The organism is Bacteroides sp. AM16-13 (genome assembly GCF_003602705.1).
Lineage (GTDB): Bacteria > Bacteroidota > Bacteroidia > Bacteroidales > Bacteroidaceae > Bacteroides > Bacteroides xylanisolvens.
On record NZ_QTLK01000003.1, the window covers coordinates 1 to 57,671 of the forward strand.

The window sequence follows — 57,671 nt, forward strand, 5'->3', positions numbered from 1 at the left end:
TCACTTTAAAGAAAGCTACAAATAGTTACCCCCAAGAAATTTCGGGTGAGCCGCATTGACGAACAGATGAATATCACAGAAAATAGAAATATTAAATAAAACAAAAACACCCCGCTTTACATTATTAGGATGTAAAGCGGGGTGCAAATCTCATAAAACACTAGAAATCAGCATTTAAAGTGGAGCTGCGGGGGATCGAACCCCGGTCCAAACGAGGAAATCATAAGCTTTCTACATGCTTATCTTTGCCTAAATTTTCGTGCAGGAACAGAACCAAAGCCATCAATTCCTGCCTTATCCTCTAAAGTTTCATCAAAAGTGCGAGGCCGCCTTTGACTATCCCCGATGTAACTGCACCACTGAACCGGAATGCTTCGGAGCAACAGCTTCCGAGTGATGTCTCGTCCTGGCACCTAGTGCCTGGATTAAGCTAATCTACTGTGATTCGATTAAGCAGCAAGAGCGTAATTAGTTTCGCCAGATAAAATTTTGATAACTGATATTTAAGTGGAAATTACCGACCCACTGCATGCTTACCTACCATTTCTGCCCGCTGTCAAATCCAGTCAACCCCAAATTTTTATTCGCACAGAATAGCGATTGTTTTAGAACGCTTTCCAAGAGTGCAAAGATAGGAAATGTTTTCTAATTTACGAGAAGACGTTAGCAAATATTATATCAAAGTACTATCTTTACGGAGCTATTTTATATTTAAGATGAAAAAGCATCATGAAAAATCAACCAATAATAAGCTACTTATGATTAAGACATATCTATCTAAAACATCTATATTCAAAGCATTTGCCGCTGTTTGCATATTCGGAATCAGTATCAGTGGCTGTACTTCTAAAAAAAAAACTCCTATGGAAACAACCGATACAACGGAAAACGAACTAACCATGTTGGTGGGTACTTACACATCAGGAACCAGTAAAGGGATATATAGCTACCGCTTCAACGAAGAAGACGGGACAGCTACTCCGTTAAGTGAAACGGAAGTTGAAAATCCTTCTTATCTTGTTCCATCTGCCGACGGAAAATTCGTCTATGCAGTCAGTGAATTCAATAATACGCAAGCTGCCGCCAATGCATTTGCCTTCAATAAAGAAAAAGGTACTTTGCAACTATTAAATTCACAGCAAACGGGAGGTGAAGATCCCTGTTATATCATCGCCAGTGGAAATAATGTGATAACCGCCAACTACAGCGGTGGTAGCATCTCCGTTTTCCCTATCGCAAAAGATGGCTCGCTCCTACCCACTTCCGATATTATACAATTCAAAGGTACGGGAGTAAACAAGGAACGACAAGAGAAACCGCATCTGCATTGCGTCCGTATCACTCCGGATGGTAAATACTTGTTTGCCGATGACTTGGGTACAGATCAAATACATAAGTTTATCATTAACCCAGCTGCAAATGTAGAGAATAAAGAAGCATTTCTGAAAGAAGGATCGCCTGCTGCCTTTAAAGTGAAAGCCGGTTCAGGTCCCCGCCATCTGACTTTCTCGCCAAACGGTCATTACGCCTATCTGATTAATGAGTTATCGGGCACAGTAATCGCTTTTGAATACAAAGACGGAGATTTAAAAGAGATCCAGACAATCGCTGCCGATACGGTAAACGCACAAGGAAGCGCCGATATTCATATCAGCCCGGATGGAAAATTCCTGTATGCCAGCAATCGTTTGAAAGCAGATGGTATTGCCATATTCAGTATTCACCCGGATAACGGAATGTTGGCGAAAGCAGGCTATCAACTAACAGGGATTCATCCACGTAATTTCATCATTACGCCTAATGGTAAATACTTGTTGGTTGCTTGCAGAGACAGTAATATAATACAAGTTTATGAAAGAGACATAAACACAGGACTGTTAACAGACATACAGCAAGATATTAAAGTAGACAAACCTGTCTGCATAAAATTTGTGCCATAATTTGTCATAATCCCCTGGCTATTCATCAACTACTGATAGCCCTTTACTTTTTATTTTGAGCAATCCGATTGTCAGGAATTTGAGTCTTCACAACGATTTTACTCCCGTTCTTGGTACACTTGATACATTCTTTCCGCAATGTTCTCTCTTTTAAGTCAAAAATGAGATTCGGATTAAAATGTTGCCCGTTAATACGGGTTTCGAAGTGTACATGTTCGGTAGTGGCACGACCGGTACGTCCTGTCAGCCCGATAGGTTGTCCGGCTTTTACAACATCACCAGTTTTAACCAGATTCTTGAAATTGTGGCTATAAAGTGTTTCCAATCCGTTAGCGTGGCGAATTACAACGATATTTCCGTAGGCATAATAGGGTTTCGACATACGCACCACTCCATCAAAAGCAGCACGAATCGTATCTTTTGCACAGGTCTTAATGTCTGTTCCCGAATGTCCTCCGCGAGTTCCATAGGCAGAGATTACTTTTCCTCCGGGTAATGGAAAAGCATATTCGTGGTCTTTCAGAGAATCCAAATGCAGATAGATATGATTGCTTTTATCAAATAATCCGGGAGTAGCTACCCGTACATCAGCCATTTCGCGGGCAGAGAAGGAGGATTTATCCTGCCCGTCGGCAGTCAGTGGCAATAATAATAAAACTGTCAGTAAGATAAGTATGTTTTTCATGTCTTTTTTCTTAGAGCACTCATTCTAATTATTCGAAGAATACGATTTCGCCTCCATCCGATTCTGTATAGTTTCTTAATAAGGTCTGTATCATTTCAACAGCTTCTTGCAAACCTTCTTTTCCGTTATAACCGTTGACTATGGCTAGGATATGAGTAGTTTCGAGGTCCATCTTCGTACGTTCATGGTCGCTTGTCGGGGTTCCGATTCCGCCGAAAGAATCACGATATACAGGTAATCCTTCGATATTCAATACCCCGCGTCCGATACCTTCAAACGGTTCTCCTGCTTTGCCGATACCGAGTTCAAGATGCGTACCTTGTATTTTGTCCGCGTCAAAACCACCGATCGAATGTCCCGTACGAAGAGACACAAGGTTGATAAGGTCTACCAACGTATCAATCTGATATAAAGGAATTCCACGCATCAGGCGGCGGCGTAGAGCTTCGGCTGACGGGCGGTAACGTCCGGGGTCTTTGCCACAACGTTTATAAGCCTCACGGGTAGCAAAGATAACGGGTTGATGTTTGATGTCTTCCATCTGTGTTGTGGAAGTCAGTTGCTTGGTAAAAGCGTCGATTTCCTGCCAAAGCCCTTCGCTGTAAGCTGTATTTTTCACAACAGCATACACAGCGGCTCCGGCAAAAACCGGACATGCGTCTTTTATTTCTTTAGATACTTTTATTTCAAACATAACTTATCATAAACCAATCATCAGCGTCCTGCAATAACGGACACCAATTATTACTTTCTAATCATTATTCCCGACAATGTACGACCGGAATCTATTCCCAGTCTACGTGCGGAGAAGAATTCATCATGATGAATATAGGTACAGATTCCAGCCACTTCTATCTGCTCTGCAGGCACTCTGCGATTCAGTAATTCAATCCGGTTGGCTTCCCACAAATCAATATGATATTTGCCTGTCTCCTTCTTCTTCATAGAAATAAGAGACATATCGAAACCGCTTTCTTCAAAAGCATCATACACTTCATCGCCTACTTCAAATGATTCGAGCGAAATGCTCGGCCCGATGCAAGCTATTACATCTTCGCCTTGCGTCCCGAACTTTTGAGTCATGTTGTCCATCACATGACTGACAATATGCTTCACCGTTCCCTTCCATCCGGCATGAACGGCAGCCACAACGTGTTGTTTTTTGTCGTACAGCAATACAGGAACACAATCCGCTGTCGTGACACAAACGCAATATCCCGGCACATTCGTTATCAAAGCATCCATTCCTCGCAGAAGTAGCCGTCTCCTTTCCAATGATTCTTTAAAAAATGATTCATTGATAATCAGACTGGCGCAACCATGACTCTGTTCAGGAATAAATAATTCCTTTATCTGATGATTCATGCACTGAAACAACCAGTTCTGATTGCGATTGACGTTCACACATGAGTCGTTGGTATAAGGCGAACAGTTGAAAGAGCCGTAAGCTCCGGTGCTTATACCTCCGTGACGTGTAGTTACGAAATGAGCTACTTCGGGATATGCATCTAATGACTTATATCCCTTCAACTCGTTATGTTTTGTAAGAGAAATCATTCTTCTTCCCAATCTTCTTCGTACTCATAATCGATATCATCGTCGCCATCTTCCTCATATTCATAAACGATGTCTTCATCTTCGCCCATGTCTTTGAGTTCCTGTTGCAGACGGGTCACGTCTTTCGGACGGTGAACGATGTCCTCTATTTTATTGCTTTCCTTGTTCAGTTCTTCCCAAAGGATGTCTTTCAACACCGAGATACCCAAACCGGAAACAGAAGATATGAATACATGTGGAATGCCTTCCGGCAATGTAGGTTCAATCTCGTCCATCAACTCCTGATCGAGCATATCACTCTTGGTGACAGCCAACACACGTTGCTTGTCCAACATTTCAGGATTGAAGGTACGCAGTTCGTTCAGCAAGACTTCATATTCTTTACGAATGTCGTCGCTGTCTGCCGGAACCATAAACAGCAGTAATGAATTACGCTCGATATGACGCAAGAAACGCAGTCCCAAACCTTTCCCCTGGCTAGCACCTTCGATAATACCCGGTATGTCCGCCATCACAAAGGATTTTCCACCGTGATAGGAAACGATACCCAAGTTGGGCTCGAGCGTAGTAAACGGATAATCGGCAATTTTCGGTTTGGCAGCCGAAATGGAAGAAAGCAAAGTTGACTTTCCCGCATTCGGGAAACCTACCAGACCGACATCGGCAAGCAGTTTCAGCTCCATGATAACGGTCATTTCCTGCATCGGCTCTCCCGGCTGCGCAAAACGCGGAGCCTGACGGGTGGCCGTCTTGAAATGCCAGTTACCCTGACCGCCGCGACCGCCTTTGAGCAAAATCACTTCCTGTCCGTCTTCTGTTACGTCACAAAGATACTCCCCTGTCTCGGCATTATAAACTACCGTTCCGCAGGGTACTTCTATTATTTTATCCGCACCGTCTTTTCCGAAACTACGTCCTTTGCTCCCCGATTCACCATGACCGGCCATTGCGTGACGGTCATACTTCAAGTGCAGCAATGTCCAGTAATTACGGTTACCGCGCAAGATGATATGACCTCCTCTTCCACCATCGCCCCCGTCGGGACCTCCGTTAGGACAATATTTCTCGCGCCTCATGTGCGTAGAGCCTCTTCCGCCCTTGCCCGAGCGACAGTATATCTTTACGTAATCAACAAAATTCGATTCAGCCATATTTTTTAAAAAGTTAAAGTAGTCAGTAGTTAGAGCAGTTAATTAGAACACTCCGGCTACTGACTTATTTATTTATAATATTGTATTATTACAATTTATCTACTGCTTCGCAGATTTCAGCGAAGATACCTTCCATAGTACCCAAGCCGTTGATGTGTTGGTATTTCTTTTCGTTCTTGTACCAGTCGATCAGTGGAGCAGTCTGTGAATGATATACATGCAGACGTTTCTTGATTGTTTCTTCGTTATCATCAGCACGACCGGAATCCTTGCCACGTTTAATAAGACGTACCATCAGTTCTTCTTCCGGAACATCCAAATCAACCATTACAGAAACGTCCTGTCCTCTTTCTGCCAACATTTTCTTTAATGCTTCTGCCTGTGCAATTGTTCTTGGGAAACCGTCGAAAATTACCCCTTTGCTATCTTTGAAGCTGTCGAATACGCTTGCCAGAATATCAATCATTAATTCATCAGGAATCAATTGACCTTGGTCGATGTAACCTTTAGCTGTTTTACCCAGTTCTGTGCCATTCTTGATTTCAGCACGCAATACATCTCCTGTCGAGATGTGATTGATTCCATACTTTTCTACGATACGTTCGCTCTGTGTTCCTTTTCCTGAACCCGGAGCACCGAAAATTACGATGTTCAACATTTTGTTATTTACAATTTAACGATTTACTATTTACCATTTAAACTGGTACCTATTTAATATTAATCTACTACTGTATAAATATCGGGATAATTACGTCCGAAACCATCATAATCCAGCCCGTAACCTACGATAAAGTCGTTCGGGATTTCCATCGCTACATATTCAATGTTGAGGTTTACCTTGAGCTTTTCAGGTTTCACCAACAGAGAAGCGATATGAATAGCTTCGGGATTGCGTGTACCTAATGTTTCGAGCAGTCGCTGCATCGTCAGTCCTGTGTCTACGATATCTTCTACGATCACAATGGTACGTCCGGCAATGTCTTCATTCAGGCCGATTACCTCTTTAATCACTCCGGTGGAAGTGATGCCCTGATAAGACGCCAACTTCACAAATGAGATTTCACAAGGGATGGTGATGTGCTTCAGTAAATCAGCGGTAAACATGAACGAACCGTTCAACACACTAAGGAAAAGCGGATTCTTACCTGCTAAATCGCGGTTAATTTCGTTCGCTACGCGAATCACTTCTTTCTGAATTTCTTGTTCCTTAATAGAAACGGTAAACAATTTGTCTTTTATCTGAATGGTATCCATAACCGGTAATTTAAAAATAACCTTGCAAAAATACGATTTTTTATTCTACCCCGTGCATCATCTTCTGTAATTTCTTCGAGAGAAGGAACAGAATCAACGAAGCAACACCGGACATTACGACGAATACCATAAAGAAATCATACATGGTAGCAATCTGATAACCAAAGATTGACTTCACTTTTCCGGCTTCCGGATAGAGCCCGCTCAACATTCCCGCAAATTTATTGGCTGTGGCAGTAGACAGATACCAGATTCCCATCATCAGGGAGGCGAAACGCAGCGGACTCAACTTGTTTACCATTGAAAGTCCGATAGGCGACAAAGCTATTTCACCCATGGTATGAATAAAGTAAAGTCCTGTCAGCCAAATCATGCTCACTTTCACTCCGGGAACTGCATCTTTCACTCCGAAACAGATGAAAAGATAACCTAAAGAAAGGAGTAACAAACCAATCGCTTGTTTGGTAGGAGAAGCGGGTTCCATCTTTCGTTTGTTCAGGAAACCCCATACACCCGGCATGATATATGCCAGAACAACTACAAACAAGGGATTAAAAGATTGAAACCATGAAGCCGGCATTTCCCAACCGAAAATGTCACGATTCGTCTGTTCGGACGCAAAGAGAGTTAAAGAAGCTCCCGCCTGTTCGTAGGCTGCCCAGAAGAAGATGACAAAGAAGGCTACTATATAGATAACGAAAATACGGCTGCGTTCTATTTTGGTCAATGAACCGTCTAAGAGGATCAGAACAGGGAAAACAATGCAGGCGGTAAAAATGCCAATACTCACCCAATCGCCTTCAAATGCATAGTTAAAGAAGGCTATTAAAGCAATGGTAAGAATTGTGATTACAAGGGTATTACGTACTTTGGTACGTTTGTCCATCTTCGGGTGTGAGATATGGTCGGCCTTGTCTTCTTTCTTTTCACGTTTAGCATCGGGGATAATACCAATCGGTTCTCCGGAAGGAGAAAAAAGATATTTATTCTTTTGAGTCTCGAAAAGAACAACGGTGAACAGTGTCATGATTCCGGCTGCAAGAAATCCCCATTTAAAGTCATGCGGATCACCGGTATCACCCAGATAACCACAAATCAAAGGAGCAGCAAAAGAGCCTACATTCACTCCCATATAAAAAATGGTGTATGCAGCATCCAGCCGCCTGTCTCCGGGTTCGTAGAGCTGACCTACCAGAGAAGAGACAGTGGGTTTGAAGCAACCATTGCCCAAGATCAGGAAGCCTAGTCCGCCATACATCATCCAGTGGGCAAGGTTTGTATTATCTAAAGTGGAGGCACTCATAAACATCAGGAATTGTCCGACTGCCATCATCACCGCTCCCCAAAACACGGAACGACGGATTCCCCAATATTTATCGGCAATGTATCCGCCAATCAACGGGGTTAAATAAACTAGTCCGGTATAGCTGCCGTAGATGGATGCTGCCGCTTCTTTGTCAAACAATAATGCCTGCGTCAGGAAAAGAATAAAGATCGCACGCATACCGTAGTAACTGAAACGTTCTGCCGTGCTTGTCGCGAAAATCAGATAAAGGCCTTTCGGATGCCCTTTCAATGCACTCATGAATTTATGTGTTTAGTAGTTTATGGAGTGCAAAGGTACAGAAAAAGTAGATTAGATGCTTCTCTTATCAAACAGAATAATAGGGGGAATAGTAAAAACGAGCATAAAAAAATCCTACTGATCCACTTCATTACTTTTTTAGCAGTGTAAATAATAAAGTGGAGATCCATCTTAAATGTAGGTTAGCTACCACCTTAGCCAAAAGTAAATTCGACATTTTCGATACTGGCAAAAAGCATTCCTTCTCTTTTCCTCAAAAAGATTTTGTCTTCTCGGGCCAGCCAACCAATAGCAAGAGCTACGTCTTCAAACGTCAAACTTAATTCACGGCACAAATCGAACATTGAAAGTTCACCTTTTTCATTTAAGATGCGCCATACTTTCCCGGCATTCAAGCCAATTTTTGTCTTTTCCATCATGCAAACTTTAGAAGATTAAACAATCCGTTATTTAGATTTTAATTCATTTTCATTGTGAGCACTGGAAAATGATGTGATGCACATTATCTATCTCCAAAGATAACATTTTTATCGGAAACGGCAAATAATCAAAGGCTTAATAAGGGGAACCGCATTAAAAATTTGTTTAAGAAGGTATGGAGATGAAGGAAACCGTAACCACACATGAGGTATATAGCTTAATACTGCCTAATGTCGGCACTATACGACAATTTTGAAGTTGAGTTATTAATAGACAACTGAAGTCAGCTATTTAGTCAACTGCAGTTGACCATGTAGCCGACAGTAGTCATCTAAGTAGCCAACTACAGTTGGCTAATATCATGCCAACTATTTCAATCCGGTCTTCAATCATATTCGTTCTCCTATGTCTTGCCATATTGAAGAAACACCTAAGCTTTTGCTTTGACCGGGCTTCTTTCTTAAGGGTGTGAACAGTGTGAAAGATGTGAAGAATTAAAAAGAGAACCTTAAATCACAACAAACATCTGTCACACTACAACTTACGTGTCCGTGAAACTTGTGAAAGGTACAAAATGATTATTTTTAATAAATCAAACCACCACGAGTTTGATTCATTTCCCTGCCCCCAACAAGTCATCTCCTTATGATTAACAAGTTTTCTTCCCACAACAAACGGGAAAAGTCAGAAGAATCATGTACATTTGTAATCCGAAAACTAAAAGAACATCGCAATGAAAATATTTCCAAGCAGCAGTATCAAGAAATTGGACGCTTATACCATTGAGAACGAACCTATTGCATCAATCGATCTGATGGAACGTGCAGCAACCGTATTAACAAAAGCCATCACAGACAGATGGAATACGGAAACGCCGGTCACTATCTTTGCCGGACCGGGGAATAATGGCGGAGACGCTCTCGCCGTAGCCCGCATGATGGCTGAAAAAGGATATAAAATCGAGGTATTTCTCTTCAACACGAAAGGAGAACTTTCACCCGACTGCCAGACCAATAAAGAACTGGTAGAAATGATGGAAGAAGTAAAATTCCACGAGATCAGTACCCAATTCGTACCTCCCGCCCTGACGCCCGACCATCTGGTAATCGACGGATTATTCGGTTCAGGCCTGAACAAACCGTTGAGCGGCGGATTCGCTGCCGTAGTGAAATACATCAATTCCTCCCCTGCCATGGTAGTAGCCATCGACATCCCTTCCGGACTGATGGGAGAAGAAAATACATTCAACGTAAAAGCTAATATTATCCGTGCCGACGTAACTTTCAGTCTGCAACTGCCGAAGCTCGCCTTTCTTTTCGCAGAAAACACAGAATTTGTCGGAGAATGGGAATTGTTGGATATCCAATTGAGCGAAGACGGTATTGAAGAGATGGAAACGAACTACGAAATGTTGGAAATAGAGCAAATCCGTTCACTCATCAAGCCACGCAAACAGTTTGCCCACAAGGGAAACTTCGGTCATGCACTATTGATTGCCGGTTCAAAAGGAATGGCAGGAGCCTCTGTTCTCGCTGCCCGTGCCTGCCTCCGTTCGGGAGTAGGGTTGCTGACTGTTCATGCACCAATGTGCAACAACGACATCTTGCAGACCTCCATACCCGAAGCAATCGTAGAAACCGACATCAACGAAACCTGTTTTGCCGTACCTACCGACACGGACGACTATCAAGCAGTCGGCATCGGTCCGGGACTGGGACGAAACGAGGAAACGGAAGCTGCCTTATTGGAGCAACTGGAACATTGCCAGACTCCTGTTGTAGTGGATGCCGACGCACTTAATATCCTTGCCAACCACCGCCATACCCTTACCCACCTGCCGAAGGGTTCCATCCTCACCCCGCATCCGAAAGAACTGGAACGTCTGACCGGCAAATGCCAAGACTCTTACGAACGTCTGATGAAGGCTTGCGAATTGGCTCGTGCCGCCCATGTTCACATTATTTTAAAAGGAGCCTATTCCGCCATTATCACCCCAGAAGGTAAATGTTTCTTCAACCCAACCGGAAATCCGGGAATGGCAACCGGAGGTAGCGGTGACGTACTGACCGGAGTAATCCTGGCACTGCTTGCCCAAGGTTATCCCACCGAAGAAGCCGCTAAAATCGGCACTTACATTCACGGATTGGCGGGCGATGTCGCTCAAAAGAAGCAAGGAATGATCGGAATGATCGCAAGCGATATTATCACCTGTCTGCCGACAGCATGGCGACTTGTAAGCGAATAAAAGTTAAGAACTTACAGTTTTTTCAATAACTTCATTAACTTTGTTTTCAAAACCAGTTAAAAAAGAACCGAATATGAAAAAGTTAATTATAGCAGCAGGACTACTTATGACAACGTCCGCCTATGCACAAACCGAAGTACTGACAGGGGTTACCCGAGGAAAAGACTATGGAGTGGTTTACAGTCTTCCCAAAACCCAAATAGAACTTGAAATAAAAGCCAACAAAGTCAACTATACTCCGGGAGAATTCAGCAAATATGCTGATCGTTACCTGCGACTGACCAACGTCTCCGCCGACCCTGAAGAGTACTGGGAACTGGCTAGCGTAAAAGTGAAATCCGTAGGTGTGCCCAACAGCGAAACTACGTATTTCGTAAAATTGAAGGATAAGACAGTAGCACCGCTCATGGAACTGACAGAGGATGGCATTGTGAAAACGATCAATGTTCCTTACAGCAATAGCAGTGTAGGCAAAAAAACTGCTCCCGCTCCCGCAGTCCTCCAAAAGAAAGCGAATCCTCGCGAATTCCTGACCGAAGAGATTCTGATGGCTAGTTCTACCGCCAAGATGGCCGAGCTGGTGGCTAAAGAAATCTATAACATCCGCGAAAGCAAAAATGCCTTATTGCGCGGACAGGCTGACAATATGCCTTCAGACGGGGCACAGCTTAAAATTATGCTCGACAATCTGAATGCACAGGAAGAAGCCATGACACAAATGTTCTCCGGCACCTGCAACAAAGAAGAGAGAACATTCACTGTCCGCCTTACCCCTGACAAGGAATTCAACAATGAAGTTGCTTTCCGCTTCTCGAAGAAGTTAGGTGTAGTTGCCAACAATGATTTGGCAGGAACTCCGTTTTATATCAGTCTGAAAGACCTGAAATCGGTCAAGATGCCACAGGAAGATGGTAAGAAGAAGAAAGATTTAGATGGAATCGCCTACAACGTACCCGGACAAGCTATGGTTACACTGACCGACGGTAAAAAGAAACTTTACGAAGGTGAGCTTCCTATTACTCAATTCGGTGTGATAGAATATCTGGCTCCGGTTTTGTTCAATAAGAATTCTACCATCAAAGTTTATTTTGATCCGAATACGGGAGGATTGCTCAAAGTGGACAGAGAAGAAGGGAAATAGAAAAACAAGGAAGTGAACTTCTAAAAAACAAAGAATATGGTTGGTGAAGGACATGCATTCGACATGATACGCCGAATAAAAGAGGGACGGGAAGCTTCCCGCCTACGTCGTGAACGTGCTAACGATAAGTTGAAGCATCTAAACCGTGCAAACGAACCTTATCCACTACCCAACACCACCCCCGAAGAAATGGAACGTATCATCCACGACTCGGAGAAAAAGAAAGAGAAAGACAGCAATTATTTTGTTTGGGGAACGCTTATTATCATGGGAGTCCTGATAGCAATTGCCGTCATACTTTGGGCTGTATTTATCAAATAAATAATAATAAGTTCCTATTTATGCGACTGGTATCACCAGTTTTATAAATCCATCTTTCTGCATTTGAGAAAGATAAGCCGATACACGCGACTCGTAGCCCTCTTCATTTTGAAAGTGGTCTGCGAGTTTTTCTATAATCTCACGAACATTGCGTTTTCCATCTATCAGTTCCCATACAGCCGTACCGTGTTCTTCCAATTTCACATGAAGTTCTTTCGACATTCCTTTCGGCACAAGGAAGCGTTGCATCCACGGATATTTAAAACGGGGAAAGGAGAGCACAATTGTCTCCCCTTCCCTTTCTGCTGTAATATGTTCACTGCGACAGGGAATGACCTCTAACAGGTTGATTTTCTCTTTGGCAGCCATACTTCTTATTTTTTATTTCAGAGTATTCATACTGATACCCTTTTGTTTACACCTTGATACAAAATTCCTTTGTTACTTTAGGTATTGAATTTCCTAGTTACTTTTGGATATTCGCCTCTTCCAGACCGTATCCCTTCTTCTTGTTCTCTGCCTTCAACATCAAAGCCACAATCAGAGCAAGCACACCAAAGAGAGCAAAAATAGCCATCGGCAACGTGTAGTCATAAGTCTGTGCACCGTCTACTACCGGACCTTTACAATAAGTATTCAACACCCATCCGATCAACAAAGGAACACCCATCAATCCCCAGTTCTGTACCCAGAAAATCAATGCGTATGCGGTACCCAACTGTTTTTCCGGAATAATCTTCGGAACAGACGGCCACATAGCTGAAGGCACCAACGAGAAGGCAAATCCCAATATAATCATGATGATAGTAGCAAACCACCATATATTCAGTATAGGCAGAGCGAACATCGTATGCACAAAAATAAGCATCACTGATCCGATTATCATCAACGTAGCTCCCTTACCGATACGGTCATAAAGCGAGCCGAACAACGGAGTCAGGATAATCGCACCAATCGGCAACAATCCGGGAATCGTTCCCGCCAACTTCGGATCTACATTATACTTCTGCACCATCAAGTCGGCAGCATACTTGATAAAGGGGAATACAGCCGAGTAGAACAATACACATAGTAATGCAATCAACCAGAATCCTTTATTGGTAATGATATACACAATATCTTTCATACGGAACGGCTCTTCCGGCTCCAATCCCTCTGCATCCAAAGAAGCATCCAACTTCTTATCATAGAAAGTATAAAGGAAGAAAGCAATCGTACCCACGCACAACATAATCAGACAAAACAGAATAGGAGCAGGAATATTGGTATGGAATGTGCCACTCTCATCCGTAGATCCGAAAAAGTCGGCCAAAGGAACCGTAAGCACCATTGCCAGAGTTGTTCCGATACGTGCCGTAGCCATTTCAAGTCCCATAGCCAATGCCATTTCCTTACCCTTGAACCATTTTACGATAATCTTGGAAACTGTGATACCGGCAATTTCCACACCTACACCGAAGATAGCATACCCCAATGCGGCCAGGGTTACCTGTGTTTTGAATCCAAAGAGCATGGCACCTTCCGGAAAAGTAGTAGAAATCGCATAGTATTTCAATCCACAACCAAACACCATCAATAAGCAAGCCCCCATTCCGGTGAAACGAACTCCCATCTTATCCAAAATGATACCACCGAAGATCAGCATCAACAGGAATACATTAAACCACCCGTAAGCGCTTGTGAAGAAACCATAATCCAGACTGTCCCATAGTAGTTCTTTCTCAAGCATGGGTTTTAGAGGAGACATTACGTCGGTGAGGAAATAGCCGCATAGCATAGTAAATGCGACCAATGCTAGAACACTCCATCGGAGTACGGCGGAGTCATTCAATTTCTGTTTCAAATGTTCTGTCATTGTTATATTTAAAAATAGTAGTTAATAATCTTCATACGACCAACAAAGGTAGTTAAATCTCGTTTGTTTCTATCAAAAAGAGATTGTTTTTACAAGAAAAAGTTAAGTGCGGATTACACTGACCACGCGGAAGATTGAAAATCCGTGTAATCTGCGTAATCCGCACTTAAATATCAAAGAAATGCAGCATCCGTCTGCACCTTCCCATTAATGGTTTTACCCCAAAGTCTTACCTGACGACAGAGTGAATTACTCTGCTGCAGGAGCAGGAGTTTCAGCAGCCGGTGCCGGAGTTTCTGTAGCAGGTGCATTGGTAGCAGGAGCTTCAGTTTGCGGCGCAGCCGTACCTGCGGGTAAGTTATACGGGTTAGTCTGTTGTTCTTTCTGTGCCTGTTCCAACACTGCGTCTTTAGCAACAGCAGAGCGAGGAACTACATAAGCAGTAGCAATGCTCATTACCACCATGAAGATAGCTAAGCCCCATGTTGCTTTTTCCAGAAAATCTGTAGTCTTGCGCACGCCCATGATGGCGTTAGATGAAGAGAAACCAGAAGCAAGTCCGCCTCCTTTTGAGTTCTGAATCAGCACGATGAAACACATCAACAAGGCTGCAATAACCATTAAGATAACGAATAATAAGTACATTTTTAGTTATTTTGAATTAGCGTTAATAATCAATTTCTCCAAAAATCTGATTTGGTCTGCAAAGTAAGCATTTTTTTTTGGATATTTCAAGCTTAATTTTTTAATTATTTCAAGAGCTTTTGAATATCGTTGCTGTTTAACATAGATTTTTGCCAAAGTTTCCGTAAAACAGCTGTCATCTTCCTCTTCTTCCTTCATCGTTTCTTCTTCGGTAGGTTCGTCCGAAGAGGTTGGCGAAGATGGCATTTCTTCTCTTAAAGGTTTCTTGCAGAGGGGAGAGTCGCTCTCGCTCTTTTCTATAAAGTCGTCAATCAGTTCGTAGCCTTTGAGTTTGGGCGTTTCTTCGGCCGGCTGTTCCGTGGCCGGAGTCTCCTCCAAAAGATAAGAGGTGTAATCCATCGAATAGTCGAAGCTGGTGCGGGCAGTCACCTCTTCGGGTACTGTAGACAAGAAAGCGTCGATCAATGCTAATGTGCGGTCTACGGACGGTTCGTCTTTCAGCACCTCCGTGAGAGGTACTCCCTTTTTCCGTGCCTGCACATCATAGCGGTCACCTTCAATCAACCGGAACAACTGCCGTCTGTCTGCAATGTAAAGAACTGCTTTCCGCAGTTCTCCACCAAAACTAATATCATGGAGAATATACAGATTCTTCAGATACAGCAGACGAAGTGACTGAAAATACGGATACCTCGCAAGAAGATTGCGCAGTTCGTACAAAGTATCCCTATTCAGCGTCTCGGGATGCTGAATCCATTGTTGAAAGTTAACAGAAGTCATTTATATTACCAGTTTGCTACAGTTGCATTAAAAATTTGGTCGGTGATCTCTTTAGACATTTCAGCAATCAATCCGTCCTGTACAGCAGTCAACAACTGGGTAGAGTCGTAGGTACGGAACGCAGAAAACTGTTGTTCAAAGTCTTCGGCATGATTGGTGTTGTTGACAAAACGTACATTGACGGTGATAGTCAACTTCGTCTCCGAAGAATAACCGTCGGCAGATACTGCCTGGTTGTACTGATTGTACCCTGTGATTTCTCCGTCAATCTGCAAGTCGGCATTTTGACTCGGCTTGAGCAGTTGCAGACGGGTCTGCCGGATGAAGATATCTTTCAGGTCCTCATTGAATTTGGTTGCCAACGGAGCATATACATACTCCGACTTGATCGGGAAGTCGGCTATCGAAATGGTCTTTACCTTATCATAATTGATAGACGATCCGTTAAACTTATAGGAAACAGTGCACGCAATGACTACCAACGGCAAGCCGAACAGTAACAAAGGGCGTATTATTTTCTTAATCCAATTCATATTCTTTTATTTTTCTATAGAGTGTACGCTCGGAAATATTCAAGTCCTTGGCCGCACTCTTCCGCTTTCCATGATGCCTCTCAAGTGCTTTGCGTATCATTTCTTTCTCCACTTCGTCCAGTGACAAAGGAGATTCTTCTACATATTCTTCCGTGTCTTGTATGTCATCGTCATCCTTGCAAACCGTGGGCTGCATGGTGTGAATGATAGCAGGTACCGAAGGTTGATGCGCCGTCACTACCGGAGTAGTAACCACCGTTCCCATTTGTCCTACCTGCCCCACCTGTCCGGCACGTTCCGCCATCAGGTTGTGCACCATCTTCTTCAGCTCCGCCACTTCCTGGCGCATATCGAACAGAACAGAATAAAGAATCTCCCGTTCGCTCTCAAAGCCTTTACTCTCACGCGTTCCCATCAGCGCGGGAAGACGTTGCGTATTTTGTGCAGGAAGATAATTCTGCAAGATAGCAGCAGAGATCTCCCTATTGGTTTCAATGATAGATATTTGCTCGGTGATGTTCTTCAACTGACGCACGTTTCCGGGCCACGGGTAAGCTAACAACTCTTTCTTCGCATCCTCCGTCAACTGAATAGCAGGCATCCGGTATTTCTCTGCAAAGTCTGCGGAAAACTTACGGAACAACAGGAGTACATCGTCACCACGTTCACGCAAAGGCGGTATTTGGATAGGCACCGTATTCAACCGGTAATATAAATCTTCACGGAAACGTCCTTCTGCAATCGCTTGTGTCAGATTGACGTTGGTAGCTGCCACCACACGCACATCCGTTTTTTGTACTTTGGACGAACCTACTTTCATAAACTCGCCACTCTCCAGTACACGGAGCAAACGTGCCTGGGTAGACATCGGCAACTCCCCTACTTCATCAAGAAAAATAGTACCACCGTCAGCTTCGCCAAAGTACCCTTTCCGTTCGCCAATCGCACCGGTAAACGCACCTTTCTCATGTCCGAACAGTTCGGAATCAATCGTACCCTCCGGAATAGCGCCACAGTTGACAGCAATATACTGCCCGTGCTTCCTCCGGCTATATTGATGAATAATCTGCGGAAAACTTTCTTTTCCGACTCCACTTTCTCCGGTAATCAGCACAGACAAATCGGTAGGAGCTACCTGAATGGCAACATCTATGGCGCGCGACAATGCTTCAGTATTTCCAATAATACCGAAACGCTGTTTCACTTGTTGTATCTCTGCTCTCGTCATCACTCGTTTTTAATCTTCGTCTACTGTATCCAGCTTCAGTTTATCACTATCGTCACGTTTCTCGTAATACTGTTTACGCAACGGATTGGCACGAGCCACTTTTTCCCGCTGACGATTACGGAACACGTCGATGGCAACATAGATTGCCTGACGGAAAGAATCTTCACAAGCCACTCCCTTACCTGCAATATCGTATGCCGTTCCATGAGCCGGAGAAGTACGTACTACCGGCAGTCCTGCCGTATAGTTCACCCCGTCTTCCATAGCCAAGGCCTTAAACGGAGCCAGCCCTTGATCGTGATACATCGCCAGGATACCGTCAAAATGAGTATAATTGCCCGAACCCATAAAGCCGTCGGCCGCATAAGGACCGTAGCAAAGGATTCCTTTTTCTTCCATTTCTTTCATGGCAGGGATAATCACTTCCTGCTCTTCCATTCCCAACAAACCACCGTCTCCGGCATGAGGATTGAGAGAGAGCACCGCAATACGCGGAGCGCCGATACCGAAATCCTGTTTCAGGCAACGATGGAATATCATCAGTTTCTCCTGAATCAGTTCTTTGGTAATCGTAGTCGCGATCTCTCTGACAGGGATATGTGTCGTCACCAAAGCCACCCGGAAGTCATTCTTCATCAAAATCATCAATGACTTATCACCATTGCCCAGACGTTCTTCGATATATTCCGTATGCCCGGGGAAGGAGAACTCTTCCGACTGAATCGTATGTTTGTTGATCGGAGCTGTTACGATAACGTCTATCAACCCTTCGCGATATTCTTCGATGGCACGTTCCAAAGCCCCCAGCGCAGCTTTACCGGCTTCGGGGTCGGGTTTGGAAAATTCCACTTTCACCTCATCATCCGTACAGTTCACCACGCTCAAACGGTTGTACCCCGCTTCGGTAGCAGAGTTGACAATGCTAAAATTGGCCTGTATATCCAGCGCTTTGCGATGATAAGCCGCTACTTTCGGTGAGCCATAAATGATCGGAGTACATAGTTCCAACATTGTAGGGTCGGAAAATGTCTTAAGAATCACCTCATAGCCCACCCCGTTAATATCTCCTTGGGTGATACCTATCCTTATCTTGTTATCTTCCATGTTTTTATTTATTAGTTTGTTCCGCTTCCTTAGATGCTTCTCCCAATGGAATCTGCTTCTGCTGAACTTCATTCGGAAGTTTCAGTGTATACAGAGATGCTTCCATCTGGCGTACCAGGTTGCGTTTCATTTTATCAGGTGAATAAACAAATATTTCTGCTGTAATAATTCGTTGGTTTTTCTCGTCCAGACGAGTATGAGATACATACGGACCACCCATAAAGTCGCCCTTCATACGCCACAGGCCACGTGCTTCCATTGTGTAGCTGTTCTGTACATTGATCGGACGGACATCGGTCAGCAAACTATCGGTCGACATATAAACGCCCTCCTTGAATCCGGGAATATTGGCTTTCATCACGGAGTCACGTTTGTGCACAAAATATTCTTTGGTAAACGTATCCTTGTCAGTGTACGGATAAGAGTACATCACAAAGTTACGGTCGGCAGTACCTGTGTTGGTAGAAGCCCAGAAGAAATCATCCCCGGTCTTTGAATTTGCCAGTTCGGCATCCACCCAGATGTCGCATCCGAACAAACTGTCCACTTTCTGCGAAATGAAATTACTGTGCTTCCCTTCCAGAAACGTAATCTGACGGTTCATTTCCGCACGGGTAAAGAAGTCGACAATCGTCTTTTTGTTCTCTTCCACAAACTTCTCAAACTCTTCTTCGTTCGGAGCCTGGATAGTCAATATCATCTGCGGATTGGCATACACGTCCTTCGCATATTTGAACGAGGCTTTCGTATATATATCCTGTATATCTACAATAATAATGTTACGTATCAACTTCAGCGTAGAATCATAATCTTTCGGCGAAGTATACATAATCCGGAAAGAAGGTTCCGACTGCGGCAAACCGGGCATATCAGCATCGAGCGCATCATGTAAAGCCCTTCCGGCAGCACGATCCCAAACACCGTGATCTACTACAACCAAAAGCTCGTAAGCACGACCACTAGAGGTGTGATTTCCTTTCAGACCACAAGATGCAACGACAAAGGCTACCAAAGCGATGCATAAAATAAAAGAGTACTTTTTCATGATGTTCGGTTTTATATATTAACTTTCATTATTTTTCTCCTGTTTCGCTGTCGACAGCATACCGCAAGCGGCAAAAATATCTTCGCCCCTGGATGAACGGATAGTGGTGAAAAGTCCGTGTGATGTCAGATAATCACGAAAACGGGTCATCGTATCCATGTCCGCCCCCTCGAGGTCTACCCCCGGTATGGCATGAAAACGAATCAAATTCACCCTGCAATCCAGCCCGCGAAGAAGTTTCAGCAACTCTTTGGCATAGACCTGCGAATCATTGAGCCCTTTAAAAACAATATATTCAAACGAAAGTCGACGTTGTTTACTAAAATCATAGTTTTTTAACAGTTCCACCATTTCGGTGATTGAAAACGCCTTTTCCGCCGGCATTAATTCAGCACGCTGAACGGTCAGCGGAGAGTGAAGGCTGATGGCAAGGTGGCAGTCATTTTCTTCGATAAAACGCTGCAATCCTTTCCGTAGCCCGACAGTAGAAAGCGTGATACGCTTCGGACTCCATGCGTAACCGTAGGTAGCGGTCAGTAGTTCCAATGCCTTCAATACCTCATCCAGGTTATCGAGCGGCTCGCCCATTCCCATCATTACGACATTAGTCAGTTTGTCCCGTTCCGGCAGCGAATGAATCTGGTTCATGATCTGGCTGGCGGTCAGGTTAGCTGTATACCCCTGTTTGCCGGTCATACAGAACTTACAGTTCATCTTGCAGCCCACTTGTGACGACACGCACAACGTTGCCCGGTCATCATCCGGTATATAAACCGACTCTACAAAATGGTTCTCACCCACTTTATAAAGATACTTCACCGTACCATCTACAGAGCGCATTTCATCTACCGGAGCTTCCGCTCCCACCTCATAGTTCTGCTTGAGCAACTCCCGGTGTTTCAATGACAAATTAGTCATATCATCAATCGAGGCTACCTTCTTTTCGTAAAGCCAGGATGCAATCTGCTTGGCAGCAAAGCCGGGCATACCCAGTCTTTTTGTCAATGATTGAAGCTCTACAAGAGTCATTCCTAAAAGGGGATATTTAGACATTCTTCTTTCTATTGATAGTTTATATCTGCAAATGTAAGGAAATAAAGTCGATTTCCGTATAGCAGGAATGTAAAAGTTAACAAAAAAGGGAAGTATGCCTCCGTTATGATTCAACCACGCTGATATATTGAAGTAGCTTTTGCGCCATTTCAGAATCCTCGCCATTCTTTTTCACTTCATGACCGTACGCCTCACGGAAACAAGCCAGCGCCTCTTCCCGTTCATTACAAAAGCTGTGCAAAACCCCTAGGTTCTGACAAGCCAGAATCGTATCTTCATCCTCCCATCCCAGATATTTCTTTCGCAGTTCAAACTCTCTGAAGAAAGCCTCTTTCGCCATTGGATAATTCTCCAACTTCACATAAGCCTGTGCTTTGTAATAATATACCAGACAGGAAGCATTAAGGTCAGTATCATCGTGAAAATCCAAAGACGTTGCAATACGAATCACGTTATCATAGTCTTTATTCATGTAATACTGCTGCATAATATCACATCTCAATGCCTCGTAGCGGACAGTCAGTTCCGCCAGACGCGGTTTTTCGCTGAAATACATTTCATGCAGAAGAGACTCACGGAAGAATAAAGTAGACGCCTGCTCATCGCCACGTTCATTCATCATCCGCTTGAATTCCCTGCATAGATAATACAACTGTTTATGACAAGCGACGATCTGTTTTTTGCTGTCTATCTGTATAGCAATGTCCAACGCCTGATTCATCAGCATCCATGCTTCATCGTATCGTTTGATATAATAAAGACATTTACCCTGCATACGCAAACATTTAGCCACTCCACCAGACAGTCTGCCATTCAACGACTCGTGCATTTCAGCTACTTTCCGGAATTTCTCGGCAGCACTCTCTTCCTCATCCTTATAGTAATCACAATAAGCCAGATATTCGGAAAGTTCAATGACTTCTGCCTGACTCTTCTCGTCAGCAGAAGCCGCATGATAATCAAGCGCCCTATTCAAATAGGTCACTGCTTCATTGTATTGCTCATTGTAGTAATATGCCAGAGCTAGATTTCGGCAGGTGTTGGCAATCTCCAGTTCCGGAGTCGGTACAATGTTTTCCTGCATCACCAATGCTTTCAGGAAACAGTCGCATGCCGTTTCGTATTCTTCATTACGGGCATACCGGCATCCCTCATTCATCTTCAATACCGACTTGGCAATGAGTGGCATGGCAGCACCTTCCATACTCTTCTCACTCACAGCAGCTGCCGCCTTCGTCAGATGGAAAGAACTGCTCAAGAAAGTAGCCATATCATTAGCAATGACAGGAATTAAAAAAGAATCGATCTCATCAAAGTCCAATTCGGCATAGACTTCAGGCGTAACTTCAGGATTGTCGTTCATGATCGCCTTCCAGCTATCTTCCAACAGAGAACGATTCGTGCGATACAGAATCTCGAAAATCTCCACATCACAAATCCAATCCTTCAATATATCCCATTCTTGCATCTTATAGCATTGATAGGTAATCTCCACTTTATAGCGATACGAATCATGGTAGCAGAACTGTTTCATGCGATAGTTATAATCGGCAAAAGTCAACGGATGGGAAAGAATCTCTTCCTCATCCAGCAAAGCGGAAATAATTTCATGGCGACTATCATCTATACATTCGTCATCTTGAGCGAAATAGCGTTCGATTGCCTCTACCATTTGTGTGTCACCAATGCAATATCGTCCTCCTTTGTTGGTGAGCCAGCTACTCATTTCCACTCTCAACTGCGACCAAAGTATCTGATTAATGTCTGCCATGCTCTTCACTTCATCTTCGGTAAATCCTTCTAAAGTAAGTGAAAGCATCAGAAGCGTTCTTCCAATCTCTTCGAAACCATAATCAGCCGACAAACGCCGTAACACACTGTCATAGAATTGCCCAACCTCATTGAGCCGGCAATATCCACTCATATATTCATTGAGAGCATCGTACTGACCGAACGAAACCAGCTCGTTGAGCAATACACTTAAACAGCGCGGTTGTTTAGCCAGCACCCACGAAGCAAGAATATCTTCCTGTTGTGCGGACAAAGCCTTGGAGTAAGTAGACAAATATTGCTTTGAGAACGACTTGGCATCCGCCTGTGAAAAACCATTCAACTGGAAATGGGCGTAGCCATTCTGAACAAAGGGCAGGTAGGCAGTGGATGACGCAGAAAAGCTCAACACGACTTTCACGTTCGGGGGAATAGATGCAAATAAAGAAAACAGGGATGCTTCAGTCGGATTCAGATAACTGATGTCATCAATCAGCAGAATGATAGGGTATCTTGATGCACCCAACGCACTCCACAACTGACTGAACTTTTGGATAGAATTCAAATCTTCTTCAATCTCCTTGAGGTTTCGAAGTGTGTTTCCTGAAAAAGTGTTCAAGCCAGCATCTCCCATCAAAACCGAGTTTTTCACGGCGTCCATGATGGATTTGGCAGTGCTTTGGGTCGAGTCCAGTTCTTTTGAAACTTCCGCCGCGAACAAATTTTCTTCACCCAAAGATTGATGCTTGAGTGCGTTCTGGCATTTGGAAGCTAACATTCTCGCCAACGTTTCCGGATAAGAAGACAATGTAGTACTATCCAAGCGATGATAGATAGGAATCATCGGCATATCATTGTTCACCAAATCGCTCCAATGAGCCAACAAAGCACTCTTGCCAAGACCGCAATCACCCGTTACCACCAGACACCGCTGTTCATCCGCCGCCAAAAAATCAGCAAACGCCTGATCTGCTTCAGGTATTGGGTGATAATTGAATAAGAGTTCATTGCGCGTCAGTTGTTCTTGCAATGCTTGATTATCTTCAACGGTCAGTACATCCGGAAACTCCCGTTCAAGCAATTCCGTGAAAGCAGCTTCCACAAGGTTACACAACTGATCGGGCGAATCATACTCCTGCACAGGATAACGATCTTGCTGCAAAATACTCTTTTTCAGGCGTTTCAATTTAAGAGACTCCTCTTCAGGGCAAGACAGTTCATCATCTGCCGACCGTTTTATATAAAAATAGGCATGTAACGGATTGGGATTGCGCAGTACACCAAACTGCATTTCAATTTCCGTCACACTCAAATGGTGATTCAAGTCATCTTCTATCCAACGATATTCCAGGCTGTCATTGAGAGTTTGAGATAAATCTTCATAACTGGGACACCATCCATAGCGGTCGCCTACCATACCTATGAAGAAAGGCCGGGAGTTAACGATCTCTTTCAGGCATATTTCAACAACCTTGCCGCTTTTCGCATCTTCTTCTGTGATTCCCCAACGTAAATCAACCAATGAAATGGTGGCACCACGGCTGGCAGCCTTCACTTGCAAACCCTTAAAGAGTTTGACTAATGCAGAACGTTCCATCTCCATGTCTCTGAACGTTGACGAAAGGAAAACACGGATAACACGTGAATTTTCAGCGGGAACTGAATACTGGGCTAGTTGTTTAGTCATAATATAGATTCGTATTAGTTAATGAAGTATTTCGCAAAGCCAATTGATAAAGATTGGCAAGATATGGAAATTTAATCAGATAACAAAGACCATAAACAAAAAAAACGACCACAAAAAAGGCACGGATTACACGGGTTTCGCGGTTCCCTCATAAGTTTAAACCGCGTAAATCCGTGTAATCCGTGCCTAATATCTATTACTTGCTACTTGTTTAGAAGAACAAGAAGCGTGTATCTTTTACGTTTGCTTTCAGATACAAATCATTCATCAGACGGCTGGCAAAACGTGCATGCATGTTAGTCAGCGTAGCTTCTTCTGCTTTTGCGTCGAATGTTTCGTTCAATTTGTCCTTACCGTATACCTGCAATACAAATACTCCGGCATTACCTTTGATAGGAGCGCTCAACTGATTTACTTCAGCTGCAGAAGCATAAGCACCTACCAGCGGTTCGCTGCTGCGCAATGCTGATACGTATGCAGGAGCTGCAAAAGTAACCATCTTCAAAGAGTCGCTGACTGCATTAGTCATCTCTTTGTACTGGTTGAATGAAGTTGCATTGGCAGCTTTCATGTCAGCCATAATCTTTTCAGCTTTCTTATCTTTTACGATTTCAGCTCTCAACTGATCCTGTACTGCTTTCAACGGACGATATCCTTCCGGCTTAATGCCTACCAGACCTACTACCATCATGTGATCGCTTTCGCCACATTCGTACAAGCCGGAAACATCACCCGGTTTTGCTTTATCAAACGCCCATCTCAACGCTTCTTTTGTACCTCTTACACCACCGATATTATGTTCAGAGCTGCTCAAATCCATTCTGTCGAGCAGTCTGTAACCGGCCTCTTCAGCGTTAGCTACCATCTTTTCTACACTCGGATTAGCTGCGATAAACTGGCTGAAATCATTATAAGCACGGTTGTAAGTTTCTTTGCTGAACTCTACTTCACGCTTGATAACAGCTACTTTATATTTGTCTTTTACAGATTTCTTGTTCGTTACCTGAAGAATTACGTTTGCTTGTCCCATCGGCAAGTTCACCAATTCGTTCACACCTGTATTGTTGATAGCAGAGATGAATTTCAGGTTATCTCCGTCTATCTGTGCACCTTCGTACTGTGCAGAAGTTAGCCAGTTTGCATCACCAGTCTGACCATATTTCTTTGCCAGATCAGCAAAGTTAGCGCCACCTTTGATCGCGTTGTAGATACTGTCAGCCAATGTCTTTGTCTTCACAGCATCTTCTGCGTATACCTGAATCTGACGGAATTCGACAGAGTCGGCAGCAGCAGCTTTAGCTACAATTTTGAAAGAGTTGATTGTATTGTCGGCACCGTTATAGTAAGGACCATAAATAGTACCTACCGAAGCAGAGTCCAAACGGGCAACTACATCTGACGGGAAAGCTGTTTTGTTATAGAACAAGTCTACATAAGGAGCTTCCGAGCCAGTCGAGCGGATGAAAGAAGTATAATCTTCCGTAGTAGTAGCCAACTGTTCAGTAGCTTCGTCCACTTCTTTCTGGATAGCAGCTCTATCTTCAGCACTTGCAGTCACTTGTACATCGATGTACTTGATGTCACGAGTTTCCTGATATTGCTTGAATTGTTCTTTCTTCTTGTTATACAAGTCTTTCAGTTCCGATTCTTTCACTACGATTGTAGAGTCCACTACAGAAGAGTAAGGAATACCAGCCATCAACACGTTGTACTGGTTCACTCTTGCGTCGAAAGCGTCCTGTGCTTCCACCGGATTGGAAAGAAGAGCTTTAGACACCAATGCCTGATACTTTTCTGCCAGACGGCTCTCGATCAGAGTTTTCTGAATGAAAGACCAGTATTTATACATGTTATTGTATTGTTCAGCATACTGTGCCGGCATTTGTGATTCGCTCATCTTGGCATATTCCACGAGGAACTTGTTCAACATATCCTTGTCGAAGTTTCCTGTTTGCGGATTCTGGAAAGGAGTTTGTCTCAACAAAGGATGAACGCCTGCTTTCAGGATGTCCTGGATTTCAGCAGCAGAAACAGTCAGTCCCAGTGCTTTTGCTTCTTTTTCGATCAGTTTATTGTTTACGTAGGAACGCCATACTTCATCGCGCACCTGATTGGTTTGTTCGTCATTCAAGGCGGTCACCCCACGCATGAGTTTCACTACTTCGGTATATTCTTCTACCAAATTCTGATACTCTTGAGCGGAAAGAGCGTCTCCGTTCACCTCACCTACGTCATGTGCCTGATGCGGCTGCATCACCTTCCATGCGTCACCCGCAATGAAAGCAAACAGCGCCAAGCCGATAACAATCACCAATAGAGGTCCTTTCGACCTAATGTTTTGTAACGTTGCCATTTTGATTAATACGATTTATGTTTATTATTATTTCTTTCTTTTGTCGTTTTAGCGCACGAAGATACAAAAAATGCTAATATGCATCTATTTATTGGCTAAAAATTTCTTGATTATCGTCATTATTCCAAGACTTTTAATCGCACGAGTTCTATTTTTGTCGCTGTGACCTTAATTATCTTGAATTGATAACGTCCTACCCGGACCACTTCATGCAACTTCGGGAAGCTCTGATATTGGTTCAGGATCAACCCTCCTACTGTCAGATAATCATCCGACTCGGGCAAGTCGAGTCCGTACGTCTCATTGACTTTTTCTATCTCCAGGCGGGCGGACAACACATACTCGCGTTCGTCGATCTGCTTGCTGATATAGGAAGTGTTATCGTGTTCGTCTTCTATATCTCCAAAGATTTCTTCAACGAGGTCTTCCAGAGACACGATGCCGGACGTACCGCCAAATTCATCCACCACTACGGCAATCGTTTTCTTTTGCTGCATGAAGAGTTTCATCAATTTGTTGGCGGACATCGTTTCGGGCACAATCGGCACTTGTTTCACATTCTCATGCCAGTTTTTCGGGGCACGGAACATTTCCGACGAATGGATATAACCGACTACATTGTCGATATTCCCGTCATACACGATTATCTTGGAGATTCCGGATTCTATGAAGCGGCTTTTCAGCTCGTCCAGCGAGGTAGTCAGATCGACAGCCACCACTTCGGTACGGGGAACGATGCAGTCGCGGATTTTTATGTTCGAGAAGTCGAGGGCGTTCTGGAAGATTTTCACTTCCGTGTCCAGCTCTTCTTCATTTTCGGCATTATCAATGCTGCTTTGTACGAAATAGTCCAGATCGACTTTTCCAAAAGCTCTGTCGGACGCATCCTTATTAACCTTCATTCCAAAGAGGCGAAGGAAGATACAAGACAAGCCGGAGGCTAATTTGGAGATGGGATAGAGAATCACATAACAAACAATAAGCGGAATGGCAAAAACATTCAAGACCAGATTGGGATTGATTTTGAAGATTGTTTTCGGCAAAAACTCTCCGGTCACCAGGATAATCAGGGTAGAAATAACGGTCTGCGCCAACACCATCAGGAAATGATTGTCAATGAATCCCGCCAGCAGATTGTCGCCGATAATCTGTGCCATCAGGATACCATAGATGACTAGTGCGATATTATTCCCCACCAGCATGGTAGAGATAAATTCATTCGGGTTCTTGAAGAAGATAGAAAGGATGCGGGACGTAATTCCCCCCTTGCGTTCCATCTCAAAACGCAGTTTGTCTACCGACACAAAGGCAATCTCCACTCCTGAAAAGAAAGCGGAAAAGACCATGGTGATAATTAGAGAGATATAAATATTCATAAGTTTTGATTTACGATCAGACGATTTACGAGATACGGTACAATGATATGACTTCGCCTATTTCGCAGTATCTTTATTCACTGAATCCGGCAGTGCTTTTGTTTCCGGTTGGGGCGGACCGCTACTCGCTTCCTCGTCCACATAGAAAATACCTTCAATATTACGAATGGTATATATAGTCATTTGCTGGTTCGAGTCGAAGCCGTGTCCTGTGATAATTCTGTCCGGTTGCTGAATACGTATAAACTTGTCGGAATACACTTTTTGAGTGGCCTCATTCCAGTAGAGCAGTTCGGTATTAAAACGCTCTCCTTTGCGGTTCTGTATATCCACATTCCCTATCAGCTTCCAAAGCCTTTCTTTGTCATAATAATAGGCAGTATCTGCTTTAATACTGGCTTCTACATTAAAGATAGAGTCGAACTGCTCCATATACACACCTTTTTCAAACGCCCAATACGAAGGCTTTTTACGGTCGTACATCATCCACTCTTCCGTGTTCACCCTATAACGTGTCACTCCGGAATCGGAAATAAGGGTAGTAACTCCCAATGTGGTCATCACCGGAAGAGAATCACGTTCTGTGATAGCCTCTCCCATAGCTTTCTGTTTTCCGCCACAGGAAGATAATAAAAGAAGCATAACAACCACCCCGAAGGTGATTGTTATGCTCATGCTTTTATGCAACAAACGGTTTCTTCGTTTTCGCAACATACGGTTATCTAATCGTTGTAGTCTCTCCTATCCAACCGCCGATAGTGATGCGGTCGCCTTGCTTGTAACCTAACATAAACAGGTCTTTAGCTTGTGGAGTATGACCAGAATATCTACCGATCAAGCTGTTAGCTTCTTCAGCTACGCTCGGATCTACTTGTTTTGCACGTTGCAGTTTGTCGATTACTGCAAAGTAAGTACACTTGTTCAAAGCTGACTCGTCGCTCCAGTTAGGACTCATTGCATACAGATTGGCAATCAGGATATATGGAGCACCATAGTTTTCGTTGAACCCGATAGCTTTCTGGCAATATGCTCTTGCTTGAGACAGTTTTTTAGCAGAAGCCAATACTGCTGCGGCAGCGTATGCTTTTTCAGCTTTCTTCACGTTGTCAGTTTCCAATCCAATGGCTTCGTCGAAGAATTTGACAGCACCGTCGATGTCACCTTTCTTAAATGCCTGGTAAGCACATCCGGTAGCGGCATCTGCACTAGGTTCTATTTTGTACACATAGAAAGCAGCCTGTTGATAAGCTTCGCTTTCCGTACATCTCATCATTTTCATGATGTCGATTACTTTCTTCAAGTAAGCCAGATCTGTTTGGTTAGCTTCTACTTTCGGTCCATAGATGTTTTGCAGTGATTCGCAATCAGCCGTTCCGCTGTTTACAAACAAAGCAACCAGATTATCTTTGATACCTTGCAAGTTTTTCTTCTTTGCTTCGTTCGTTTCAGCAGCAATAGCAGCATCAGCATATTCAGAAGCAGCCAGATAATCCTGAATGAATTGTTCCTTATGGTTAGGATCTGTTTTCAGTTTATCCAAAGACATTTGCAGGAAATAGAAGATAGTAGCGGCAGCAGATTCAGCTTTTACTGCATTTACCGACTGGCTCAACCATTGATAAGCCTGATTGACATCAATTTTCGGAGCGAAAGCGATGTAATCTACTGCTTTGATACCCAGAGCTTCATCAGCAGAAGACACTTTTGTACCTTTAGCCAAGAACTCATCTGTGTATTTGATACGCAAATCATGCGTATTCATCAGTTCATCAAAATATTTCTGATATTCCGGATTATTCCTATCCTTGATTTGTCCCATCAAGCCTTTCAGAATTTTATATCCGTCAGTAAAAGTATAGAAACGAAGCGTCGGGCAGTTTTCCAACACAGCTTTCCAAGGAGTATACGCATCTTTAAAGTTACCTGCACGCACAGCTTCATGCGAGATACTACTGTTCGAGTTACAGTTAGTCGCATCCTGTGCTACCACAGTGGTTGCCCCTGCCGAAAGGAACAACATAGCCACAAGCGTTTTAATTTTCATTGTATCTAAATTTTAGTTGTTATTATTATAGTCGTCTATTCTTTCTCTTCTTACATTCATCTCAATTACTCTACTCTGCGCTTGAAGAACCAACGTTCGTTGAACGTCAATCCGATGCTAACGCGGAAGATATTTTCGTTTACAAAAGTCGATTCCTGTCCACTTACACGAACAAACTGTCCGCTGATGCTAAGGATGGAACGGGAACGAGGCACAGGCAGACCGAAACCGGCAGTTACGCCATATTCGCGGGCTGCGTCTTTACCGCCAATCTTATAATACGGAGTCGTATAATAAGCTCCCAAACGATATTTGATGTGGGATAAATAGGAACGTCCAATCAAATTGGGAATATATTCCGCACCCACTGATATTTTATGACGGTCGCAATACGTGTATGTTTCATCAAAATCTTCACGTACAGCATCATCCGATGTATTTACGCCAAACTTTGTTTTTGACCATTGCTGCAAACTATAATCCAGACCGACAGTCAAACGTTTGTCATAGTTATATGTAAAGCCGACGCCAAAAGTATTAGGCACTTCAAGTGTAGCATCCCAATCCTGACTGACAGTTGAGCTAGCTTGCGTCGTTACTGTATAATCATTATTCAGTTTATGCTTCGGAGAATATACTGCTCCGATAGTGGCTGAATGTTTTTTGTTAAATTCTTGCGTATATTGCAATCCAAAATCCAATTTATAATCCGACACTGACACAGCATTCTGCCTAATGTAAGAATAAGCAGAAGCGGTATTCGGATAAAGCTGCGTCAACGAGCGGGTTATGTCTCCCCAAAAATAAGAAGCATTCACACCAACAGACAGGTTTTTCAAGACTTTTACACCCGCACCAACATACAGTTGATGTAAACCTCCCTCACCAGTAAGGCTTTTCGTGCTATACGGTGAAGTTTCTGTAGCCTCATTGCTTTCCGATACAGAATATCCCACATTGGAGAACGGCAACAGACCGATACTCATCGCTACCCTCGGATGCAAACGAAATTGCATAGCCAGATAGTCGAAGCTAGAGTTTTTAGCGTTCAGTTTCACACCACCGCCACTAATATTCATATTTTGCAGACTAACGCCTCCTTCAAAAATAAACGTCAACGAGTCAATGGCTGTATACGAAGCAGGATTCAGCGGATTGATCTGTGCTCCATCCCGAAGTCCAAAAGCAATTCCCCCCATCGCCTTGCTATTCCCGAAACTCTGATCGGACAAGTCGCCATAGCCATATCGTGTATAAGGAGAGTTTGTATTATTTTGAGCGATTGCCATTCCGGTAACCATCGTGAGCAAAAGCGCACAAAGTGTGTGTTTAAATCCTACCATTATTATAGTTTAAAATTCTATTTAATCCTTTCAACACTAAAAATCTATCTGCAAAGATGATACTTTTTACGCTGCTATCAAAAGAAAAATCATCTCCGCCCGTTAAAAAAACCAAAAGTTCAGGATATTTATGCTTCATAGACTCAATATAACCTGAAATTTCGTATTCCATCCCTTTCATCACTCCGGCGCGTATAGCCGTTTCGGTGTCCCGTCCCATCGGGAGTTTGCGCCCGTTGGTGTCTACCAGGGGCAAACGTCCTGTAAACTGATGCAGTGCCTTGAAACGCATCTGCATACCGGGAGATATATTACCGCCATGATACTGGCCTTTTGAGTCGATAAACTCGTAAGTAATGCAAGTTCCCGCATCAATCACCAATATATCCCGATGAGGAAACTGCTCATTAGCACCCACTACGGCAGCCATACGATCATATCCCAATGTTTCGGGAGTTTCGTACAGGTTGACAACCGGAAGCGGAGTCTGATGATTGAGCCAGAGCAAAGGAAACGGCAAAGCGGCCAAATCAGCTAAAACCTTTTCGTTTAAATCAATGACAGTAGCCACAATCCCCTGCTCAACCGGATATTGAGAACAAAGAGCTTTCAAGCAACCTAGAGACTGATTGGATTCAGCTACTACATCCACCATTTCTCCGCCGTCGAAGAAAGCAATCTTTGCCTTTGTATTTCCTATGTCGATTATTAAATTCAAATCTTTTGGTTCTTTAGCGGGCGCAAAGGTAAAGTAAAAAAAGAAAAGTTGAAGCATAGAAGAGGAATTATCTTCTTTTTTCATTTTAGAAATCCCCCAAAACAAAAATATCGAACTATCTATTTTTAAATAGATCAATTATCTTTTATTGTTTATTATGTATTCCACTTTGCGTTCGGCAGTCCTTTTTCATTACATCATAAACAGCTAATAAGCAATAGATTACAAGAGAAAAACAGCGTTCCACAAAGCGTTCCGCTGTTTTGTAATCAATTTTCCGTTCAAACAGAAACATTATTTCATCCAAACAGAGGCTCCGTTTTATCTCATCTAAAGGCAAATTTCCTGAATCATCTTCATTTTTTCATTCACAAAACACAGAAAAAGTGTGTTGAGCGAACTATATTATATAGATTATTATATTTTAGTATTTATATATGTTCGGTTGGTGGTTCGCCTACTTTTTTCCGAGCGTTGCAAACGCATGACAGACAAGCAGTTGAGCCACCTTCAGGGGGTGTTCGTTTGGCTGTTCGATTTTTTAGCCCCAAAATAGAGGCTCTATTTGAGGGAAACAGAGCCTCTGTTTAAGCCATATAGAGCCTCTGTTTGTATGAAATAGAGACTCTATTCCGATAAAACAGAACCACCGTTTTCCCGAATCCAACAATTCTTCCTATATTTGCCACCAAAATAAAACGAGCCAGCTAATGAAACGGTTTTTCTTATATACAATCCTCTCCTTCTTCCTGCTGCTTCCGTCCGCCGGACAAGCACCTGCCAACAGCAACGACTCCATCCGCTTGAGCTTGTTGACTTGCGCTCCCGGAGAAGAAATATATTCCCTGTTCGGACACACTGCCATCCGCTATGAAAACCCGTCACAAGGGATTGACGTTGTGTTCAATTACGGATTATTCAGTTTCAACACTCCTAACTTCATCTTCCGCTTCTCGCTCGGAGAAACCGATTACCAACTGGGAGTAACGGATTATGAGCATTTTGCGGCTGAATACGCATTCTACGGACGCAGCGTGTGGCAGCAGACACTGAACCTGACTGATGAAGAGAAAACAGAACTAATCCAGTTATTACAAGAAAATTATCGCCCGGAAAACCGGGTGTACCGCTATAATTTCTTTTACGACAATTGCGCCACCCGTCCCCGGGACAAGATAGAAGAAAGCATTGCAGGAAAGGTGGTTTATCCGACGGAACCGCAGGATGGTTCGCGCACTTTCCGCGACATCGTACATCAATATTGCAAAGGACATCCGTGGGCGCGTTTCGGCATCGACCTCTGCATCGGAAGCGAAGCCGACCAGCCCATCACACAACGGCAAATGATGTTTGCCCCCTTCTATCTGATGGATGCTTTCGACGGCGCACAGATTTCCACAGATACCTATTCCCGTCCGCTTGTCAAGACCAACGAACTGATAATCGACGTCACTCCCGAACCGGATGAAAGCGGCTGGATGCCCACTCCTCTCCAATGCTCGTTACTCTTATTTATACTGACAGCCGCCGCCACGATCTATGGCATCCGCCGGAGAACCGGATTATGGGGAATCGACCTTGTTCTTTTTGGCATGGCAGGTATCGTGGGATGCGTCCTCGCCTTCCTCGCCCTCTTCTCCCAACACCCGGCAGTCAGCTCCAATTTCCTGTTATTGGTTTTCCATCCGGGACAACTTCTTTTCCTTCCCTACATCGTATATTGTGTCCGAAAAGGGAAGAAATGCTGGTACTTGACCTTGAATCTGGTCGTTTTAACACTTTTTATAGTGCTTTTTCCTGTAATTCCGCAAAGATTTGACTTTGCTGTTGTACCTTTGGCACTCGTTTTGCTGATACGTTCAGCAAGCAATCTGATTGTGACATCTAAAAAGAAATAATGAAAGGACTACTAACTTCCCTCATCACCGTACTGACTTTCACCGGGCTACAAGCCCAGTCACTGCCTTCCGCCCCTAAATTAGTGGTAGGGCTGACTATCGACCAACTGCGTACGGACTATCTGGAAGCGTTTTCGTCACTCTACGGCGAGAAAGGCTTCAAACGTCTTTGGAAAGAGGGAAGAGTGTTCCATAACGCCGAATATACCTTCTGCGGCGTAGACCGCGCTTCTGCCATCGCAGCTATTTACAGCGGCACGACGCCTTCCATGAACGGAATCATCTCCCAACGATGGATGGACGCCTCTACCCTTCGCCCCGTCAACAGTACGGACGATACCGAATTCATGGGATATTACACCGACCAAACGGCCGCACCCACCAAATTACTGACTTCCACCATTGCCGACGAGCTTAAAATAGCTACCCAAGGCAAAGGACTCGTATATGCCATCGCCCCCGATTGCGACGCCGCGCTTTTCGCAGCCGGACATGCCGGAAACGGTGCTTTCTGGCTCAATCCCAACACCGGAAAATGGAGCGGAACGACCTATTATGGAGAATTTCCGTGGTGGGCAAGCCAATACAATGACCGGCAGGCGATTGATTTCCGTATTGCGGGTATGACATGGGAACCGGTATTCCCCCGTGGCATGTACACTTTTCTGCCAGATTGGCGGGATATACTCTTCAAATATAAATTTGATGACGACCGTAACAATAAGTACAGACGCTTCATCGCCAGCCCTTTTGTGAATGACGAAGTGAACGCACTTGCCGAAGAAGCATTGAACAAAAGCTCCATCGGCATGGATGACATTACTGACTTATTGGCACTCACTTATTATGCAGGAAACTACGCACATAAATCCGTACAGGAATGTGCCATGGAAATACAAGACACCTACGTGCGTCTCGACCGCAGCATCGAAAACCTGCTCGAAGCGCTCGACAAGAAAGTAGGACTACAAAACGTGCTTATTTTCGTCACTTCCACCGGATATACGGACAGCGAATCGGCTGACTCGGGATTGTACAAGATTCCCGGCGGAGAGTTTTATCTCAACCGTTGTGCCGCCCTATTGAATATGTACCTGATGGCTACGTATGGCGAAGGAAAGTATGTGGAAGCTCACCACAACCAGCAGATTTATCTGAATCATAAATTGCTGGAAAAGAAGGAACTGAATCTGGCAGAGATCCAACAAAAGTCAGCAGAATTCCTGATGCAGTTCAGCGGAGTGAACGAAGCATATTCAGCCAACCGGCTGTTGCTGGGTTCATGGACACCGGAAATTCATAAAATACGCAACGGCTACCACCGCAAACGTTCGGGCGACCTCGTAATCGACGTTCTTCCCGGATGGACCATCGTCAACGAGAACGGCGGCGAAAACAAAGTGGTACGTCATTCTTATATCCCTTCACCGCTGATTTTCATGGGACATTCCGTAAAACCGGCCATTATCCAGACACCTGTAACCATTGAACATATTGCGCCCACACTGGCACATTTCATGCGCATCCGGGCTCCCAATGCCTGTACTTCTGCTCCTATTACCGACCTACGGTAAAAATTTACTCACAAAAACAGGGAGCAAAACATAAATAAATCAGCATTTTAATGTAACTTTGCGGAGATTATTCGCCACAAATCCCACAGATTCACACAGATTAAAAAGAAAGATCCGTGTTCTATATGAAAAAATCTGTGTAAATCCGTGGAATCTGTGGTGCAGAAAAAGATAAATAATAAACTAAATAATATAACATGGGATTTAATGAATTTTTAAGCTCGATTTTCGGAAACAAATCCACACGAGACATGAAAGAAATCAAGCCCTGGGTGGAAAAGATCAAAGCTGCCTACCCGGAGGTTGAGAAACTGGACAACGACGCCCTCCGTGCCAAAACGGAAGAACTCAAAAAATATATCCATGAATCGGCTACCGCCGAACGTGCGAAAGTGGAAGAGTTGAAGGCAAGCATCGAGACACTGGAACTGGAAGACCGCGAAGAAGTCTTCGCACAAATCGATAAGACAGAAAAAGAAATTCTGGAGAAATATGAAAAAGCACTGGACGAAGTACTGCCCGTTGCTTTTTCTATCGTGAAAGCCACTGCCAAACGTTTCACAGAAAATGAAGAAATCGTTGTTACCGCTACGGATTTTGACCGCCAACTGGCTGCAACGAAAGATTTTGTACGCATCGAAGGCGACAAGGCCATCTATCAGAATCACTGGATAGCCGGTGGTAACGATACGGTATGGAACATGGTTCACTACGATGTACAGCTCTTCGGTGGTGTCGTTCTGCATAAAGGTAAGATTGCGGAAATGGCAACCGGTGAAGGTAAAACATTGGTGGCTACCCTCCCGGTATTCCTCAACGCACTGACCGGAAACGGTGTACACGTGGTTACCGTGAATGATTACCTCGCCAAACGTGACTCCGAATGGATGGGACCTCTTTATATGTTCCACGGATTGAGCGTGGATTGTATCGACCGTCATCAACCGAACTCCGACGCGCGCCGTCAGGCATACCTGGCAGACATCACGTTCGGTACGAACAACGAATTCGGTTTCGACTACCTGCGTGACAACATGGCTATCAGCCCGAAAGACCTTGTACAACGTCAGCACAACTATGCCATCGTCGATGAGGTCGACTCGGTTTTGATTGACGACGCCCGTACTCCGTTGATTATCTCCGGTCCTGTACCGAAAGGCGACGACCAATTGTTCGAGCAACTCCGTCCGTTAGTAGAACGTCTGGTAGAAGCACAGAAAGTATTGGCTACCAAATATCTCTCCGAAGCAAAGAAACTGATCGCATCCAACGATAAGAAAGAGGTGGAAGAAGGATTCCTCGCTTTATACCGCAGCCACAAGGCATTGCCGAAAAACAAGGCTTTGATTAAGTTCCTTAGTGAACAGGGGATCAAGGCAGGTATGCTCAAAACGGAAGAGATCTACATGGAACAGAACAACAAGCGTATGCATGAAGTTACTGATCCGCTGTATTTCGTGATCGACGAGAAACTGAATAGTGTAGACCTGACAGACAAGGGTGTAGACCTGATTACCGGTAACTCTGAAGACCCGACATTGTTCGTTCTTCCGGACATCGCCGGACAACTTTCGGAACTGGAAAACCAACATCTGACTAACGAACAACTGCTTGAAAAGAAAGATGAACTTCTGACAAACTATGCCATCAAATCGGAACGTGTACACACCATCAACCAGTTGTTGAAGGCTTACACCATGTTCGAGAAAGATGATGAATATGTAGTGATCGACGGACAGGTGAAGATCGTAGACGAGCAGACAGGCCGTATCATGGAAGGTCGCCGCTACTCTGACGGATTGCACCAGGCTATCGAAGCCAAGGAACGTGTGAAAGTGGAAGCTGCTACGCAGACCTTTGCAACGATTACTTTGCAGAACTACTTCCGTATGTATCACAAACTGTCCGGTATGACCGGTACTGCTGAAACGGAAGCAGGCGAACTTTGGGACATCTACAAATTGGACGTAGTCGTGATCCCGACCAACCGTCCGATTGCAAGAAAGGATATGAACGACCGCGTTTACAAGACGAAACGCGAAAAGTATAAAGCTGTTATCGAGGAAATCGAAAAATTGGTTCAGGCAGGACGTCCGGTATTGGTGGGTACTACTTCGGTAGAAATCTCCGAAATGTTGAGCAAGATGCTTGCCATGCGCCATATCGAGCACAAGGTATTGAACGCCAAACTGCACCAGAAAGAAGCGGACATCGTTGCTACTGCCGGTTTGAGCGGAACAGTAACCATTGCTACCAATATGGCTGGTCGTGGTACCGACATCAAGTTAAGTCCGGAAGTAAAGGCTGCGGGCGGTTTGGCAATTATCGGTACGGAACGTCACGAATCCCGTCGTGTAGACCGCCAGTTGCGTGGTCGTGCAGGACGTCAGGGTGACCCGGGTTCTTCTGTATTCTTTGTGTCACTGGAAGATGATTTGATGCGTCTGTTCTCCTCCGACCGTATCGCCAGCGTAATGGACAAACTTGGTTTCCAGGAAGGCGAAATGATCGAACACAAGATGATTTCCAATTCTATCGAACGTGCCCAAAAGAAGGTGGAAGAAAACAACTTCGGTATTCGTAAACGTCTGTTGGAATATGACGACGTGATGAACAAGCAGCGTACAGTGGTTTACACCAAACGCCGCCACGCTTTGATGGGTGAACGTATCGGTATGGACATCGTGAACATGATTTGGGACCGTTGTGCCAATGCTATCGAAAACAATGATTATGAAGGCTGCCAGATGGAACTGCTTCAGACATTGGCGATGGAAACTCCGTTCACTGAAGAAGAATTCCGTAACGAGAAGAAAGAAAAGTTGGCCGAAAAGACTTTCAACATTGCGATGGATAACTTCAAACGCAAAACTGAACGTCTGGCACAGATCGCTAATCCGGTTATCAAACAGGTATATGAAAATCAGGGACACATGTATGAAAACATCCTGATTCCTATTACAGACGGTAAACGGATGTATAATATCTCTTGTAACCTGAAAGCGGCTTACGAATCGGAATCTAAAGAAGTGGTGAAATCGTTCGAGAAATCAATCCTGCTCCACGTTATCGACGAAGCATGGAAAGAAAACCTCCGCGAACTAGACGAACTGAAACATTCCGTACAGAACGCAAGTTACGAACAGAAAGACCCGTTGTTGATTTATAAACTGGAATCTGTGACTTTGTTCGACGCCATGGTGAACAAGATCAACAACCAGACTATATCTATCTTGATGCGCGGACAAATTCCTGTACAGGAAGCTCCGGACGAACAGGCTGCCCGTCGTGTGGAAGTGCGCCAGGCTGCTCCTGAACAACGTCAGGATATGAGCAAGTATCGCGAAAACAAGCAGGACTTGAGTGATCCGAACCAGCAGGCTGCTGCCAGCCAGGATACTCGTGAACAGCAGAAACGTGAACCCATCCGTGCAGAAAAGACTGTAGGACGTAACGATCCTTGCCCATGCGGAAGCGGCAAGAAGTATAAGAACTGTCACGGTAAAAACCTTTAAGAAGTTGAGAAGGGAGAGTTGAGAGTTGAGAGTTAAAAGTTGGGTAAGTAGGAGTTTCTATTTCTTTGCGCTCATTTTTGAATCAGCTTCGCTCAAAAGCCTTATTTAATTTTTAACATTAAGGTATAATCTCAAGTTTCAATACACAAAAGAAAGTCTCAAACGGTTAAAAACTGTTTGAGACTTTCTTTTATTCCTCCAAAATTGTACTTTTGTTCAAATTACTAAATAGAACAAAACTATGGCAAAATCTTATTCACTGGCTTTCGTCACTATCTTCCTGCTGACACTGGGTAGTTGTCAGAGTTTGGAACAGATTTCCATTGATTATCTGCAACCTGCCGACTTGAGCTTTCCTCCGCAACTCCGGAAAGTAGCTATCGTGAATAACACCAGCAACACCCCGGATAACAAACTAATAACAACGACTGAAAAAATCAAAGAAGGTACACCGCTGGTAAGTCGTGCAACGGCATACGCCAACGGAGATCCCAAGATTGCCACCGAATCACTGGCTGAAGAAATCGCACATCAGAATTACTTTGAAGAAGTAGTCATCTGTGATTCCGCTTTGCGGGCAAATGATAAACTGGCCCGCGAAAGTACGTTGAGCCAGGAGGAAGTCCGTCAGTTAGCCTCTAGTTTGGGAGTGGATTTTATCATTGCATTGGAAAATCTGCAACTCAAAGCAACTAAATCTGTCCGTTTTCTGAATGAGTTCAACTGTTTTCAAGGAGCAGTAGACGTTAAAGTATATCCCACGGTGAAAGTGTATCTTCCCGAACGTAGTCGGCCGATGACTACGCTCCATCCTAACGACAGCATCTTTTGGGAAGAGTTTGGAGGTACTGCCGTAGAAGCTGCCACCCGCATGATTCGCGACAAACAAATGCTGGAGGAAGCGGCGGTATTTGCAGGGACAGTTCCGGTGAAATATCTCGTCCCCATGTGGAAAAAAGGAACACGATATCTGTATACCGGAGGCTCGGTTCCCATGCGTGATGCTGCCATCTATGTACGCGAAAATTCATGGGACGACGCATACGAACTTTGGAACCAGGCTTTCGAAGGTACGAAGAATCAAAAGAAGAAGATGCGGGCAGCTCTCAACATAGCTGTTTATTATGAAATGAAAGATAGTCTCGCTAAAGCGGAAGAATGGGCGGAAAAAGCACAGCAACTAGCCAAGAAAATTGATAAAAAGAATATCACAGATAGTGTTCAGGCCAGCATTGACGATGTGCCGAATTATTATCTTACGTCCTTGTATTTAGCCGAATTGAAGGAGAGAAACGCTCAATTACCTAAGTTAAAATTACAAATGAGCCGATTTAATGATGATTTTTAAGGAAATTGTGTATCAAATCTTATTTTTTTTATACCTTTGAACTTATAAAAAGAAGGAACCCATGAAACTAAGCCAACAATCACTATCCATTATCGAATCGGCTATCCAAAAGGCAGTCGCTAAATATACATGTAACTGTGAACAAACAGTTGTAACCGATATCCATCTCCAACCGGACCAGACATCGGGACAACTTAATATTTACAATGATGATGATGAAGAATTGGCGAACATCATGGTCGAAGAATGGGCTACGTATGAAGGGGATGATTTCCTTGAAAGTGTGGAACCTTCTCTACGCAACATTCTTTGCAGAATGAAAGATGCCGGAGACTTCGACAAGGTGACTATCCTGAAGCCTTACTCTTTCGTTTTGGTGGATGAAGAGAAAGAGACCATAGCGGAATTGTTACTGGTGGACGATGATACGATCCTGGTGAACGATGAATTGCTGAAAGGGTTGGATAAGGAATTGGACGAGTTCTTAAAAGAGTTGTTGGAAAAATAAAATACAGCATTTTTAGGATAGAGTTCGTTCAGGATTAATATAAATATCCGAAAGCATTATATAAAGAGAATCGGAAGCAAGCAGGGTATTTCCTGTTGCTTCCGATTATTTTTATAGATACTTCCCTATTGATTATTTATTATATTTGATTGAGATATTAGCAAGTCGAAGCGGCATGAAGCTTGATACGCCGGACGGAAGTCGAACAGGTCGCAATCTGATACAGATATTATCGCGGTTCAATAAAGCATCCGGCAGTTTAAAATCATAGACCTTATAACCCGGAATATTTTTCTCTGTCTGCCCTCCTGCAGCCGTTCTGTCAAACTGTCCCAAGATTGTGAATTCAGAATTATCTACTTTCACCCATTCACCACTCATCGAATAAGCATATTCAACCACGGCCACAGGCCCACCTCCCCAACTTGAATTCATTTCAACCTGAAGAGAAAGTGAGGTAGAAATCCCTACTGTCGATATTTTATCTACATAGAAATATGAACTTGTAGACCATGGCCTACTATTGAAGGCTCCTCCTCGCATACGCCCATAATATCCATCTGTGGTATTAAGATTCATATCTCCCCGAAAATCATCCTGGAAACCTAATATGTAATCTGCATAGGTTTGCTGGAAATGCTTATTCCCGTCTTTATTAAGAATAGCATTTGACTGCGATGCTTCTCCGCCTGTCGGATGATACTCCGTAAATGTAGAAGCACCTATTTCTTTCCAATCGGGCACATTACAATCCCACTCCACGAGCACCGAAGTGATCTCGTTCATATCACCGATATTGATGTCCTCTCTATGAAGCGGAAGAATACACAACCGGCTTTCGGAGATGTCAAAATTGGTAAGCTTGACTTTCGCTACGATTCCGGTGATGGTTCCTGAACCTTTAGGAAGTGTCTCATGCGCATAAGGAGCATCGAGCGAAGTAAGCATATATGTATTAGAGCCGTTTTTATCTCTGATGCAGGTTGGATAGTATCTGTAGTATGCCGGGAATTTCTCCACCCAATAATTTTTATTCGCCTTACGGTCGGCAGCTCCCGGATCGGTAGTCTTGAAATTAGTAAATGCGCCTACCGGAGAGGCAATCTCGACATCTTTTAAGGTCACAAGGCTGAATACCATATTATCCGTTAGTTCTGCGATTGTTTTTTCAGGAATCGTGAAGGTGGAAAGTTCCGAACTGATTACATGGGCGGCAGTGATACCGCTAATCAGTCTGTAGGTAAAGCTGCCCTCTGATTCTTCCTTTATCGTTCCATCTTTCAAACACAATGAGACTTTGGCAAATTGCGCAAATGTAATCAGAGACTCTGATTCAAATACCACTGTCTCCCCGGTCTCATTCTGAATGACATAACGATTGTTCGGGAAGTTTTTCGATGTACCAGTGGCAACGATCGTTCCTTCAATATATACATTGTTAGTAATTCCACCGACAGGATAACCATAAACGGTTGGATAGCTGACAAGTTCTGCATTCGCATATTCAGAATATGCTTGCGACAGGTTGATTGTAGTCGTGGCTTTACGTTGGTATTGATCGTCATAACTCAATACGATACTTCCTGTGCGGGGTGATTGAGAATTTGTTTCCGTATTGAAATAAAGTTTTCCGTCACTTATCCGATACTCTTTCACCCATTCCACTGTCGGCGTAATCACAATATCCGTTTCAGGCACATTGGTCGAAATATCCATATTATATTCGCCTCCTTTGGTAAAGAGTTCCATATTATCACTGGCAGGAACTATAAATGGATAACGGGATAGTTGTTTTATCTTGATTACATCCGAAGTCTTCCCATCTTTTGTAAACACACGAATATCACAGAAACGTTCAGAATCACTGATATTTTCATCATAAGTCACCGTGAAATAAGTTCTTGATGACTGGGCTCCACGTATATCTGTAGAAAACCAGGTTGATTCTGCAAAGTCTATGCGCCACTCGGTATTGGATTTCACTTCAACCTGAACCGGAGCACCTTCAGCCTGAAGAATAATCTCATTATTTGTTATTTCCAATATGCCGGCTTCATTTTCGTCAGAGCATGACGGAAACATGATAATTGCCATCACAGCCCCAAAAGCTGCCCAGGCTATTGAATCTTTAATTTTCATATTCATCAATTATTAGATTTAATTTCACCTGTTTTATATAGTATCTCATAAGCTTCATTTCGATCATTCAACACAAAGATCTGAAACTTCTCTCCTCCCGGATAAACACGTGTAACAACATGTCCGGCGGGTTTTATCTTCAAACCGTCTTCACCCAGCCTGCTCCTGTTACTGTCTACCATACCGGCGGCAAAAACCGACCGTTCACCGGCATAAAGGCTTTGAGACAGCATCCGGCTTAGCGGAGCCGGTTGAGGATGATAGTAATCCCACACGGGAATCACGTAGGCTTGCGCTTTCACTTGGGAAATGTAGGTATCACACATAGCGTCAGAGTATGCATGATGATTGGCCACTACCACATCTGTTTCGCCCAGCAATGTAGCTACAGGTGTTTCTATGTCAAACCATTCCGGCGCTTTTTCCACTCCAAGGATATCTCCGCCCGAGAAGTAATCGAAATTACCGTATGTGATACGTATTCCGCAACTGCAACGGTTCTCGTTCAACTGTTCGCTCGAAGAAGCGGTAGATGGCACAAGCTCTTTGGAAGTCGTTTCGCTGCCTGTCCAAATTTTACCGTTACCCACAATATTACGTACTTCGAATGTAGGATAGGAACCCGGAGCTTTTAATAGTTTGATTTGTGTGTTACTTCCTGTCACAAACCCTTCATTCTTTTTACCTTCCCGGTCACGAGCGGCAACATATAATTTATAGTTTGAGATATGGGCACCCGTAACTTTAGCCGCTGTCGGATAATCGTATGTAGGGTAGCCACGATCTATCAATGTGGAAATATCCAGAAGATTACCCACATGAGTTATTCCGGTAAGTTTGTAGTCCAGCCCTACTTTTTCGATTGCCAGTTTTCCATTCTGTCCGATATGGTCTGTATCGAAGTGAGTAAGCAAGGCATAATCAATAGCACCGTTATTTTTCAACGGCAATGAGAAATGTTTTATATATTGGGCAATCCATTCAGCAGGCCGTTTAGAGTCATTAGGAACTGCTTTCATAATCTCCTGGGTACCGGTGTGTACTCCCAAATCTCCTGCATCCAGCAACATGGTAGTCCCGTCCGGGAAAATAAGATAGGCTGCATTCCCTCTTCCCGTGCTAATCTGATGAATGTCCAAATAACCAGCCTGCCACTCCGGAAGGTATTCATACACTTTATCTACAGCATCATCCGGAAAAGGCTTTTCCTGTTGGCAACTAGCGAATGTAGGCAGCATCATAACGGCTCCTAGAAATAATATCTTACTATTCATTGTTTTATTCTTTAATGTTCCATTAATCAATTTGTTTAACACTGTATATACCGGCTTCCTCTTTCGTCATTTCATTGCCGCCTCCATATCCCGGATTCTGTCTCAAGACGTTGCTGACGGAAATTGACTTTTCCGGAATAGGAAAGAGTTCATAATGATCGTCATTAGTAGCTTTGTGATCCCACCAGGTGCCTGTTGTATATAAGCCCCAGCGACGAAGATCGGTACGACGACGCTGCTCGCCAAGAAATTCGACCATCCACTCATCGAGAATCCGATACTTGTCAATATTCGTTTCAGTCACCGGATCAGGGTCTACTTCATTCTCAAAGTTGCGTTTACGCACTTCGTTGAAAAGATTGGCTGCTTCTTTCTTATATCCGCTTCTGTATTTACATTCGGCAAGCATATAATAGATTTCTGCAAAACGAAGAACCGGATAGTCAGGATTAAAAGCAAGTGTCTTGTCTGTATTGTCCGGCACCGGCAGTTTGCACAAACGTATTCCCGAATTCTCTTCTCCGGTACTTATATTGGAAGGAAGTTCATTTACGGAAGAATATTCTCCGTCTTTCACTTTCTTAAATTGTGCTACCTGGTCAACAAATTCAAGAACCTCACCCGGGTATTCATACAGTCCCGTACATTTCACCTCTGTTCCACTTCTTGATATACGTTGTAATTTTCCGTAAAGAAACATTCCTTCGTATTTGCCATTTCCTTTATATACATACAATTTCTTACGAAGGTCTTTCGCATGAAACTTGGCAAAAGGACGTCCGAGTTTGTCCGTATAAGGATCACCATTGGGTTTCAGAGATGGTTGGAGATGCATACCGTTCGTAGAGGAATAGCCGCTAAGATCGAAATAGTTCTTCGCATTATAATGATTATAACGTTCGAACTGCCACTGAAACAGAGTTCCTTTTGCATATTGCGACTGAACGGACCACATCACTTCTTTCGACTTGTTATTTTCGAAAGTGAAAGGACCGAACCAGTCTTCTTCCAACTCGTAATAGCCGTATTTACCGTCTAGTAAATCCTGACAAATTTGTGCACATTCAGCAAAGCGGTTCTCTCCTGTATAGACTTCTGCATTAAAGTATAATTGAGCAAGTAGAGCAGCCGCGGTTCCCTGGCGTAAGTAACCTTCTTCCAGCATATCTGCTGTTTTTTTCTCTAGTTTGGGGATGGCGGCAAGCAGGAGTTCTTCCACATAATTAAAGGTTTCCCGTGCTGTGGAACGTGGAGATTCCTCTGTGGTAGAGCGTCGGTAAATAGGCATACCGCCATAGAAATCAAGTCCTCTCAAATAGAAATAGGCCACTAATGTCTGGAGCTGCATCTGATGATCTGCCTTCAGTTCTTCCGTCATACCTAATGAAACATAGTCTACACCAGCTAAGTCTTCTTTACAGGCTAAAGCCATGGCTACTCCCATACCTACTCCACGCCATGTTTCTTCGTTGTTGGGGTGAAGTGGTGTCCAGTCATGGTGTTGCAGCTGGGCGTATCGGACATCATTGTAATGTATCCCTTTTTGTGTGACACACATCTCGTCTGTTGTACATTCCTGAAGAATGGCACGGTCGAATCCGTGAAACCAACGCCAGTGCGTGAAAGAGCGTACCAGAAAAGAGTAGACAGTTTCCTTAGATGTGAAATAAGTGTCCGGAGTTACTTCGGAATACCACTTCTCATCCAGATTAGTACAACCGGAGGCCACCAGAAGGGTGAGGAAAGAGATTATAATTAGAATATTTCGTCTCATATCATTATATTAGTTTATAGGTACTTTACTATTAGAATTGGATTTTCATACCAAAGGTATATCTACGAGTTTCAGGGTAAATATTATTAAACCATTCATAACCGGGATCCAAACCGTTCACATTCACTTCCGGATTCAATCCTGAATATTTTGTGAAACAGGCAACGTTACGGACGGTCAGGTAAAGATCAATCTTATCTATATACTTTTGCCATTTTTTCATGTTAAGAGAATACCCCAGGCTAATGGCATCAATCTTCAAGAATGTACCGTCCTCAAGCCAGTAATCGCAAAGTTGCTTTACTTCTTTGATGTGCCGGTTATCAATGTATGCGTTGCGAAGAACATTCTGGCCTGCCACTTCAGAAAGTCCATAGTACATATTTATGGTATTGAACACATCGAAATCGATCCAGCTACGCAGGTTGATGCCTAAAGAGAGATTTTTGTAAGTGAAGGTATGATCCCATGATACCATCAATGCAGGAATGGCATTGCCGATATATCGTTTATCGTCATACGTTTTTTTATCGCTAAGGATTACATTGTCATTCTTATCATACAGAAGCCACCTGCCATTGTCCGTGATACCGGCATATTTCCAGATGTAATAGCTTCCGATTTTTGTTCCGGCCTCAATTCTACCGGCTGATCCGTTTGTACCCGGTGACGGAAATCCTACACGATCCTGATAGGTATTATTGCCCCACAAAGAGGTAATTTTGGAGGAGGAGTGTGATAGGCGCATAGTAGTTGTCCAATTAAAGTTTCTGGTTTTGACAGGTACTCCTCCTATCTCGAACTCCCATCCGGTATTCTCAAGATTACCGTAATTCATGGTGGTTGTTTCATAAACAGCGGGAGGATTGGGAACGTTGATATTATATAACATTCCGGAAACTCTTCTCTTATAGATATCAAACTTACCAAAAAGACGGTTATTCAGAAATGCATAATCCAAGCCGATGTTAAGCTCTGCTTTCTTTTCCCAGTGCAAGTCATAATTGACGTTACGGGCCGGTCCATAAGAGGTGATCCATGTACCGTTATAAGGCCACATTGAATTGGAAGAATACATGGCAGTGGATGCTCCTGCAGAGAAATTGTTATTTCCCGTTACACCGTAACCAACGCGTACTTTAAGGTCATCGAGAAAACTGACGTCACGCAGAAATGCCTCATTGGATATACGCCATCCGCCTGATACTGCCCAAAATGTTCCCCAACGATGATTCTTTCCGAATTTTGACGAGCCCTCGTGGCGAACACTTCCTGTAAGCATATAGCGGTCTTTATAGCTATAATTCGCCCGGCCAAAGAATGAAATAAGACGTTCACGGGGATATTTGTGGGAAGACATTGCCGCCTTTCCGTCGGAAAGCCAGCTACCTGTCCCCATATCCCAAGCCCCTACTCCATCCACAGGAAAATCGTAGTTAGTCATATTAAAGTTTTCAGAGTTATTTTCCCAATAACTATATCCGGCTACCGCACTAACCGTATGGTCGTCTGCAAAAACACGCATAAAATTGATGGTAGGTTCAAAAGAGACATTGACTGTTTTGCTATATGCATGAAATCCTCTTCCTTTATAACTTCCATTTAAAGAGGTTCTGTGTAACGCGGACGTATAATGTGTCTGCTGATACTGGCGATCTTCCCAGCCAAGAGTGGCTTGTGCCGAGAATCCGGCAGGCAAATTGAGCTTTACCGTTGCATCCGCCTTCAGCCATTTATCAACATTATCTGCCTGTTTCAACATTACTTCTGCTAAAGGATTGTAATATTCACTACCACCAACCAATACATTATATCCTGTTTCACTAGTGCTGTCATATACATGTTCCGTCGGATTCATCTTCAATGCCATGTCGAAATAGGAACTACTGCTCCGCTGATCCCGGTGTGCTTCCCGGTATTCTGTGTGCAAGCCTATTTCCAGCAAATCATCGAGAAGGTTAAAATTTGCATTGATACGCCCCGAATAGTCTTTACGGTTGTCACCAATTGCGATACCTTTTTGATCCTGTGCCATAATAGTAGCATATATTTTAGCTGTATGGCCGCCGCCCGAGAGGTTGACAACATGGCGTTGGGAGAGTGCTCCTTCATTCAAAAGTTCACCGTACCAGTCGGTGGATGCACCTAAATCTGTTCCTACTCCGAACCTAACGAAAGCATCACGATCAAGGACCTGCGGTCTCCTGGAAACTTGCTCGGTAGAGAGTTCGCCCGTATATGATAAGGTTATGGGACCTTCTTTTGCTTTCTTGGTAGTCACTAAGATGACACCACCGGCTGCTCTTGTTCCGTAAATAGCACCTGCAGAGGCATCTTTCAAAACATCAATAGACTGAATATCTTCCTGACTGATAGAACGTAAATCACCTCCGGGAATTCCGTCTATCACAATCAAAGGAGAAGAGGAAGCATTGATGGACGCTACTCCACGCAGCTGGAAACTGGCAGAAGCATTCGGACTGGAAGTCTCGGAAACATTCATACCGGAGATTTTACCCTTTAAAGCTGTCGCAATAGTGGAGCCTCCCATTCCAGTCACTAAATCTTTGGATGATATGGAAGTGATGGAACTAGTCACTGCACGTTTCTCCATCGTTCCATAACCGATAACGACTACCTCATCCAACAACTGATGATCTTCTTTCAATACCACTGACAAGTTTGTACGGTTTCCCACCTTTACTTCAAGAGACTGAAAGCCAATGTATGAAATCACCAATATGGCATCGGATGCAACCGTCAACTTAAATTTTCCATCCAAATCGGAAACTGTACCTTTCCCGACTACTCCTTTTTCCTGAATACTGGCACCTATTACCGGCTCTCCCTGTACATCCGATATGATACCAGATACAATCATTTTCTTTTCCTGTTGCGGTGACTGTACCTCAACAGACAGTATAATCTTCTTGTCTAGCACTGAATATCGCACATTAGTGCCAGCAAAAACTTCCTTAAGCACACTAAATATATTACTTCTATCAACTGATATAGATACGCGGCGATTCAAATCCACATGTTTGTTATTGAAAAAGAAATCAAAATCAGACTGCTCTTCAATCTCTTTTAAAATATCCTCCACCCGCTGATTGTGTACATCAATACTGATTAAAGTTTTTTGTGCATAACTATCGGACGCATAACATAGCCCGATAGAGCATACCAAGAATAAAATCAAAAGTCTCATAGATAATGGGATTTTGTTAGAAACTCGCCAAAGCGACTTTACCACCCATAAAAATTGGATGCTAAAATAATTTTGCATAAATTTGTGATGACTTAAAGTTAATAAAAAGTTTATCTAAGCTTGTCGCCAAACAAGCATCAAAAAGATTTACCGATTTCCATACGGGAAGATACGCCAATATCATCCCGTATGTTTTTTAATTAAGGGGCTCTGTCTTTCATTGCATTTTTGTTTTAAGGTTAATCAATCAGTATATTTCTATTTTGCTCTTTTCATCCTTCATATCCGGCGAATCAAGATACCGCCAACGGATTTGAGAAGAAAGCCGAAAATATTCCAAAATACGTTCCAAACGCTGATTAGTGAATGTTCCCGTAAACGAATCTCCTTTCAAACGATTGTTTTTAATAATGAATTCCACATTATACCGTTTTTCCAACATTCGCAGGCCTTCTTCCAAAGGAGTATTTCTGAATATAATCTTACCTTCTTTCCAGGCAATCTCCGATTCTCCGGAAGTGGCATAAAGCTGAACCTTATTATCTTTTGAATCATAGACCAATTTCTGTCCCGGATCCATCAACACTTTTTTCGAGACATCATTTGATTTATAAATAAAACCGATCTTTCCTTCTACCAATGTCGCTGAAATCCGAGCTTCTTTTTCGTATGCCTCTACATTAAAATGAGTTCCCAGTACTTCTATTTGTGATTGATGGAAAGTGGAAACTATAAATTTCTTTTCCGGATTCTTAGCCACTTCAAAATAAGCTTCTCCCTGTAAAGTCACATTTCTTGTATCATTATCGAAACGTGAAGGATAACTTAGTGTTGATTCCGAATTCAGATAAACAAGCGTACCATCGGGCAGGGTCAATGAGGTCATCATCCCAGGATTTGTTTTCACTTCCATGATTTGTGCCAATTCCTGTTCGTTTCCTCCCCAATATTGGAGCATCAATGTAACGAGAAGTGGAATGAACAAAATTGCTGCCGCACGTTGTGCCCATTGCCACCACATCGTTCCCTTGTGGCTGTTACCCGACATTCTACTTTTCACCTTCAACAATGCTTTCTCCGTATCGACTTTCTTCATAACATTAACTGTATCCGTGACAAGATAAAGAGCATGTATCTGTTTTGCCATCCGTCGATTTTCGTCCGATTCGCTCATCCACATCTCAACTTGCAGACATTCTTCTTCCGTTGCCACCCCTTCACAATAACGTGGAAGCAGTTCTTCTATCGTATTTCTATCTGTTTTATCCATATCTTTTTTTATTGCCTTTTACTATAAGACAAGGGAGAATAGGAAGACTCCTAAACTAAAAACCATTTTTTTTAGAAAAATCTTTGTTTCTATCTAAAAAAGCTATATTTGCAGTTAAATTATGGAGCTAATACATGAAAGAAACTTATCAATCAGACAATGATTTTCTATTATCAGCCGTTCAACGCGGAGATCAAAAAGCGTTCGATACACTGTTTCGGAGATATTATCCGATGCTGTGCGCGTATGGTCACCGGTTTGTCGAGTTGGAAGATGCAGAAGAGATTGTAGAGGATTCTCTTTTATGGATTTGGGAAAATCGGGAAACACTGGTTATCGAGTCTTCTCTTAATTCTTATCTTTTTAAGATGGTGTATCGCAGGGCTTTGAACAAGCTTGCACATATTGATGCCACCCAACGGGCGGATACCCGCTTTTATGAAGAAATGCAGGAAATGCTGCAAGATACGGACTATTATCAGATTGAAGAACTTGCAAAACGGATTGAAGATGCTGTCGCGGCACTGCCCGAAAGTTATCGGGAAGCTTTTGTGATGCACCGATTCCGGGATATGAGTTACAAGGAGATTGCAGAAACACTGGGGGTATCGCCCAAAACAATAGATTACCGTATTCAACAAGCGTTAAAGCAACTGCGCGTGGATTTGAAAGATTACCTCCCGTTACTACTACCTCTCTTATTTCCCTAGAGAGACGAAACATATAAGTAACCACCAATATTACTTCATTTAGCAGCTATTACCTGTCAGCTAAAGTATTAATAGACAACTTAAGTTGTATTAAAGATAAACTTACGTTCCTCTAAGGCTAAAGTTCCCTTTGACCTGAAACAAACTATAAACGAAAGTTCCAATTATATAAATGCAACCTTCATTTTTATAAACGCAAGTTTCATTTATAAAAACAAAGCTTCCGTTTATAGATTTCTCTTAGACAAAAACAACTTTGGCAGTAAGGAAAAGGAAGTTTGCAATAAGGAGACAGTAACTTATCTATTAACTAACTTCATCTCTTTCTATAAGGAAGTGTAAACCAGAAAGTAGATCCTTTACCTTCTTCTGAATCTACTCCTATTTTTCCCCCGAGACGCTCAACAATCGTACGACAGATGGAAAGTCCTAAGCCGGTACCTTGAATGAATGGGTTATATTTTACGAATCGTTCGAAAACATGTTCACACTGTTCGTTTGACATACCACAGCCGGTATCTGATACATAAAAATAAATAGTATCGGTATCTGTCATACGATACCCCATACAGATAGTGCCTGTTTGAGTAAATTTGATAGCGTTATTGACAAAGTTGGCAAGCAATTGTATCAGTCGATTCTTATCAATATAAAAAAGACAACCCGGCAAGCGTTCGGTAAATGCAAGGGTAACATCACTGTTTTTCAAACGTAACCGCATACTTTGTTCGATTTCCTCCATTGTCTGATTAACATCGATCGAGGAAGGATAGAAATCAAATGTTCCGGCTTCAATCTTCGACAAATCCAGAATATCATTAATTAATTGGAGCAACAAGTCGGTATTTGTTTCGATGATATCTGCGTACTCGCGCATTTCGACAGGATCTTCTGTATGGGGAAGCATATTTGAAAAGCCCACGATTGCGTTCAAAGGAGTACGTATTTCATGGCTCATGTTCGCCAGAAAGGCAGATTTCAATTGATTAGCCTGCTCCGCTTTCTCCACCGCTTCACTCAAACGGCTATACGCTTTCCGAAGAATACGAATATAATAGACAATAGCAGCTATCAAAAGTAATAGAAAAACAGAACTAGCAATAATCTTAACATAGTGTTGCTGAAAAAAAGTTTGAGGTTTATCAATATATACTGCATCGTCGGGATAACGACTTGACGGAATATTATAAGACTTTAATACAGGATAACAAAGATAGGAATTTCCTTCCCCTCCCACTCCACCGGGAATATTGCGGGCTTGTTCTCCATTCAATATGCGATTCAGGATTTCCAGCAAAGAATCGCAAAAAGACTCCGTCGATACATAATATCCTCCTGCGAAAGTATTGTTCGATAAATTTTCGGGAGATAGCAAAAACAGAGGTGAGGGAGTAAAATTGGTTATAATTTCCTGTATGTGGTCGAAAAGGTAGTTGTTATCATTTTCATTATGAGACTCAAACCAGGAATAGTAAATAATCCCTGTATTAGGTTTATAACTATGCAGGGTATCCAGCAACATTTCTGTCGATAATTGAGTGGTAGAAAGCAGATCCAAACGTAAATCCGGAAAATGCTCTTCGACGGCTTCCTTTACATCTCTACGGGTTTCTTCACTAATATATCTGTCGTCTGAAATAAATGCCAGACGTTGCATATCCGGTATTAGTTTATAAATCAGTTCCACTGTTTCCTTCACATAATAATGCTGCTTTAAAAGTGTCAGATTATAGCCTCTTCTCCATTCTTCACCGGGAACGCTATTGGTTTCTGTTAGTGGAGCATGAGACAGCAAAACGTCGAGAGAAGCAGGCAGGCGGTCGCGGGCATTTGTCACTATTACCGGAACATCTTTCCATACGTCATCAAACAGTTCACGGCCAACAATCCATCCCGGATCTCCAATCAAGACGATGGCAGCGGGAGCTACCGGGTATTTCTCCCGTAAATGGGTGACTACGGCATCTGCTTCCATCTTATTAGCCAAAGCTGGTACGGAAAGAGATTCCGCTTTGGCAGATATCCCCTGCTTCTGAAGAGCATCGTGTATACACCAATAGAAATTTTTAGCCCAAGGCAGATTAAAATTAATGGAATTCAAAACCAGTACTTCTTTATTTGTTGTTTCAGTTCGGGCTGACACAGATAATAAGAATCCTTCTATAAAAAGGAATAAGCCTAAGAATGAGATGGTTCGGAGTACTTGTTTCATTTGTGATGTTCTATAATAGCTACGGCAAAGGTAGTATTTATTTCCATTTCGCAAAAAAAAGGCATCTCAAAATTAATTGAGATGCCTTATATTATATAAAACCAGGTATCAAAGAGTTATTTCTTCAACAAGATAGTAAGGCTTTCTTTCAAAGAACGAATGATACTTTCCGCATCCGCCTGTTTCTTGCGTTCAAGTTCTATGACGGCTGCCGGAGCATTGTTCACGAATTTCTCGTTGCTCAATTTCTTCACGATGCCTTGCAGGAAGCTTTCCTTATGTTTAAGTTCGGCCAACAGACGAGTGATTTCCGCATCTATATCAATCATGTCAATCAATGGTACGGCAAATTCTGTCGTTCCAACCATGAAAGAAGCAGCACCTTCTGCTTTTTTGAATACTACATTAATAGCAGAAAGGTTACACATCTTGATAATCACCGGATTCATTTTTTCTACCGGATGACTATCCACAACCTGCAATTCGAGTTGTTCCTTCAAAGCAATATTCTTCTGCAAACGAATGCTGCGAACATTGCTGATAATTTCCTTAGCCAATTCAAATTCTTGCAGGAATTTCTCGTTTACCTCAAGAGGCTCCTTCATGAGAGTAACCATCAAACTTGCACCCGGTTCGCGCTCACGCAGTTGTTGCCACAGTTCTTCTGTGATAAACGGCATGAAAGGATGCAGCAACTCAAGCAGACGTTCGAAAGAACTAAGCACCATACTATAAATAAAGCCATTAATGGGCTGTCCATAAGCAGGTTTCACAATTTCCAGCAACCAAGAAGAGAACTCATCCCAGAACAGTTTGTAAACCAACATCAATGCTTCGCTCAAACGATATTTAGAGAACAAATCGGCAACTTCAACCGCAGCTGCATCCAGTCTCTGGTCGAACCATTGAACAGCCAGATGAGCATCGGGTGGAACCGGAATGGAACCTTTGCCATTAGTCCATCCTTTAATCAGACGGAAAGCATTCCATATCTTGTTGCAGAAGTTACGTCCCTGTTCGCAAAGGGCGTCGTCGAAAAGAATGTCGTTTCCGGCGGGAGCTGAAAGCATCATACCCATACGTACACCGTCGGCACCATACTTTTCAATCAGTTCCAATGGATCGGGAGAGTTACCGAGCGATTTAGACATCTTACGTCCCTGTTTATCACGAACGATTCCTGTGAAGTATACGTTCTTAAACGGCATCTGTCCCTCGTATTCGTAGCCTGCCATAATCATACGGGCTACCCAGAAGAAGATAATGTCCGGTCCTGTCACAAGGTCGCTTGTTGGATAGTAGTATTTGATTTCTTCGTTGCCCGGGTTGTTGATTCCGTCGAACAAAGAGATAGGCCACAACCAGGAAGAGAACCAAGTGTCCAGGCAATCTTCATCCTGACGAAGGTCTTCCATTGTCAGAGCGGCATTACCCGTCTTTTCTTTTGCTTTTGCCAGAGCTTCCTCGGGAGTAGCGGCTACTACATAGCCACCTTCCGGCAGGAAGTATGCAGGAATACGATGTCCCCACCACAACTGACGGCTGATACACCAGTCTTTGATGTTTTCCATCCAGTGACGGTAGGTATTCTTGTATTTTGCAGGGTAGAATTTCAGATCGTCGTTCATTACCGGAGGCAATGCCATATCTGCGAAATGTTGCATCTTGAGGAACCATTGCATAGACAATTTCGGTTCGATCACAACGTTGGTACGTTCCGAATATCCTACCTTATTAGTATAGGCTTCTATTTTTTCGAGCAATCCGGCAGCTTCGAGGTCTTTCTCTATTTGTTTACGAACATCGAAACGGTCCATACCGATATACATACCGGCAGCTTCGCTCAATGTACCGTTGTCATTGAAAATATCGATACTAGGCAAGTTGTATTTTTCACCCAGCATATAGTCGTTTACATCATGGGCCGGGGTTACTTTCAGACAACCCGTACCGAATTCGATGTCTACATAATCATCCTCAATCACAGGAATGACACGGTTTACCAGCGGAACGATCACTTTCTTTCCTTTCAGCCATTCGTTCTTCGGGTCGTTCGGATTGATACACATAGCCGTATCACCCATAATTGTTTCAGGACGGGTTGTTGCAACAACCGCGTAGCGACCTTCCGGATCACCTTCTACTTTATAGCGAAGGTAATACAATTTTCCGTGTTCTTCCTTGTAGATTACTTCTTCGTCAGAAAGGGCAGTCAAGGCTTTCGGGTCCCAGTTTACCATGCGGACGCCCCGGTAGATCAATCCTTTATCGAACAGATCGACAAATACCTTGATTACACTTTCACTACGTTTCTCATCCATAGTGAAAGCAGTACGATCCCAATCGCAGGATGCGCCGAGTTTACGGAGTTGTTTCAGGATAATACCACCGTGCTCGTCTGTCCATTCCCAGGCATGTTTCAAGAATTCGTCACGAGATAGATCGGTTTTCTTGATACCTTGAGAAGCGAGTTTGTTTACAACTTTAGCTTCGGTAGCAATAGAAGCGTGGTCAGTTCCCGGCACCCAGCAAGCATTCTTGCCTTCCATACGGGCACGACGAACTAAAATATCCTGGATGGTATTATTAAGCATGTGTCCCATGTGTAACACACCGGTGACGTTCGGGGGCGGGATGACGATGGTGTAAGGTTCACGGCCATCGGGTTTTGAACTGAATAATTTGTGGTCCAGCCAATACTGGTACCACTTTCCCTCCACGTCAGCGGGATTGTACTTACTTGCTAATTCCATATTGTTTTATGTATATGATAATGTATATTCTAAAAATAACGGGTGCAAAATTAATAATTTAAATTCAAATCTTACCACCCTCGGGGTGTTTCTGTGCACGGAAAGAGAATTTATATCCCTCATAAAGAGCGAATCCGTAGAACAGGGCAGTCATCGACATTACATTTTTCAACAGAATAGAGAATATCTCTCCATAGTCTACACCTGCCAGGACTTGAAAATAGCCCATTTCATAATCTTGGGAGATATACCCGATAATAGACAAGAAATCACCTAAGATGCAACTAACCAGAGATAATGCCGCACCGGTAATTCCGAAAATGGGACGTATTCCCTTGCCCTGCCGCATCGCAAAACCTACCATGAATCCGATAGCAATGGGCATAAATCCTATCTGACGACCTGTAGAAACGGAGATCAGCCCCCATGCCACCGCACCAACGATGCATGCGACAACTGCACACAATATTCCTTTGGGCAGATTCTCTTCGGCAAGCATTTCCTCTTCTGTCATGAATACCGGAAAGTCTTCCGGCTTGGGAGGCGCTAATCTTTCCAGTTCCTTATCTTGCTCAAAACTGTCACATTCTTCTTCAAAAGCGGGAAGTTCTCCGGTACGTTTACAAACGAGTCCTTTTCCGTTCACAAAATCACGTGACACGCAATTCCTGCAATACTTTTCTATTTCTTCTGATGTAGCCATCTTATCCGGTTTATGTTGAATAACTTTCTCTGATTACGCAGGTACACAAAGTCACTGTTAACAGATTTTTTGCAAATATAGAGGTATTTTTTCGCGCGACGTTTATTAAATGCATATTTTTGTTGACTGATTTTATACAAATGATGAAAAATAAGCCAAATGTAAGATATGTAGCCTTAGGAGCATTATTAATCCTGGTGTGGCTAACGCAATGGATTCCTGCTCTGGCAACGATCTATTCTCAAACAATCTATCCCCTTATCTCCTACGTCCTGTCGTTTTTTTCCGGTTTATTTCCTTTTGCCATAGGGGATTTATTTATTTTCCTTAGCATCACAGGCGTGATTGTTTATCCCTTTTATGCCCGTCTCCGCAAGAAGTTGCCTTGGAAGAAAATCTTATTGCGCGACGGGGAATACTTATTATGGATTTATGTATGGTTCTATCTGGCATGGGGACTGAACTACTCGCAGAAAAATTTCTATCAACGAACAGAAATCCCGTATACCGCCTATACTCCCGAGATTTTCCAAGAATTCGTAGATGATTATATTACTCAACTGAACCGTTCGTATACTCCTGTCAATAGTATCAATCAAGATTTGATACGAGAGGAAACTGTGCGAATCTATCATCAGTTAAGTGATAGCCTGGGCGTAAATCGCCCTCCACACGAGCATCCGAGGGTAAAAACAATGTTATTCACTCCCTTCATTTCGATGGTAGGGGTAACGGGTAGCATGGGGCCTTTCTTCTGCGAGTTTACACTCAACGGAGATTTGCTTCCCGTTAATTATCCGGCCACTTATGCTCACGAACTAGCCCATTTATTAGGTATCACCAGCGAAGCGGAAGCTAATTTCTATGCTTATCAGATTTGCACCCGTTCAGAAGCGATGGGAATCCGTTTTTCCGGATATTTTTCTATATTGGGACATGTATTGGGAAATGC

General features: G+C 43.3%; 43 protein-coding genes and 1 other RNA gene (1 of these 44 running past the window's edge). 11 read left to right on the forward strand and 33 right to left on the reverse strand.

Features of this window, described 5'->3' with window-relative positions; all coding sequences use genetic code 11:
* Positions 1-177: 177 nt before the first annotated feature.
* Positions 178-574: a transfer-messenger RNA gene (ssrA, locus tag DW173_RS02615) on the reverse strand.
* A gap of 184 nt (positions 575-758) precedes the next feature.
* Here ssrA and DW173_RS02620 point away from each other — a divergent pair.
* Positions 759-1,940, forward strand: a complete 1,182-nt coding sequence (locus DW173_RS02620; protein WP_087322639.1) for a lactonase family protein — start codon at positions 759-761, stop codon at positions 1,938-1,940.
* A gap of 43 nt (positions 1,941-1,983) precedes the next feature.
* Here DW173_RS02620 and DW173_RS02625 read toward each other — a convergent pair whose 3' ends face one another.
* The 8 genes from DW173_RS02625 to DW173_RS02660 form a co-directional block, all read right to left on the reverse strand.
* Positions 1,984-2,625 carry a M23 family metallopeptidase gene (locus DW173_RS02625; RefSeq protein WP_087322615.1) on the reverse strand — a complete coding sequence of 214 codons (642 nt, stop codon included), beginning with the start codon at positions 2,623-2,625 and terminating at the stop codon, positions 1,984-1,986.
* Between the two features lie 28 nt (positions 2,626-2,653).
* Complete coding sequence (locus DW173_RS02630) at positions 2,654-3,319, reverse strand: B3/4 domain-containing protein (protein ID WP_049703270.1); 666 nt, start codon at positions 3,317-3,319, stop codon at positions 2,654-2,656.
* Positions 3,320-3,369: 50 nt separating this feature from the next.
* Entirely contained in the window at positions 3,370-4,182 is an 813-nt protein-coding gene (gene pgeF / locus DW173_RS02635) for a peptidoglycan editing factor PgeF (protein WP_087322622.1), read from the reverse strand.
* Entirely contained in the window at positions 4,179-5,333 is a 1,155-nt protein-coding gene (gene obgE / locus DW173_RS02640) for a GTPase ObgE (protein WP_120143656.1), read from the reverse strand. Before obgE ends, pgeF begins: the two co-directional genes overlap by 4 nt.
* A gap of 88 nt (positions 5,334-5,421) precedes the next feature.
* Positions 5,422-5,991 (reverse strand): adenylate kinase, encoded by a 570-nt coding sequence (locus tag DW173_RS02645; RefSeq protein WP_004301902.1) that lies wholly within the window; start codon positions 5,989-5,991, stop codon positions 5,422-5,424.
* 59 nt (positions 5,992-6,050) lie between these two features.
* Entirely contained in the window at positions 6,051-6,587 is a 537-nt protein-coding gene (gene hpt / locus DW173_RS02650) for a hypoxanthine phosphoribosyltransferase (protein WP_004308350.1), read from the reverse strand.
* A gap of 40 nt (positions 6,588-6,627) precedes the next feature.
* The gene (locus DW173_RS02655; RefSeq protein WP_004325025.1) at positions 6,628-8,172 is read right to left on the reverse strand and encodes a peptide MFS transporter; all 1,545 of its coding nucleotides are present in this window, start codon (positions 8,170-8,172) and stop codon (positions 6,628-6,630) included.
* Positions 8,173-8,366: 194 nt separating this feature from the next.
* The gene (locus DW173_RS02660; RefSeq protein ID WP_004301899.1) at positions 8,367-8,591 is read right to left on the reverse strand and encodes a winged helix-turn-helix domain-containing protein; all 225 of its coding nucleotides are present in this window, start codon (positions 8,589-8,591) and stop codon (positions 8,367-8,369) included.
* A gap of 734 nt (positions 8,592-9,325) precedes the next feature.
* On the opposite strand from DW173_RS02660, the gene DW173_RS02665 reads away from it, so the two are divergent.
* The 3 genes from DW173_RS02665 (at position 9,326) to DW173_RS02675 (ending at position 12,299) form a co-directional block, all read left to right on the forward strand.
* Positions 9,326-10,837: an NAD(P)H-hydrate dehydratase gene (locus tag DW173_RS02665; protein ID WP_120143658.1), complete on the forward strand. Its 1,512-nt coding sequence runs from the start codon at positions 9,326-9,328 to the stop codon at positions 10,835-10,837.
* Positions 10,838-10,910: 73 nt separating this feature from the next.
* Positions 10,911-11,978, forward strand: a complete 1,068-nt coding sequence (locus tag DW173_RS02670; RefSeq protein WP_120143659.1) for a DUF4831 family protein — start codon at positions 10,911-10,913, stop codon at positions 11,976-11,978.
* 36 nt (positions 11,979-12,014) lie between these two features.
* Positions 12,015-12,299: a hypothetical protein gene (locus tag DW173_RS02675; RefSeq protein ID WP_004301893.1), complete on the forward strand. Its 285-nt coding sequence runs from the start codon at positions 12,015-12,017 to the stop codon at positions 12,297-12,299.
* A gap of 18 nt (positions 12,300-12,317) precedes the next feature.
* On the opposite strand, the gene DW173_RS02680 is transcribed toward DW173_RS02675, so the two are convergent.
* The 16 genes from DW173_RS02680 to DW173_RS02755 all read right to left on the reverse strand — a co-directional run bounded on the left by DW173_RS02680 (position 12,318) and on the right by DW173_RS02755 (position 31,890).
* On the reverse strand, positions 12,318-12,668 hold the full coding sequence (locus tag DW173_RS02680; RefSeq protein WP_004301892.1) for a PqqD family protein: 351 nt from the start codon (positions 12,666-12,668) through the stop codon (positions 12,318-12,320).
* A gap of 97 nt (positions 12,669-12,765) precedes the next feature.
* Entirely contained in the window at positions 12,766-14,154 is a 1,389-nt protein-coding gene (locus tag DW173_RS02685) for an MFS transporter (protein WP_004309797.1), read from the reverse strand.
* Between the two features lie 249 nt (positions 14,155-14,403).
* Positions 14,404-14,799 carry a preprotein translocase subunit SecG gene (secG, locus tag DW173_RS02690; RefSeq protein ID WP_008020992.1) on the reverse strand — a complete coding sequence of 132 codons (396 nt, stop codon included), beginning with the start codon at positions 14,797-14,799 and terminating at the stop codon, positions 14,404-14,406.
* 6 nt (positions 14,800-14,805) lie between these two features.
* Positions 14,806-15,579, reverse strand: coding sequence for a tetratricopeptide repeat protein (locus DW173_RS02695; RefSeq protein ID WP_120143661.1), 774 nt, complete (start codon positions 15,577-15,579; stop codon positions 14,806-14,808).
* Positions 15,580-15,584: 5 nt separating this feature from the next.
* Positions 15,585-16,112, reverse strand: a complete 528-nt coding sequence (lptE, locus tag DW173_RS02700) for an LptE family protein (RefSeq protein WP_004301888.1) — start codon at positions 16,110-16,112, stop codon at positions 15,585-15,587.
* Positions 16,099-17,340 (reverse strand): sigma-54 interaction domain-containing protein, encoded by a 1,242-nt coding sequence (locus DW173_RS02705; protein ID WP_004325022.1) that lies wholly within the window; start codon positions 17,338-17,340, stop codon positions 16,099-16,101. The genes lptE and DW173_RS02705 overlap by 14 nt, the downstream gene beginning before the upstream one ends.
* Positions 17,341-17,349: 9 nt before the next feature.
* The gene (pdxA, locus tag DW173_RS02710) at positions 17,350-18,444 is read right to left on the reverse strand and encodes a 4-hydroxythreonine-4-phosphate dehydrogenase PdxA (RefSeq protein WP_004315824.1); all 1,095 of its coding nucleotides are present in this window, start codon (positions 18,442-18,444) and stop codon (positions 17,350-17,352) included.
* Between the two features lie 4 nt (positions 18,445-18,448).
* Positions 18,449-19,489, reverse strand: a complete 1,041-nt coding sequence (locus DW173_RS02715) for a DUF4837 family protein (protein ID WP_004309802.1) — start codon at positions 19,487-19,489, stop codon at positions 18,449-18,451.
* A gap of 18 nt (positions 19,490-19,507) precedes the next feature.
* On the reverse strand, positions 19,508-20,542 hold the full coding sequence (gene rlmN, locus DW173_RS02720; RefSeq protein ID WP_008017001.1) for a 23S rRNA (adenine(2503)-C(2))-methyltransferase RlmN: 1,035 nt from the start codon (positions 20,540-20,542) through the stop codon (positions 19,508-19,510).
* A gap of 103 nt (positions 20,543-20,645) precedes the next feature.
* Positions 20,646-23,999: a DUF4062 domain-containing protein gene (locus tag DW173_RS02725; RefSeq protein ID WP_120143663.1), complete on the reverse strand. Its 3,354-nt coding sequence runs from the start codon at positions 23,997-23,999 to the stop codon at positions 20,646-20,648.
* A 211-nt stretch (positions 24,000-24,210) separates the two neighbouring features.
* Entirely contained in the window at positions 24,211-26,352 is a 2,142-nt protein-coding gene (locus tag DW173_RS02730; RefSeq protein WP_004320851.1) for a peptidylprolyl isomerase, read from the reverse strand.
* Between the two features lie 119 nt (positions 26,353-26,471).
* Positions 26,472-27,728 carry a hemolysin family protein gene (locus DW173_RS02735; protein ID WP_118194596.1) on the reverse strand — a complete coding sequence of 419 codons (1,257 nt, stop codon included), beginning with the start codon at positions 27,726-27,728 and terminating at the stop codon, positions 26,472-26,474.
* A gap of 57 nt (positions 27,729-27,785) precedes the next feature.
* Positions 27,786-28,403 (reverse strand): LPS export ABC transporter periplasmic protein LptC, encoded by a 618-nt coding sequence (lptC, locus tag DW173_RS02740; protein WP_008645327.1) that lies wholly within the window; start codon positions 28,401-28,403, stop codon positions 27,786-27,788.
* Between the two features lie 43 nt (positions 28,404-28,446).
* Positions 28,447-29,772: a hypothetical protein gene (locus tag DW173_RS02745; RefSeq protein ID WP_008017009.1), complete on the reverse strand. Its 1,326-nt coding sequence runs from the start codon at positions 29,770-29,772 to the stop codon at positions 28,447-28,449.
* A gap of 65 nt (positions 29,773-29,837) precedes the next feature.
* A complete protein-coding gene (locus DW173_RS02750) occupies positions 29,838-31,115 on the reverse strand; it encodes an OmpP1/FadL family transporter (protein WP_009039713.1) in 1,278 nt (425 codons plus the stop codon).
* On the reverse strand, positions 31,102-31,890 hold the full coding sequence (locus DW173_RS02755) for a type III pantothenate kinase (protein WP_008020984.1): 789 nt from the start codon (positions 31,888-31,890) through the stop codon (positions 31,102-31,104). Before DW173_RS02755 ends, DW173_RS02750 begins: the two co-directional genes overlap by 14 nt.
* A gap of 653 nt (positions 31,891-32,543) precedes the next feature.
* Between DW173_RS02755 and DW173_RS02765 the strand changes: the two genes are divergently transcribed.
* The 5 genes from DW173_RS02765 (at position 32,544) to DW173_RS02785 (ending at position 40,676) form a co-directional block, all read left to right on the forward strand.
* The gene (locus DW173_RS02765; protein ID WP_120143667.1) at positions 32,544-33,731 is read left to right on the forward strand and encodes a DUF4105 domain-containing protein; all 1,188 of its coding nucleotides are present in this window, start codon (positions 32,544-32,546) and stop codon (positions 33,729-33,731) included.
* Positions 33,731-35,305, forward strand: a complete 1,575-nt coding sequence (locus DW173_RS02770; RefSeq protein ID WP_087318634.1) for an alkaline phosphatase family protein — start codon at positions 33,731-33,733, stop codon at positions 35,303-35,305. Before DW173_RS02765 ends, DW173_RS02770 begins: the two co-directional genes overlap by 1 nt.
* A 197-nt stretch (positions 35,306-35,502) precedes the next feature.
* Positions 35,503-38,820: a preprotein translocase subunit SecA gene (gene secA, locus DW173_RS02775; protein WP_008645335.1), complete on the forward strand. Its 3,318-nt coding sequence runs from the start codon at positions 35,503-35,505 to the stop codon at positions 38,818-38,820.
* 241 nt (positions 38,821-39,061) lie between these two features.
* Positions 39,062-40,168, forward strand: a complete 1,107-nt coding sequence (locus DW173_RS02780; RefSeq protein WP_004314052.1) for a DUF6340 family protein — start codon at positions 39,062-39,064, stop codon at positions 40,166-40,168.
* Positions 40,169-40,229: 61 nt separating this feature from the next.
* Positions 40,230-40,676, forward strand: coding sequence for a hypothetical protein (locus DW173_RS02785; protein ID WP_008020975.1), 447 nt, complete (start codon positions 40,230-40,232; stop codon positions 40,674-40,676).
* A 132-nt stretch (positions 40,677-40,808) separates the two neighbouring features.
* Here the strand turns inward: DW173_RS02785 and DW173_RS02790 are convergent, their stop codons facing one another.
* The 5 genes from DW173_RS02790 to DW173_RS02810 all read right to left on the reverse strand — a co-directional run bounded on the left by DW173_RS02790 (position 40,809) and on the right by DW173_RS02810 (position 50,341).
* A complete protein-coding gene (locus DW173_RS02790) occupies positions 40,809-42,821 on the reverse strand; it encodes a DUF5689 domain-containing protein (RefSeq protein ID WP_087322136.1) in 2,013 nt (670 codons plus the stop codon).
* Positions 42,821-44,089, reverse strand: a complete 1,269-nt coding sequence (locus DW173_RS02795) for a hypothetical protein (protein ID WP_120143754.1) — start codon at positions 44,087-44,089, stop codon at positions 42,821-42,823. Before DW173_RS02795 ends, DW173_RS02790 begins: the two co-directional genes overlap by 1 nt.
* A 22-nt stretch (positions 44,090-44,111) precedes the next feature.
* Entirely contained in the window at positions 44,112-45,863 is a 1,752-nt protein-coding gene (locus DW173_RS02800; protein ID WP_120143668.1) for a RagB/SusD family nutrient uptake outer membrane protein, read from the reverse strand.
* Between the two features lie 31 nt (positions 45,864-45,894).
* Positions 45,895-49,071, reverse strand: coding sequence for a SusC/RagA family TonB-linked outer membrane protein (locus tag DW173_RS02805; RefSeq protein ID WP_120143670.1), 3,177 nt, complete (start codon positions 49,069-49,071; stop codon positions 45,895-45,897).
* 247 nt (positions 49,072-49,318) lie between these two features.
* Positions 49,319-50,341 carry a FecR family protein gene (locus tag DW173_RS02810; protein WP_120143672.1) on the reverse strand — a complete coding sequence of 341 codons (1,023 nt, stop codon included), beginning with the start codon at positions 50,339-50,341 and terminating at the stop codon, positions 49,319-49,321.
* A 134-nt stretch (positions 50,342-50,475) separates the two neighbouring features.
* Here DW173_RS02810 and DW173_RS02815 point away from each other — a divergent pair, with 134 nt between their 5' ends.
* Complete coding sequence (locus DW173_RS02815) at positions 50,476-51,051, forward strand: RNA polymerase sigma-70 factor (RefSeq protein ID WP_120143674.1); 576 nt, start codon at positions 50,476-50,478, stop codon at positions 51,049-51,051.
* A gap of 316 nt (positions 51,052-51,367) precedes the next feature.
* Here the strand turns inward: DW173_RS02815 and DW173_RS02825 are convergent, their stop codons facing one another.
* The 3 genes from DW173_RS02825 to DW173_RS02835 form a co-directional block, all read right to left on the reverse strand.
* Positions 51,368-53,263, reverse strand: coding sequence for an ATP-binding protein (locus tag DW173_RS02825; protein ID WP_120143676.1), 1,896 nt, complete (start codon positions 53,261-53,263; stop codon positions 51,368-51,370).
* A gap of 116 nt (positions 53,264-53,379) precedes the next feature.
* Entirely contained in the window at positions 53,380-56,016 is a 2,637-nt protein-coding gene (locus DW173_RS02830) for a valine--tRNA ligase (RefSeq protein WP_120143678.1), read from the reverse strand.
* 64 nt (positions 56,017-56,080) lie between these two features.
* The gene (locus tag DW173_RS02835) at positions 56,081-56,719 is read right to left on the reverse strand and encodes a hypothetical protein (RefSeq protein WP_004315854.1); all 639 of its coding nucleotides are present in this window, start codon (positions 56,717-56,719) and stop codon (positions 56,081-56,083) included.
* Positions 56,720-56,859: 140 nt separating this feature from the next.
* Here DW173_RS02835 and DW173_RS02840 point away from each other — a divergent pair, with 140 nt between their 5' ends.
* Positions 56,860-57,671 carry the 5' portion of a DUF3810 domain-containing protein gene (locus DW173_RS02840; protein ID WP_032811710.1) on the forward strand. The gene runs 241 nt beyond the window's last position, so 812 of the gene's 1,053 nt are visible here — the first part of the coding sequence; the start codon lies at positions 56,860-56,862; its stop codon lies off the right edge, out of view.

Bases quoted from the DNA above. Each gene is read 5' to 3' on its own strand.
- DW173_RS02620 (WP_087322639.1), top strand. From the start codon at position 759: ATGATTAAGACATATCTATCTAAAACATCTATATTCAAAGCATTTGCC.
- DW173_RS02625 (WP_087322615.1), bottom strand. From the start codon at position 2,625: ATGAAAAACATACTTATCTTACTGACAGTTTTATTATTATTGCCACTG.
- DW173_RS02630 (WP_049703270.1), bottom strand. From the start codon at position 3,319: ATGTTTGAAATAAAAGTATCTAAAGAAATAAAAGACGCATGTCCGGTT.
- pgeF (WP_087322622.1), bottom strand. From the start codon at position 4,182: ATGATTTCTCTTACAAAACATAACGAGTTGAAGGGATATAAGTCATTA.
- obgE (WP_120143656.1), bottom strand. From the start codon at position 5,333: ATGGCTGAATCGAATTTTGTTGATTACGTAAAGATATACTGTCGCTCG.
- DW173_RS02645 (WP_004301902.1), bottom strand. From the start codon at position 5,991: ATGTTGAACATCGTAATTTTCGGTGCTCCGGGTTCAGGAAAAGGAACA.
- hpt (WP_004308350.1), bottom strand. From the start codon at position 6,587: ATGGATACCATTCAGATAAAAGACAAATTGTTTACCGTTTCTATTAAG.
- DW173_RS02655 (WP_004325025.1), bottom strand. From the start codon at position 8,172: ATGAGTGCATTGAAAGGGCATCCGAAAGGCCTTTATCTGATTTTCGCG.
- DW173_RS02660 (WP_004301899.1), bottom strand. From the start codon at position 8,591: ATGATGGAAAAGACAAAAATTGGCTTGAATGCCGGGAAAGTATGGCGC.
- DW173_RS02665 (WP_120143658.1), top strand. From the start codon at position 9,326: ATGAAAATATTTCCAAGCAGCAGTATCAAGAAATTGGACGCTTATACC.
- DW173_RS02670 (WP_120143659.1), top strand. From the start codon at position 10,911: ATGAAAAAGTTAATTATAGCAGCAGGACTACTTATGACAACGTCCGCC.
- DW173_RS02675 (WP_004301893.1), top strand. From the start codon at position 12,015: ATGGTTGGTGAAGGACATGCATTCGACATGATACGCCGAATAAAAGAG.
- DW173_RS02680 (WP_004301892.1), bottom strand. From the start codon at position 12,668: ATGGCTGCCAAAGAGAAAATCAACCTGTTAGAGGTCATTCCCTGTCGC.
- DW173_RS02685 (WP_004309797.1), bottom strand. From the start codon at position 14,154: ATGACAGAACATTTGAAACAGAAATTGAATGACTCCGCCGTACTCCGA.
- secG (WP_008020992.1), bottom strand. From the start codon at position 14,799: ATGTACTTATTATTCGTTATCTTAATGGTTATTGCAGCCTTGTTGATG.
- DW173_RS02695 (WP_120143661.1), bottom strand. From the start codon at position 15,579: ATGACTTCTGTTAACTTTCAACAATGGATTCAGCATCCCGAGACGCTG.
- lptE (WP_004301888.1), bottom strand. From the start codon at position 16,112: ATGAATTGGATTAAGAAAATAATACGCCCTTTGTTACTGTTCGGCTTG.
- DW173_RS02705 (WP_004325022.1), bottom strand. From the start codon at position 17,340: ATGACGAGAGCAGAGATACAACAAGTGAAACAGCGTTTCGGTATTATT.
- pdxA (WP_004315824.1), bottom strand. From the start codon at position 18,444: ATGGAAGATAACAAGATAAGGATAGGTATCACCCAAGGAGATATTAAC.
- DW173_RS02715 (WP_004309802.1), bottom strand. From the start codon at position 19,489: ATGAAAAAGTACTCTTTTATTTTATGCATCGCTTTGGTAGCCTTTGTC.
- rlmN (WP_008017001.1), bottom strand. From the start codon at position 20,542: ATGTCTAAATATCCCCTTTTAGGAATGACTCTTGTAGAGCTTCAATCA.
- DW173_RS02725 (WP_120143663.1), bottom strand. From the start codon at position 23,999: ATGACTAAACAACTAGCCCAGTATTCAGTTCCCGCTGAAAATTCACGT.
- DW173_RS02730 (WP_004320851.1), bottom strand. From the start codon at position 26,352: ATGGCAACGTTACAAAACATTAGGTCGAAAGGACCTCTATTGGTGATT.
- DW173_RS02735 (WP_118194596.1), bottom strand. From the start codon at position 27,728: ATGAATATTTATATCTCTCTAATTATCACCATGGTCTTTTCCGCTTTC.
- lptC (WP_008645327.1), bottom strand. From the start codon at position 28,403: ATGAGCATAACAATCACCTTCGGGGTGGTTGTTATGCTTCTTTTATTA.
- DW173_RS02745 (WP_008017009.1), bottom strand. From the start codon at position 29,772: ATGAAAATTAAAACGCTTGTGGCTATGTTGTTCCTTTCGGCAGGGGCA.
- DW173_RS02750 (WP_009039713.1), bottom strand. From the start codon at position 31,115: ATGGTAGGATTTAAACACACACTTTGTGCGCTTTTGCTCACGATGGTT.
- DW173_RS02755 (WP_008020984.1), bottom strand. From the start codon at position 31,890: ATGCTTCAACTTTTCTTTTTTTACTTTACCTTTGCGCCCGCTAAAGAA.
- DW173_RS02765 (WP_120143667.1), top strand. From the start codon at position 32,544: ATGAAACGGTTTTTCTTATATACAATCCTCTCCTTCTTCCTGCTGCTT.
- DW173_RS02770 (WP_087318634.1), top strand. From the start codon at position 33,731: ATGAAAGGACTACTAACTTCCCTCATCACCGTACTGACTTTCACCGGG.
- secA (WP_008645335.1), top strand. From the start codon at position 35,503: ATGGGATTTAATGAATTTTTAAGCTCGATTTTCGGAAACAAATCCACA.
- DW173_RS02780 (WP_004314052.1), top strand. From the start codon at position 39,062: ATGGCAAAATCTTATTCACTGGCTTTCGTCACTATCTTCCTGCTGACA.
- DW173_RS02785 (WP_008020975.1), top strand. From the start codon at position 40,230: ATGAAACTAAGCCAACAATCACTATCCATTATCGAATCGGCTATCCAA.
- DW173_RS02790 (WP_087322136.1), bottom strand. From the start codon at position 42,821: ATGAATATGAAAATTAAAGATTCAATAGCCTGGGCAGCTTTTGGGGCT.
- DW173_RS02795 (WP_120143754.1), bottom strand. From the start codon at position 44,089: ATGAATAGTAAGATATTATTTCTAGGAGCCGTTATGATGCTGCCTACA.
- DW173_RS02800 (WP_120143668.1), bottom strand. From the start codon at position 45,863: ATGAGACGAAATATTCTAATTATAATCTCTTTCCTCACCCTTCTGGTG.
- DW173_RS02805 (WP_120143670.1), bottom strand. From the start codon at position 49,071: ATGAGACTTTTGATTTTATTCTTGGTATGCTCTATCGGGCTATGTTAT.
- DW173_RS02810 (WP_120143672.1), bottom strand. From the start codon at position 50,341: ATGGATAAAACAGATAGAAATACGATAGAAGAACTGCTTCCACGTTAT.
- DW173_RS02815 (WP_120143674.1), top strand. From the start codon at position 50,476: ATGAAAGAAACTTATCAATCAGACAATGATTTTCTATTATCAGCCGTT.
- DW173_RS02825 (WP_120143676.1), bottom strand. From the start codon at position 53,263: ATGAAACAAGTACTCCGAACCATCTCATTCTTAGGCTTATTCCTTTTT.
- DW173_RS02830 (WP_120143678.1), bottom strand. From the start codon at position 56,016: ATGGAATTAGCAAGTAAGTACAATCCCGCTGACGTGGAGGGAAAGTGG.
- DW173_RS02835 (WP_004315854.1), bottom strand. From the start codon at position 56,719: ATGGCTACATCAGAAGAAATAGAAAAGTATTGCAGGAATTGCGTGTCA.